Source organism: Pseudomonas akapageensis (genome assembly GCF_011355085.1).
Classification (GTDB): domain Bacteria; phylum Pseudomonadota; class Gammaproteobacteria; order Pseudomonadales; family Pseudomonadaceae; genus Aquipseudomonas; species Aquipseudomonas akapageensis.
In genome coordinates this window covers 1-57671 of the sequence record NZ_VXCP01000053.1, presented here as the reverse complement: position 1 = coordinate 57671, position 57671 = coordinate 1, and the positions used below count along the sequence as shown (strand labels likewise).

The following is a 57671-nucleotide window of genomic DNA, read 5'->3' as shown; positions in this document are numbered from 1 at the left end:
CGTCGCCCAACTGGCGTGGCGGGACAGGTGTTTGATGCGGGCCATGGCCCGTTGTGGGCCGCGGGCAATGCTGGCGGCCAGAGATATAGCTGTAGAAAGGGCATCCCCGGTGTCGACCAGGCGGTTCACGGCACCTAACGTATGCATGCGTTCGCCGCTGATGCGCTCGCCCGTCAGGCACAGTTCTGTCAGCACCTGCCGGGAGACAAACTCGGACAGGAAGGCCGTGGCACCGGCATCAGGCGTGAGGCCAACCTTGACGTAAGCGACCGAGAATGAGGCGTCACGCGCGGCGACCAGCATGTCGCAGGCCATCGCGATTGACAGGCCGGCGCCGGCTGCGGCGCCTTCGACAGCGGCAATCACCGGTTTGCTGCAATTCTGGATCGCGCGAATCATGTCGTGCAGGCTCTCGATGTTTGCCCGGCGAACCTCCGGTGCCATCGTCCGTCGCTGGGCAAGCCGGTGCAGGTCACCGCCCGCGCAGAACGAACTACCGACGCCGGTCAGAACGATCGTGCCGATCCCCGGATCGGTCTGGGCCTGGGTCAAGAGGGCAGGCAGCGCGGAAAAAAACTCAGGGGTAAGGGCGTTGCGTGCTCTTGGGTTGTTGTTCGACAGCACGAGTACCGCGCCATCGCGCTGCACAAGAATCGGTTCACTCATCATTTCAACTCCGGCTAAGTGCGCTGTAGCGCTAGAGGGGGCGGGCTTCATTGCCCAGTTGCGGGTCAACCATCTCAACGCGCTTCGCACACTCGGATCGCCTGATGGCTGGTTGGTTTGCGAGGGATTATTAGAAGGTCAAGCTTTATTGACAACCACACATACGATTGACAATCTGTTCGAAAATCTTTGACAGTGATCGATATGGACCTGAAGTTACTCACCTTGCTGGTGGAGATCATCGACGCTGGCAACCTCAGTGAAGCGGCGCGCCGGCTCAAGGTCAGCCGGGCCAATGTCAGTTATCACTTGAGTCGCCTGGAGCAGTCGGTCGGACTGCAACTGGTGCGGCGTACCACGCGACGCATAGAACCCACCGAGATCGGCTTGCGCCTTTATGAACATGGTCGAAGCATTCAAAACGAGTTGTTGGCTGCGCAGGAGTCGATTTCGACGCTGGGTCAAAGCCTGCAGGGCAGGGTGCGCCTGAGTGTGCCGAGCGGCTATGGCCATCTGGTGATGTCGGACTGGCTGATTGACTTCAAGCGCCTCTACCCAGGTATCGTGCTGGACGTCACGTTCGAAAACCGTATCGAAGACCTGATGCGCAATGAGGTGGATATTGCGATCAGAGTGATGTCGGAGCCGCCGCAGAATCTGGTCGCACGCAAGATGGGGATAGTGCGCTACGTGGCCTGTGCGACACCGGCCTATGCCCAGGCCCACGGCCTGCCTGCGGAACCCGACGATCTGCGCAGCACGCCGCTGATCACTGCTGTCGCCGGGCGACAATTGCGTTTTTCGGCCTACCTGGCCGAGGAGCGACATGAGGTGCTGCTGCTTGAACCGACGCTGATTTCCAAGAGCTTCATTTTTTTGCGCCAGGCCATTCTGGCAGGCCTGGGCGTGGGCCTGGTACCTGACTATGTGGTGCAAGAGGACCTGCGCAGCGGCAGGCTGATCACGTCCCTGGATACCTGGCGGATAAGCATCTTCGGCACGAACATGTACATGCTCTACATGCCCAACCCCCATCACACGCGAGCGATATCGACGTTTATCGATTTCGTGCTCGAGAAGACAAGATCGGATGTAACGGGCTCTTCGCCTGTGATTCACAGCGGTATTTCAACCACCTGAGTCCCTCGTCAGGTTGCGCGTTTACACGTAGATGCGTGGGCAATCCTCTCCTCCTTATCTGTTCTCAATGACGCCAACCGTTGTCATGGGCGCCCTGCGCTTTGTCGATCGGCGGAGCGCGCGCCTCCCATCTTAAAACTGGTTGCCAAAACGATCATCGTTGGTAATATTGGCTTCGTTGTTCTGCACAGCGGAATATGATTTCAATTAATTCATGTTTTTTGAGGTTAAAATGAATTCCAGTGTGACCTATGAGCGTCAAGGTGAGATTGCACTCATTACCGTGAACAACCCGCCAGTCAATGCCCTGGGGCATTCGGTGCGGGAGGGCCTGCTCCATGCGTTGCAGGAGGCACAGGGTGACGCTCAGGTCAGGGCACTGGTGCTGCTGTGCAGTGGCCGGACCTTTATCGCTGGTGCTGATATCAAAGAGTTTGGCAAGCCGCCGCAGGCACCGAGCCTGCCGGAAGTCGTCAATTTCTTTGAACAATCTGACAAGCCCTGTGTCGCGGCGATTCATGGCACCGCGCTGGGCGGAGGCCTGGAAGTCGCCCTGGGTTGCCATTACCGGATTGCCCATCATGAAGCCAAGGTTGGATTGCCCGAGGTCAAGCTCGGGCTGCTGCCGGGAGCCGGTGGTACGCAACGCTTGCCTCGCCTGGCAGGCGTGGCCAAAGCCTTGGAGATGATTGTCTCCGGTACCCCGGTCGATGCCGCTCAAGCGTTGAAACACCACATTGTCGATGAACTGTTCGAAGGCGACCCGCGTGCGGCGGGGATCACCTTCGCTCAGCGGATGCTGGCAGAGTCTCTTGGAGTAAGGCGTACCGGCGAACAGACGGCGGCGTTGAATGCCGCGGATAACGCAACGTTGATCTCGGTCAAGCGCGCCGAGATGGAGCAGCGTATGCCGGGAGCTTTCTCGCCGCCACGTTGCATCGCGGCTGTGGAAGCGGCTACGCGCCTGCCTTTGGCCGAAGGTCTGCAGCTTGAGCGCGCGCTGTTCAAGGAGTGCCTGGCGTCTGAGCAGAGGGCGGCGCTGGTGCATGCCTTTTTCGCTGAGCGGCAATGCGGGCATATCGATGGTTTGCCGGCGCAGACGCCCGTGCGTTCAATCGAGCGGGTCGGGGTGATCGGTGGCGGCACCATGGGTGTCGGCATAGCGCTGAGCTTTGTCAACGCGGGCGTTCCAGTGAAGCTGTTGGAAGTCAGTGGCCAAGCGCTAAAACGTGCGTTGCAAAGGGCTCGCGATATCTACGCGGCGAGTGTCACGCGTGGCAGCCTGAGCCGCGAGGCGATGGAGCAGCGCCTGGAGTTGTTGCATGGGGTGCAGGATTACAGCGACCTGGCCGAGGAGGACCTGATCATTGAGGCGGTGTTCGAGAGCCTGGAGGTCAAACGTCAGGTATTCGAGCGTCTGGATCGGGTCTGCAAGCCTGGGGCCATCCTCGCCAGCAACACTTCCTCGCTGGACCTGGACGCCATCGCAGCATTCACCTCGCGTCCACAGGATGTCGTCGGTCTGCACTTCTTCAGCCCGGCCAATGTCATGCGCCTGGTGGAAGTGGTGCGCGGCCGGCACACCTGCGCCGAGGTCCTGGCATCGGCGATGGGCCTGAGCAGGACACTGCAGAAGGTCGCAGTCGTGGTGGGTGTCTGCGATGGTTTCGTCGGTAACCGGATGATATTCCAGTATGGCCGCGAGGCCGAGTTCCTGCTGGAGGAAGGGGGCACGCCAGAGCAGGTAGACGCAGCCCTGCGCAAATTTGGCATGGCCATGGGGCCCAATGCCATGCGCGACCTATCGGGCCTGGACATTGGCTGGAGCATTCGCAAGCGTCAGCGCGAGACCCTGCCTGGCGGCTATCCACTGCCAACGGTACTCGACAAGCTCTGCGAGGCGGGTCTGTTCGGGCAGAAGTCCGGTAGAGGCTTCTATCAATATGCGCCTGGCTCGCGCCAACCCCAGCCGAACCCGGAAGTATTACCGCTGCTGGAAGCCGCGTCCCGCGAGAAAGGCATCGAGCGCCGTGTGCTGAGTGACGACTACATCGTCGAGCGTTGCATTTTCGCCCTGATCAACGAGGGCGCAAAAATTCTTGAAGAAGGTATCGCCCAGCGTAGCGGCGATGTTGATGTGATCTACCTGAATGGGTATGGCTTTCCAGCCTGGCGTGGCGGCCCGATGTTCTATGCCGACAGCCTGGGCCTGGACAAGGTGCTGGCGCGCGTCCAGGAATTCCATGAGCGCTTCGGTGCCTGGTGGAAGCCCGCGCCGCTCCTGGAAAAGCTGGCCGCCGAAGGTCGCCGTTTCGCTGACTGGAACCTGAACTCATAACAGCCCGACCCACGGTCTCTCAATAGCCTGGAGAAATTGCATGGACATTCATTTTACCGCTGAAGAATTGGCGTTTCGCGACGAAGTAAGGGCTTTTCTGAAAGACAAGCTGCCGCAGGATATCGCTGACAAGGTCCGCCTTGGCAAGCACCTCTCCAAGGCCGACCACCAGCGTTGGCAGAAAGCCCAGAGCGAACAGGGTTGGTATGCCACGCACTGGCCGGTGGCTTTTGGTGGTACAGGCTGGAGCGCTGTTCAAAAGCATATTTATGAAGAGGAGTGTGCGGTTGTCGGGGCACCGCGCAGCATTCCATTTGGGGTCAGCATGGTCGCGCCAGTGCTCATCAAGTTCGGCACCGCGCAGCAGCAGGACCACTACCTGCCGCGTATCCTCAACGGCGAGGACTGGTGGTGCCAGGGCTATTCCGAGCCTGGTGCCGGTTCCGACCTGGCCTCGCTGAAAACCCATGCGGTGCGCGATGGTGACCATTACATCGTCAATGGTCAGAAAACCTGGACCACCCTGGGTCAGCACGCCAACATGATTTTCTGTCTGGTGCGCACTGATTCACAGGCGCAGAAACAGCGCGGAATTTCTTTCCTGCTGATAGATATGAACAGCCCTGGCATCAGTGTGCGGCCCATCATCACCCTTGATGGCGAGCATGAAGTCAACGAGGTGTTCTTCGACAATGTGCGGGTACCGGTAGAGAACCTGGTGGGCGAGGAAAACCACGGCTGGACCTGCGCCAAGTACCTGCTCACCTACGAGCGCACCGGGTTGGCCGGAATCGGCGTATCCAAGGCTGCTCTGGACCACCTCAAACGCATTGCCCGCCTGCAACTGAGTGAGGGCAAGGCCATGCTCGATGATCCATTGTTTCGGGCACAGGTCGCTGAAGTGGAAATGCAGCTCATGGCCACCGAGATGAGCACGCTGCGAACCCTCGCGGCGGCAAAGGACGGCGGCGTGCCAGGTGCGGAGAGTTCGATCCTCAAGATCAAGGGCACCGAAATTCGCCAGGCCATCAGCCACCTGCTGCGCAAGGTGATCGGTCCTTACGCGTTGCCGTTCGTGGAAGAAGAATTGGACCTGGACAGTCCGGATGAGCCGTTGCATGCCGACTACAGCGCCACGTTGGCCAGGCAGTACTTCAACCTGCGCAAGCTGTCGATCTTCGGTGGCTCCAACGAAATTCAGAAAAACATTGTCTCGAAGATGATTCTCGAACTGTAAGGGGTGCTCTGATCATGAATTTCAATTTGACCGAAGAACAGCAGATGCTGCAAGACACCGCCACGCGTCTGGTGCGTGACGGCTACAGTCTCGAGGCGCGTGAGCAACATTCCCGCAGCGAGGAAGGTTTTAGCCGCGCCTTCTGGCAGCAGCTCGGCGAGCTGGGGCTTACGGCCGTACCTTTCCCTGAGGCCCTGGGTGGTTTCGGCGGCAGTGGCGTTGAAACGATGCTGATGATGGCCGAGTTCGGCCGCGGCTTGTGCCTGGAACCCTACGTGCAGTCGGTGATCTATGCGGGCGGGTTGATCACCCAGCTCGGTAACCCGTCTCAACAGCGGGACTGGTTGCCGCGGGTGGCCAGTGCCCAATGGCTGCTCACCGTGGCCTTTGAGGAAGCACAGAGTCACTACCATTTGAACGATGTTCAGACGCGCGCCGAACGCGATGCAGAAGGCTGGACGCTCACCGGTAGAAAGGCTGTGGTGATCGGTGGCCACCAGGCCGACTTGATCCTGGTCAGCGCCAGGGTCAGTGGTGAAAGCCGTGACGAGCATGGCATTGGTCTGTTTCTGATCGACCCGCAGGCCGTTGGCGTCGAGCGTCGCAGTTACCAGACCGTCGATGGCCATAAAGGTTGTGATCTGTACCTGAGCAAGGTGCGGGTGGCCAATGACCACGTGCTGGGTGAGCCAGGCCAGGTCCTTGCGGCGCTGCGGTACCAGCAAGGTCGGGCGATTGCAGCGCAGTGCGCCGAAGCACTCGGCAGCATGGAGGAGGCTTGTCGCCTGACGCTGGACTACCTGAAGACGCGCCAGCAGTTCGGTATGCCGATCGGTCAGTTCCAGGTGTTGCAGCATCGCATGGTCGATATGCGTACCGAGCTGGAGCAGGCCACCAGCATGGCCATCCTGGCCGCCTGCTGCGCCGATCAGGTGGACAGCACCGAGCGCAGCCGCACCCTGGCGGCGGCCAAGTTCATTGTCACACGTGCTGCGCGCAGCATTGCCGAGCAGGCAATCCAGTTGCACGGCGCTATTGGCATGACCTGGGAATACGCACTGGGGCACCACGCCAAACGTCTGGTCATGCTCAGTCATCAGTTCGGGGATGACGATCATCACTTGAAGGCGTATTCGACATTGCTCGACGTCGCCTGAGCGGATTTTTTACATCAGGCCGAGAGGCCCGTTTTTCTGGAGGTTATTAATGAAAGTCCTCGTAGCAGTCAAACGAGTGGTCGACTACAACGTCAAGATCCGTGTCAGCGCGGACAACTCCGGGGTCGATCTTGCCAACGTCAAGATGTCGATGAACCCCTTCTGCGAGATCGCGGTGGAAGAGGCCGTGCGGCTGAAAGAGAAGGGCGTCGCCACTGAAATCGTCGTCGTCTCCGTTGGCCCGAGCACCGCCCAGGAACAACTGCGCACTGCTCTGGCCCTGGGTGCCGACCGTGCCATCCTCGTCGAAGCCGCCGATGACCTGAGCTCCCTGGCCGTGGCCAAGCTGCTCAAGGCCGTTGTCGACAAGGAGCAGCCGCAGCTGGTGATCCTGGGCAAACAAGCCATCGACAGCGACAACAACCAGACCGGCCAGATGCTGGCTGCACTGAGCGGTTTCGCCCAAGGCACCTTCGCTTCGAAAGTGGAGATTGTCGGCGACAAGGTCAATGTGACCCGTGAAATCGACGGCGGCCTGCAGACTGTTGCTTTGAACTTGCCTGCCATCGTCACCACCGACCTGCGCCTGAACGAGCCTCGTTATGCATCGCTGCCCAACATCATGAAGGCCAAGAAGAAGCCACTGGAAACCGTGACTCCTGAAGCACTGGGCATTTGCACCGCCTCCACCAACAAGACCCTGAAAGTCGAAGCGCCGGCTGCTCGCAGCGCTGGTATCAAGGTCAAGTCGGTTGCAGAACTGGTCGAGAAACTGAAAAACGAAGCGAAGGTAATCTGAATGACTATCCTGGTGATCGCTGACTTTATACAAGGTCAGGAAAATGGTGCCGTTGCCCCGGCAACCCTGAACACCGTTGCTGCTGCCGCGAAAATCGGTGGCGACATTCACGTACTGGTAGCTGGTGCCGGTGTTGGCGCCGTGGCCGAAGCCGCTGCCAAGATCGCTGGCGTTGCCAAGGTACTGGTTGCCGACAACGCCGCCTATGCTCACCAACTGCCGGAAAACGTTGCTCCACTGGTAGCTGGCCTGGGCGCTGCCTACAGCCACATCCTGGCTCCAGCGACTTCCAACGGCAAAAACATTCTGCCGCGCGTTGCTGCGCAACTGGATGTCGACCAGATCTCCGAGATCATCGCCGTTGAGTCAGCTGACACCTTCAAGCGCCCGATCTACGCCGGTAACGCCATTGCCACCGTGCAATCGAGCGCTGCGGTCAAGGTCATCACCGTGCGTGCCACTGGCTTCGACGCCGTTGCCGCAGAAGGTGGTTCGGCTACCGTTGAACAGGTTGCTGCTGCCCACGACGCGGGCAAGTCGTCCTTCGTTGGCGAAGAACTGGCCAAGTCCGATCGTCCCGAATTGACCGCTGCCAAGATTGTCGTATCCGGCGGCCGCGGCATGCAGAACGGCGACAACTTCAAGTATCTGTATGCCCTGGCCGACAACCTCGGTGCCGGAGTGGGCGCCTCGCGCGCGGCGGTTGACGCAGGCTTTGTGCCCAACGACATGCAGGTCGGCCAGACCGGCAAGATTGTCGCGCCACAGCTGTACATCGCCGTCGGCATCTCCGGTGCGATCCAGCATTTGGCCGGCATGAAAGACTCCAAGGTGATCGTTGCGATCAACAAGGACGAAGAGGCACCGATCTTCCAGGTGGCCGACTACGGCCTGGTGGCTGATTTGTTCGAGGCTGTTCCTGAGCTAACCGGCGCGCTGTAATGCAAAAGGCCGTCGGTAACAAGGTTACCGACGGCCTTCTTGCCGGATGATTGAGCCGGGCGTGTCAGACGCCGAGGCTTTCGATGTCCCGGGCCAGCATCAACAACTGGTGGGCCAGCGAGTCCTTCAGCTTTTCAATGGGCAATTGGAAGCTGGGGGCGCCACAGGTCAGCGCCATGATGCTGCCATCGGCCAGGCGCAGCGGTACTCCGGCGGCATTGACGTTGCGGTCCCACTCGCCGAGGGACAAGCAAAAACCGAACTCCTCGTACTCGCGGAAAGAATCATTCAGTGAGGCTTCCAGAGCGGGCCATTCGTCACCGACTTTCCTGGCGATTTGACTGAGCAGGTGGGCGCGTTCGTTTTCCGGAGTGGCCGCCAGATAGGCACGGCCGGCAGCGGTGGTGGTCAGCGGCAGGCGTACGCCTGCTTCCATGCGCAAGCTGGCAACCTCTGGCGGGCGGCAACTTTCAACATAGATCATCGACAGTCGATCACGGCAGGTCAGACCGACTGTGGTATTGGTGCGGCGAGCGAACTCATCCATGAACGGCTTGCCGAGCTGACGCACGCGCAGGTTACTGACATAGGCATAACCCAGCGCCAGCACGCCCGAGTCGAGCTGGTATTTCTCCAGGTCCTGGTTGTAACTGAGATAGCCAAGCTGGGTCAGCGTATAGGTCAGGCGCGAAACGGTCGCTTTTGGCAGGCCAGTAATCCGAGCGATGTCCTGATTGCCACGCACGACACTACCGTGGGTGAAGGCACGGAGCACTTCGAGACCCCGACCCAGGGCCTCGACGAATTTTCGGTCCTTGGGACTGTTCTCGGGTGTTTCGATTTCGTCGTTCATGGGGGCTCGTGGTGGAGGCGGATAGGCGCTGGAGAGGAGGGTAGCCAATCGTTGCCAATCGAAGGGGATACTTGCGTGTAGTTTGAGGAGTAGCTGCGCTAATTTCAATCCGATTTCATTCAAATCGGAACCGATGACTCTACAACGGAACCGGGTTCCGCCAAGGGCCCGATTATACTTGGATTCAAGCTTGGACCCCCGCGTTGACAGTGTCTGGCGCGCTGTTAGAATCACGCCCATGTCCATTCAACACGCACTTCTTACCTCGCTTCTGGAACGGCCCTCGACGGGCTACGAATTGGCTAATCGATTCGACCACTCCATTGGTTATTTTTGGCAAGCGACGCATCAGCAGATTTATCGAGAGCTGGCTCGCATGACTAAAGCCGGATGGGTTGTCTCGACAGAAGATGAAGAGGGCGGCAAGCGTCGAAAAAAAATCTACCAGGTACAGGCCCAAGGGCGTGACGAACTGGCGCGTTGGGTCGCCGAGCCGGGGGGCATAGCAGAAAGCAGCCAGGCCCTGCTGATCAAACTGCGCGCCGAGGCCGTGATGGGACCGTTGGGGGTTCACAACGAGTTGCTACGCTTGATCGATCATCACAAGGCTCGTCTGGACGTGTATCTCAAGATTGAGCAGCGTGACTTTTCATCTGTCCCACTGTCCGTAGCACAGCGTTTGCAGCATGCAGTTCTGCGCCGTGGAATCATGCTGGAAGAGAACTGGCTGAAGTGGGCAGATGAAGTATTGCCGCTTGTAAATCCCCAGGTTCAATAGCGCCGATGCTGCGTTTTGTTCGAAGCGCAGCATCGGGTTCACCGGCTCGTGTACTCAGACGCAGCTGACAGTGGCGCTTGCTTTTGTGACGGCAACAGCCGGTGCGATGCCCAGCCGTTTGCGCGAAGCCTTGTATTCTTCCTTGAAACGTTCGATCAGATCGGCGGCACGCACCACCTCCTTGATAGCGCCAACCCCTTGGCCTGCGCCCCAGATATCTTTCCATGCCCTGGCTTTTTCCGTCCCACCGGAGCCGAAATTCATTTTGGAGGGATCGGATACTGGCAACGCTTCCGGGTCAAGGCCAATGTTGGCAATGCTTTGTCTCAGGTAATTGCCGTGCACGCCGGTAAAGAGATTTGAGTTCACAATGTCGGCGGCTGAACTTTCGACAATCATTTGTTTATAGGCGTCCTGCGCATGGGCTTCTTGCGTGGCAATAAATGCCGAGCCGATATAGGCAAGGTCGGCACCTGCCGCCTCAGCGGCAAGGATGGCGTTGCCACTGGAGATGGCGCCTGAAAGCAGGAGAGGGCCATCAAACCATTCCCGGATCTCGTGGATGAGTGCAAAGGGCGAAATGTTCCCTGCATGCCCGCCCGCACCTGCAGCCACCGCAATGAGGCCATCGGCGCCTTTTTCAATGGCTTTTTTCGCAAATGCATTGGTGATGACGTCGTGGAGCACGATACCTCCGTAGGCATGCACGGCATCGTTCACATCTTCGCGAGCGCCCAATGAAGTAATAATGATCGGCACTTTGTACTTGGCGCATAACGCCAGGTCGTGTTCGAGGCGATCGTTGGACCGGTGCACGATCTGATTGACGGCAAATGGCGCGGATGGCCGATCGGGATGCAAGGCATCATATTCAGCCAACTCTGTGGTGATTCGCTCCAGCCATTCTTCCAGAACATGGGCTGGCCGGGCATTCAAGGCCGGGAATGAACCGACTACGCCTGCCTTGCATTGAGCGATCACGAGGTCTGGATTGGAAATAATAAAGAGCGGTGAACAGACAACTGGAAGCGATAGGCGGCCTTTCAGAACAGTAGGAAGAGACATGCAGACTCCTGTAGGTCGGACGTTAAATACGAAAGAAACCCGAGCGACGCCGGGAGGACGGCAGAGCGTCAGCCTGAAGTTGCCTCGCCGCTGAGCACCGCTTTGAACGGCGCGAGGCGTTTGCCCATTTCGCTGGCCAGTGCTTGCAGGGCACTCATAGGGCGTGCCATCACCTCAAATTCGACAATTTTCCCCTCGTCATCGAAGCGAAGCATATCGATGCCTTTGAGCAGTTTGTCTTCCACGCTCGCACTGAATTCCAGGACAACGCTGGTGCCGTCTTCGCTGACGAAGCTGCGGTGGTAGCGAAAGTTCTGGAAAACACTATTGACGGTCTTGAGCGCCAAACAGATGGCTGTTCGTCCGGGATAGGCGCGGTGCGCTACGGGAGAGCGAAAGACGATGCGCTCGGACAGCAGCGGTCCCAACTCCTCCATTGCATTGCGCTCGAGGATGTCGTGCCAGGCTGCCAAAGTACGTTGAGCGGTAGCGGATAAATTTTTTGCTTCCATTTTTATCTCCGTTTTGAACCTGAGTGCCCCCTCCAGCGCAGGCAAGAGGTCGTGTGCAGTCGGGCTATGTATGCAACCAGTTGCACAAAAGTAGCAGGATGATTCCATGCATGCAACCAGTTGCATATAAGATTAAGCAAACCCTTTTATGGATGACTCAGGAGTTCAATAGGTAGGCATGCTGGCGGGTAGGGATGGAGTCACGAAAACGAGAAAAGCCCTGCAAGCGTATGCCAGCAGGGCTTTTTTTTGTTTATCAAGCCCGGCTTGGGCGGAGGCAAACAAGGGTTACGCCAGGCGACGGCCAAGAGCACGTTCCGAACCGTCGGCAGCGACTTGCATGCCTGGAGTGTGATCCGAGCCATCAGCAGCAAGGGTCAGGCCTTGTGGCGTGTGATCCGACCCATCGGAGGCAAGGGTTTGACCTTGTGGCGTACGATCCGAGCCATCGTTGGCAATCGTGTGTTGGTATTCAGTGGTCTGGGTGAAGAAGTGTTCTTCCTGATTGCTCGGTACTGCGAATGCGCTTGCGCTGAGTGCGAAGGTGACGAAGGCAAGCAGTTGACTAACATTTTCCATGGTCATTTCTCTAAAAAGTATTGAGTGATGGCCCGCAGGGCGGGCCGGTATCCGCTTAAAAAGGACGCAGTGGCAGGAACTTGCCGTCGAGGGTGATCACTGCACGGTGGCCGCCTTCTGGGTCTTCGACTTTCTTCATGTTCAGCTTGAAGTTGATCGCGCTGATGATGCCGTCGCCGAACTGCTCGTGAACCAGGGCTTTGAGGGTGGTGCCATAGATCTGGATCATTTCGTAGAAGCGGTAGATGGTCGGATCGGTTGGTACGCCCGACAGGCTGCCGCGCAGCGGGATGATTTGCAGACGGGCTACGGCCTCGGCGTCCAGCTCCAGTTTGTCGCCAATCACTTGGGCAGCACTTTCTGGCAGTGGGTGCTGACCGAGCAAAGCCGCGGTGACATAAGCCAGGCCCAGGCCGGTGCCTTCAGCCAGGTCCTCGAAGGACAGGTTTTTGCGCGCCTTGGCGTCCAGGATCTGGGTGGTCAGTTCGAGGCTGGTGTCGTTGTAAGCGTGAGACTGTTGCATGGTAATTTTCCTATCGGTTTTAACTAAGTTGGTGTGGCTGGGTAGGTGTTGCTTGGGTGTGAAGCAATGATCTACCGTTTGATCGATAGGGTCCGAGATCGATATCCAATGCTTCGCATAGGTAACGCCTATGTGTTTTGAATGCGTGCATTCACGAACATGGAAACGCCAAAGATGCTGTTCGCTCGAATGGATATCTCATTTGGAATGACGTCGCGCAGGTGGCGGCGGGAGGGCAGGCACAGCTGAGTGAATCAGGTCAGGTTTCGGAGACACACTTGAATCCACAGCTAAAAGCCGTCATTCGCATGCATTTGTGAAAGGAGGTGTGGATTCATTTCTCTCCAATGTGCATGCAGTCTATAAAGTCGTTTGTTGCGTTCCTCGCCGTCGGCGATAGCTATCCGCCGAAATACAACGTTGTCTAATCGTATGGTTTTCTCTCGATAAAAAAAGACGTCCCCGTGGCGAGCTGTCGTGGGCAGTCGCCGGGGGACGTCAAGACGGTAAATCTGATTTATTACCTGTGCAGAAGACTGCTTGAGTTCATACCAGGCCGGTGCGGACCCTCGGACTGGGGCGACGCGTTCCGACAATCTTCCGTATTGATAATGGCCGCTCGGCTGCGTTTGGTTTGCTTGCGAGAAGATCTAGGCATTGGATCTCACAAATAACAGTTAGTGATCCGCACTCTGCTCTGCTACTCCAAAGTCCAACCACCCCCGAGAGCACGGAACGTTGCCACTGCAGCACGCGCATCGTTGGCATTGAGTTCAGCCAGTTGGTCCCGCGAGCGGAGCAGTTCCCGATCCTCATCCAACACTTCGATCAGGCTCACCGCGCCGCCTTGGTACGCTTCGCTCGCTGCCTGCCGCGCGGCTTGTCGGGAGGAAATTTCAAGGGCCAGATCCTGACGTTGTGCTTCAAGTTGAGTCAGGGTTACCACGGCATTTTCGACGTCTTCGCTGGCGCGCAGCATTGATTGGCGGTATTCGGCCAAGGCCTGGGCATACACCCCTTTGGCCTGGGCGACCTGTGCATCGACACGGCCGAAATCAAACAGGCGCCAATGCAGCCCCAACAGCGCCTGCGGCTGGAATGCCTGCTCGGTAAAGAGCCCGCCATTGAGGCTGGAGAAACCCAAAATGCCGCCCAGAGAAACTTTCGGGTAAAACTCCGCAGTGGCTACGCCAATCCGCTCGTTGCTGGCCGCCAAACGCCGTTCGGCGGCGATCACATCCGGGCGCCGGCGGAGCATTTGCGCCGGGGCAATGTTCCCAGGGATCTGCGGAACGTTGTAATCGAAACCCTTGGTAGGAGCACCGGCGAGATCGCGGGCGTAGGTGCCGGGTGTGGCGCCCATCAGCACGTCGAGGCGGTTGAGTTGAACCGCAAGTTCGGTTCGCAAGGGCGGCAGGGTGGTACGCGCCTGCTGCAACAACGCTCGGGCCTGGGCGGTCTCACGTTGGTTGCCCAGCCCCTGGGCCATGCGTGACTCGACCAGGCCAAGCAAATCGCTTTGGTTTTTTATCTGCTGTTCAGCCACCTGAATTCGCTGCTGTGCACCGCGAATGCGTAAATAAGCGTCTGCGGCTTCGGCGGCAACCGAGACACGCACGCCTGCCTGGCTGGCTTCAGCGGCCTGGGCCTCGTCCAGTGCCGCCTGCTCGCCGCGCGCAAGACCACCGGCCAGGTCCAGTTCCCAGCTGGCGCCGACGCCGATATTGCTTATGGTTTGATTGCGGTCAAAGCCAGGCTGACCGCTAGCCAATTGGCCTTCGGGGCTTTTCAATGACTGGCGTTGCTCCACGACCCGCCCATCGACACTGCCCTGAGGCAGGCGTGTCGCGCCGGCTTCGAGGGCGACGGCACGGGCCTGCTCCACACGGGCCATGGCCACGGCCAGGTCGAGATTCTGCGCGAGAACCTTCTGAATCAACTGGGTCAGTTGCGGGTCTTCGAAGCCTTTCCACCAGCTGTCCAGCTCGGGTGCCGGGCGCCGGACGTCGCGCCGATTCAAGGCGTCCTGCCCCATGAACTGCGCGGCAGCCTGGTCGGCGGGGCGCTGGTAGTCAGGACCCACTGTGCAGCCGGCCAGCGTGATGACCAGCACGGCCAGCGCAAATCGCCCGGGGGGCAGCATGCGATCAAGCAAAGTGTTCATCGAATAATCCTCGAAGCGTGGTTAATGAGCGTCAGCGGACGGTTGTTTGGGCGGCTGGACTTTGCGCATCAACGGCACCATCAGTGTGGCAACCACGAAGCAGACCATGATCATCAGGAACGCGTCGGCATAGGTGAGCGTTTGTGCCTCCCGCCAGGTCAGGGCCCACAGTTGGCGCAGCGCCACCTGGCTGGCATCGAGGCTGTTCTGTCCGAGCAATTGTGCGTTCACGTTCAGTTGGTCGAGCCAGGTATTCATGGCTTCGTTACGGGCATTCAGGTGCTCGGCCAGCCTCAGGAAATGCAGGTTGGTCCGGTCGTTCAGCACGGTGGCGCAGGCAGCAATACCAATGGCGCCGCCGAGGTTGCGCATCAGGTTGAACAACCCGGACGCCAGCTTCAGACGGTCAGGGGCCAGGGCGCCGAGGGTGAGGGTGACAACGGGCGGAACGGCCATTTGCTGGGCAAAGCCCCGTATTGCTTGTGGTAGCAGCAGCTCTTTGGCGCCCCAGTCATGAGTGATGGGGGAGAAGTCCCACATCGACAGGGCAAACAAGCTCAGCCCCAGCATCAAGATCCAGCGCAAATCGATGCGGTTGGCCAACATTGCATACACCGGGATTGCCAGCAGCTGGAATATCCCGGTGGAGAACACCGCCAGGCCGATGTCCAGCGAGCCATAGCCACGTACACGGCCTAGAAACAACGGTGTCAGGTAGATGGTGGCAAAAATGCCGATACCGGTGATAAAGGAAAACAGGCAGCCCAGGGCAAAATTGCGTTCGCCCAGTGCGCGCAGGTCGACGATGGGTTCGGAAATTTCCAGGCAGCGCCAAATGAACAATCCGCCGCTGATGCCCGCAATCCAGGCGGTGGTCGTGATGGTGCTGTCGCTGAACCAGTTCCAACGCGGTCCTTCTTCCAGGGTGTACTCCAGGCAGCCAAGGAACACAGCCATCAGGACCATGCCGATGTAATCAGCACCCTTGAGCAAGGCGGGGTTGGGCCGGTCAACCTTGACCAGCATCGGCACGACGAAAGTGACGAACAGGCCGGGTACCAGGTTGATATAAAACAGCCAGTGCCAGGAGGAAATGTCAGTGATCCAGCCGCCCACGGCCGGGCCCAGGGTGGGGGCCAGCGAGGCGATGGCGCCGATGGTGGACGCCGCGATTACCCGCTGCTTGCCGGTGAAATACATGAAGGCTGTGGTGAATACCAGCGGGATCATCGAACCGCCCAGAAAGCCTTGCAAGGCGCGAAAGGCGATCATGCTCTGAATGTTCCAGGCCAACGCGCACAGCAGGCTGGTCAAGGTGAAACCTGCGGCCGACGCCGCGAACAACCAGCGCGTACTCATCACACGCGAAAGCCAGCCGGACATGGGAATCACGATGATTTCCGCGATCAGGTAGGCGGTCTGCACCCAGGCCGTGTCGTCTGCGCCGGCCGATAGGCCACCGCCGATATCCTTGAGCGACGCCGAGACGATCTGGATGTCGATCAGGGCGATGAACATCCCGACACACATGCTGGCGAAAGCGGCGACTTTTTGTGCCGTGCTGAGCGTTGGCAGTGGGTTGTTCATGGCTGGCCTGCCAACGCAACATCGTTGTGTTGCGGTGCGTCATGGGTATTGACCTCGGCAACCACGGACAACCCGGGACGTAGTGCGCTGAAGTCGGCATCGGCGCTGTCCAGGTGTACCCTTACCGGTACGCGTTGGACGATCTTGGTGAAGTTGCCAGTCGCGTTTTCCGGCGGCAGTACGCTGAACTGTGCGCCTGTGGCCGGCGCCAGGCTTTCGATGTGACCGTGAAACTCGCGACCGGGCAGAACATCGGCCCGGATACTGACACTTTGGCCAACCTGCATGTGCGCCAACTGGTCTTCCTTGAAGTTGGCATCAATCCACATTCCCTTCGCCGGCACGACCGACATCAGTTGGCTGCCGGCAGCGGCGTAGGCGCCGACCCTGGCACGACGGTTGCCCACATAACCATCCACGGGGGCGCGCAACTCGGTATAGCCAACATTCAGCAGGGCCTGTTCGCGCTCGGCTTGCGCTTGTTGCAGTGCTGCCCGGGCTTGTCCGCGTTGGCTTTCAATCACGTCCAGTTGACGGCGAGCCGCCAACAGCCCGGCGTCTGCCCGCGCGCGATCAGCCCGGGCGGTTTTCCAGGTGGCTTCGACCCGCTGGGCACTCTCTATCGACACGGCCTGGGTGCGAGCCAGGGTCTGGTAGCGAACGTTGTCATTTCCTGCGCGTTGCGCTTCGGCATCCGAGGCGTCGATCTGTGCCTTGGCCTGGTTGATCACCGCCTGTTGCAACTGTTCGGTCGCATCGAGATTGATCAGGGTGGCCTGCTGCGCTGCCACGGCGCCATCGGCCTTTGCCAAGGCAGCGCGGTAGTCGCGTACATCGATACGGGCAAGCAGGTCACCGGCTTTGACGAACTGGTTGTCCAGCACCGCCACCTCACTGATGTAACCCGGCACTTTGGCGCTGATGACCGTTACATCGGCACCCACGTAGGCGTCGTCGGTGTCTTCGATGAAGCGGCCGGCCACCCACCAATAGCTGCCATACCCGACGGCACCAATCACCGCGACCGCCAGTATCCCCAGGCGCAATGCTTTCTTGCGACGTGCGGGAGCGGATGTGGCAGGGGGGGCTGCTTGTTCGGGCTCAGGGCTGACTTTAGCGTTCATGGCGAAATGACCTCTGCGAAAAGTTGATTGGAAACGGGACTGACCAGAGCATCGGTTTGCCGGTAGGACTGGCCGGTACGGAAACGCCATTGGGCCAGCGCATTGGCATTGTGTGACACATGAAACCGATGGCCTTCTCGGGTGATGGGCATACCGGTATTGGCATCGATCAACAGCAGCGCCACGGGTTGACCGGTTGTTTCGTCTGCCAGGAAAACCTTGTCGGAAGCGTTGGAGTGGCGGGCGCCCCAGGCCATCAGCGTCAGGATCACCGGGCGCAGGTCTGCGCCCGCTACGGTGAGGTGGTACTCATGGCGTGGTGGGTTGTCCTGGTAGGGGCGGCGTTCCAGTAAGCCGGCTGCCACCAGATTGTTCAGGCGGCGGGTCAGGGTGCTTGAAGGGATCCCAAGGCTGTTGAGGAACTCGTCGAAACGGCGCAGGCCGTAGAAGGTATCGCGCAGGATCAGCAGGCTCCAGCCGTCACCGATGTGCTCCAGGGCATGGGCGACCGGACATGGCATGGGTTCGAAGCTGGCTCTTTTCATCAGGCATCTCCAGATCGGCATCGTTGTATGATGGTCATAATATTACACAGTTAATTTCATGATGAAAGTCACTATGGCGAAGAGCCGGTGCCGATCGTCGGATAGCTTTCGGGGCCAGGGGAGGGGAAGGATGTGAATGGAGAACGGGATCGACGGTACGGTCGACAGTGTGCCGCCTCGCCAGGATTGACGCCGAAGCAACAGAACGCTGGGGGAAAAGATCGGTTACTTGGCCTCAGCAAACACGCCGATGCTTGCCTGCAAGGTAGAGAGTGCCTGGGTGATGCGGGAAAGTTTGCGGTCCGTGACGCCGGCCAGACGGTTCAGTTTCGAGTCGCTGTTGGCCTTCGGCTGACCGCAAAAGCCCTGTGTTCTTCTATTTTTCCTGGGGGAAATAGCTTTTCTCAATAGCTTTGCGGGTCGAGGCGATGATGTCCTTGCGCGTTCGTTGTGTCTCGACGGCCCGGGACAGGACCAGCGCTCCCACACATTGAGCGATGACGGCCCATGCCGCATCAGAGCTTCCGAGACGATTGGCCCAGGCTTTCTGTATTTGCTTGAGTCCTTTTTCGACAGCCTCTCGTACCTCCGGTTCTGCGCGCGCGATCTCTCCACCAAGGGCAGGAAGGACACAGCCTTCTTCAGGATGAAGGACATGAGAAGTACTCAGATAGCTGCGCAAGCATTGCTCCAGCTGTTCGCCTGATGCGTTTTGTCCGCCTGCCAGCATTTCACTGCTATTTCTGATTTCATCTTCGATCACTGCCTGAAATAGCGCCTGCTTGGACGGGAAGTGACTGTAGAAAGCCCCCCCGGTCATTCCGATGGCAGACATCAACGCATCGACTCCCGTCGAGCTAAAGCCACCTTTCTTGGTGATCGCCCTGGCCGTCTCGATCAGCTTCGTGCGCGTCTCGTCTTTGTGCGTTTTGGAGTAGCGCATTAGCGTTCCTCAGAGTTCGATTGACATGGCATAGATCGTAGCATATGGACCGTTTAATAAACGATCGTTGTGCAATTGGGTGATTATGGTCAATATCGTGGACGTTCTATTTTGATGTCGGTAGCCCTGCATCTTATTTGGCGCAAGCCAACTGCCAAGGCTATGTGCGGAAAAAGGGGGCGGGCAAGCCCCCCCCTTCAATTTCCCCTGGATACCCTTGGAGACGCTTTTCGTGAGAGCAATTACCTGCAGATCGGGTTTGGCTGCGACCGCAAATCCTTGCGCAAAATCTTGCCAACCGATGACTTCGGCAGCGCCTCGACGAAGGTGACGTACTTCGGCACCTTGTACCCGGTCAGGCCTGCGCGGCAGTGCGCCTTGATGTGCTCGACCGTCACTGTCGACGTTCGCGCCACAGCAAACAGATGCGGCACTTCGCCTGAGCGCACATCCGGGACGCCGATGCACGCACATTCGAGGATGTCCGGATGGCTGGCAACCACGTCTTCGATCTCGTTCGGATAGACGTTGAAGCCCGACACCAGGATCATGTCTTTCTTGCGGTCCACCAAGTGCATGAAGCCGTCTTCGGCCAAATTCACAACGTCGCCGGTCTTGAACCAACCGTCGTCTGTGAAGGCTTTGCGTGTTTCGTCTTCATTTTTCCAGTAGCCCGCGAACAGCTGCGGGCCCTTGACCTGCAGTTCGCCGGTACCGCCCGATGGCACCTCATTGCCTTCGTCGTCAACGATACGCAGCTCGGTGGACGGCATTGCGATACCGATGCTGCCATTGCGTCCGCGCGGATTGAACATCATGCAAGGAGAGGTTTCGGTCAGGCCATAGCCCTCGGTGATCGGTGTGCCGCCGGCGGTGATCCAACGCTCCACCACCGCCTGCTGTACCGAAGCGCCGGCACCGATGACGGCATAGGTGTTGGTGAAATCCACGGTTTTAAGTTGCGGGGCTTCCACCAGGCTATTGAACAGCGTATTAACCCCCATGAACATGTCGAACGGTGCACGCTTGAGCTCATTTATCACCGACGCGGTATCCCGTGGGTTAGGGATCAGTCGCAGATTTGCGCCCTGTGCGATCGACATCAGCGCGACTGACATCGGGTACACGTGATACAGAGGCAGTGGCAAGACAATGGACATCGGCTGAGCATCATCGGCAGGCGTGAGCCATAGCAGGATCATTTTCAAACTGGCGCCGACGCTGCGATGGGTGAGCATCGCTCCTTTCGACACGCCGGTGGTACCACCGGTGTATTGCAGAAAAGCGATGTCGGCGGGGAGCATTTCTACTGGCACCCATTGCGCCCGGTCACGGTCCCGAAGGACAGTCGCAAATGGAAGTGCATGATCGCTGACGATCTGCTCCAGCAGCCCGATGACCGGCGTCGCCAATACCTGCTTGATGGCAGTGCGCTCGATGATCGACTCCAGGGTAGAAAGAAGGGGTTCAGCAATCACGATGCAGCCGGCCCCCGAGTCGTGCAGCTGATGCTCCAGTTCCCGAGGCGTGTACAGCGGGTTGACGTTTACCACCACCATCCCGGCTTGAATCACACCCGCAAGAGCGATCAAGTAAGGCAGACTGTTGGGCATCATCAGAGCCACGCGATCACCGCGTTTCAGGCCGGACTGATGAAGATGAATTGCGAAATTTCTTGAGAGCCGCGCCAGTTGTTCATAACTCAACTGCTCGTGGAGACAGGTGGCGGCAATCCGTTGGGCGTGACGTGCGAACGATTGTTCGAGGGTGGTGAGCAGCGTTTCTTGCTCGTCCATTTCTATTTTGTCGGGAAAGTTGGCGGGGTAGGCTGGATTTCTGGCGCATTGAAGCATGATTCACTCCTGTGTAATTGTTTTTAGCCAGGTGAGAAAGTACTTGCTGTCAGATGAAGCGCTTCAGGACAACGCTTCCTCCACGAAGGCCAGCCGGTCTTGACCAAAAAACATCTCGTCTCCTACAAACATCGTCGGGGCACCAAATACGCCGCGCTCCAGGGCTTCGTCGGTGGTGCTTCTAAGTTTTGCCTTGACATCCTGTTCATTGGTTAAAGCCAGGATCTCCTCAATGGAAAAGCCTGCCCTGATGATTGTGCGGCCGACTGATGGCGGTTCGTTAAGGTTCAGGGCTTCGACCCACAGGGCATTGAACAGCTGGGTCAAGAAGGGTTCGAACCGTTCCGGTTGGCGCATTTGCACACCGGTCACAGCCCGCATCAGTTGCAGGGTGTTGATGGGGAAGTGTGGGTTCATCACCAAAGGCACGCCATAACGATGAGCAAAGCGTCCCATGTCGATGGTCGTGTAACGACCTTTAGCGGGCACGGCTGCGGGAGAGGCATTGCCGGTGGCCTGAAAGACTCCACCCAATAGCATCGGCCGGAACACCAGCTCGGCACCTTTTGCGGCACATATTTTTGGCAGTTGCGTCCAAGCCAGATAGGACGCTGGACTGCCCACATCGAAGAAAAACTCCACCTTCTTCATTCGTACACGCTCCTTAAATAAACGTACGTTTACTAAACGAACGTTATTCCTACGTTTCAGATCTGTCAAACCACTGCTTCGAGATCGCACATGCGGTGTTCAAAACACGACCATTAACTGACCGAGCAACGAGTGGCTTGACCGTCTTTGAGGCCGAGCGTATGTTTTATAAAAAAACGATCGTTCACCAAAGGAGCTGCAATGACTAGTTCAATCGAAGCCAAGGTCGCGTTGATCATCGGTGCGGGTGATTCTACGGGCGGTGCCATCGCCAAAAAGTTTGCGTCCGAGGGTTACATCGCCTGCGTCACTCGTCGCGATGCCGAAAAGCTGCAACCGCTGGTCGACAGCATCCGCGAGCGGGGCGGCGTGGCCCACGGTTTTGCCTCTGATGCGCGCAAGGAAGAAGAAGTGGTTGCGCTGGTCGAACACATTGAGGCACACATTGGACAGATCGACGTCCTGGTGTTCAACATTGGCGCCAACGTGCCTTGCAGCATTCTTGACGAGACAGCCCGCAAGTATTTCAAGATTTGGGAAATGGCCTGTTTCTCTGCCTTCCTTAACGCGCGCGAGGTTGCCAAGAGAATGGTGACCCGGCAGCGCGGCACCATCCTGTTCACCGGGGCCACGGCCGCCTTGCGTGGTGCCGCCAACTTCTCGGCCTTCGCGGGTGCCAAGCATGCTCTGCGTGCCCTGGCCCAAAGCGCTTCCCGTGAACTGGCGCCGCAGAATATCCATGTCGCCCACATCGTGGTCGACGGCGCGATTGACACCGACTTTATCCGCACCCAGTTCCCGGAGCGCTACGCTCTCAAGGATCAGGACGGCATTCTCAACCCGGAACACATCGCCGACAACTACTGGTACCTGCACACGCAACCGCGTGACGCCTGGACCTTCGAGCTGGATCTGCGTCCCTGGATCGAAAAATGGTAGAGCCGGGGCTATAGTCGCCAAGGTATCGAACACCTGAGTACACCTCAGGTGTCGCTGCCCAACTGGCGAGCGGAGCGGGCAAAGTCGATGAACGCTTTGAGCGGTGCCGGCACATGGCGGCGACTCGGGTAATACAGGTGCAGACCAGGATAATAGGGGCACCAGTCCGCCAGTACCTGGATCAAACGGGCATCAGCCAGATACCTGCTGACCATGTCTTCGAACACATAGGCTAAACCCACACCTTGCAGTGCCGGGCCGATCATCAGGCTGACATCGCCGAGCGTGAGCGGGCCGCTGACTTCGATTTCCTGGGTGATCCCACCGCGTTCGAATTCCCATCGGTACATCGAACCGCTGGGGAAGCGATGGCGGATGCACGGCAGGCCATGCAAGTCCTCGGGTTTGCGTGGTGCAACCTGTCGTTTGAAGAACGCCGGGGAGCCCACGACCACTGAGCGCATGTTCGGCCCGATGGGCAGTGAAACCATATCGGCTTCCAGGCGGTTGCCAAAGCGTACTCCTGCGTCAAAACCACCGGCCACTACGTCCACCAGGGCGTCGCTCTCGACGATTTCCAGGCGGATATCCGGATACGTCTGCAAGAACTGGCTGACAATCGGCAGCAAGACCAACTCACATGCCTGTCGACCTGCGGTGATGCGCAGGCTGCCTGAGGGCTTGTCGCGAAAGCTGTTGAGGTCTTCAAGCGCATCATCAATGTCTCGAAAGGCCGGTTTCAGCCGGGTGTAAAGCCGTTCCCCGGCTTCAGTCAACGCCACGCTACGCGTTGTTCGATTGAACAGACGCACGCCCAATCGATTCTCCAGGGCACGCAATGAATGACTCAACGCCGAGGGGGTGAGGCCGAGCTCCACTGCCGCCCGGCTGAAATTCAGGTACTGCGCAATGCACAGGAAGATCGACAGATCGGCGGTGGAGGGAGGTTTCATTTGTGAGTACCTTTCACAAAGTCATTCGAAATACGTGGGATTATCACATGAGTAGTGCAGATTTAAAGTAGCGTCAACTCATCAAAAAGGCCCGGCAATAACGCTCGGGTCGCTGACAGGAGGAGTTGAAATGCGTACTTGGTTCATTACTGGCGCTTCCCGTGGTTTTGGTACCCTCATCGCAGAACACGCCCTGCGTGCCGGCGACGCTGTGATTGCCACCGCTCGTAAGCCACAAGACGTCACTGATCGCCTGGGCGATCACCCGAACCTTCTGGCGGTGCGCCTGGACGTGACCAGCGAAGCAGAAGCACAGCAGGCAGTTGCAGAAGGCATCAAGCGTTTCGGTCGCATCGATGTCGTGATCAACAATGCCGGTTTCGGTGTACTGGGTGCGGTAGAAGAAACCAGTGCCAGCGAAACAGAGCGTCTGTTCGCCACCAACGTGTTCGGCGTGCTCAACGTCACCCGCGCCGTACTGCCGCACATGCGTCGTCAGCGCAGTGGTCATATCATCAACATTTCTTCAATCGGCGGCTATCAGGCCTACATGGGCTGGGGTGTCTACGGTTCCACCAAGTTCGCCGTGGAGGGCATTACCGAAGCTTTGCATCAGGAACTGGCGCCGCTGGGCATTCACGCAACCGTTGTTGAACCAGGTTTCTTTCGCACCGACTTCCTGGACGGGCAGTCGCTGATCAAGACCGCCCTGGAGCTGCCGGACTACGACGAAACCGTTGGCAAGATGCGCCAGTTTGCCGAAGGCGCCAACCATGCGCAGCCTGGCGATCCGGTGAAGTTTGCCGAAGCGATGCTCGCGCTGGTCAACGCGCCAAAACCACCACAACGCCTGGCACTGGGCAGCGACACCGTCGCGCGCATCGGCGAGAAGAACCGCTTTGTGGAGACAGAGCTGGCGAATTGGAAAGAGCTGGCGCTCTCCACCGACTTCAAGGTCTAAGACAATCACCTGGCTAGACCGTGAAGACATGACACAAGAACCGGGCTTGCCCGGCTTTTGTGTTTCTCGGCAGCCCGATATTGCTTGATGCCATAGTCGCCGGTTATAGGGTCAGGCCAGCATCAACATCAACCCACCTTGGCGATCCAGCTTCGCCAGGTCGTCAAAGCCACCGATGTGCGAGTCGCCGATGAAGATCTGCGGCACGCTGCGGCGGCCGCTGCGTTCGAGCATTTCCTCGAGTTTGCCGGGTTCGCGCTGAATGTTGATCTCGTGTATCGCGATGCCTTTTGCAGCCAGCAACGACTTGGCGCTGTGGCAGTAAGGACAGGTGTCGGTGGTGTACAGGGTTACGTTGTTCATATTCTTTCTCCACATCGGGCCAGGTGTAGGAGCGAAGAGTCTTCGCGAGCGGGTTCGCTCCTACAGACGGCGTGATCAGGCGTCGATGGCCGGGAAGTCGATATCCGTCAGGGCGACGTTGTTCAGGTAGTTGGTCAGCGTTTGCGAGGCCACGTGGGCGACCACTTCGACGATCTTCGCGTCATTGATCCCGGCGGCGCGGGCCGCTGCGATCTGCTCGCTACTGAGGTGGCCACGGCTTTCGGTGATTTGCCGGGCGAGCAGGGCAAAGGCATCGAGCTTGCCTTCCCGGGCGCTGCGAATTTCCTGGCTGGAGAGCCCGGCCTTGCCGGCAAACAGCGTGTGCGCCGCCAGGCAGTAGTCGCAGCCGTTGACCTGTGAGGTGGCGAGGGAGATCGCTTCCTTCTCCGTAGCGCTCAGGGAAGTCTTGCCCAGCGCCGCCGAATTTTGCAGGTAGGAGGCGAGTACGGCTGGAGCCTGGGCCAGTACGCGGAAGACGTTGGGCAGGAAACCGATTTTCTTTTGCACACCTTCCAGCAGTGGGCGAGTGGCGTCGTTGGCGTGTTCGAGGCTGAGTGGGGCAATGCGGGTCATGGTGAGTCTCCATTATCAAAGCGCGACAGGCGCTGGGTACGGAGTTCATGCTAGTGATTCGGTCTGGTCAATTGGGTGCAAATCGTCGACGATATGCGACAGATCGTCCAGAATTGCTCTCGGGAGCCTGCCCATGGATCGCTTGTCCACCTTGCTCACCCATTTCGGCGTCAACGCCGGTACCTTTCACAGCGGCACGTTTTGCGGCACCACGGCCTTCGATGGCAGCCAGGCCTTTGGCCATCTGCATCTGCTGCGGGCTGGCGAAGTCACTCTGAAACTGGCCGATGAGCTCGAGCTGCATCTGACCGAGCCGACGCTGATTTTTTTCCCCCGGCCATACCGCCACCGCTTGTACGCCACTGAAGCCTCTGCGACTCAGTTGGTCTGCGCGTCACTGAGTTTCGACGGCGGCTCGGGCAATGCCCTGGCAGCGGCACTGCCGGAGTTTCTGGTACTCAAACTCGACGAAATCCCGACCCTGGCCAGCACCCTGGAATGGCTGTTCAACGAGGCCTTCGACGGCATCTGTGGCCGTGAAGCGGTGATGGATCGGCTGTTTGAACTGCTGGTGATTCAGTTGCTGCGCTACATTTTGAGTACGCGCAATCAGCAGCCGGGCATGATGGCAGGGCTGGCCGATCCACGTCTGGCGCGCCCCTTGAGCCAAATGCACGAAACGCCGGGCAAAGCCTGGAGCGTGGCCGAACTATCAGCGCTGGCCAACATGTCCCGGGCCAGTTTCGCCGAGCACTTCAAACGTGTGGTTGGCCAGGCACCGGTGGACTACCTGGTGAGCTGGCGTATCAGCCTGGCGCAGAAGCGTTTGCGCGAGGGCAAGCCGATTGCCCTGATCGCCGAAGAAGTCGGCTACGAAAGCCCTTCGGCACTGGCCCGGGCATTTCGGCGTAAAACCGGGGTCAGTCCGCGGGAGTGGAGGGGGTGAGTGATTATGATCCAGTGCAAATCAAGACAGAAGTTCGCCACTAGTTGTTCATGGCCGAATCCTGAATCGGATGGAATCCGCTGACCGTGGACTTTGGGGTTTCTAAAAATTGGAGATTGGGTCATGGTTGCTTCGATGTGCTCAAACCATCATATCCTTTGACCTCGGTTAATGTTTGCGCAGATTCCCTTCATTAAAATGCGGGCTTCGCACCCTCACGGGAATCTGGCATGACCATTATCGTAACCGGCGCCGCGGGATTTATCGGTAGTAACCTCATTCAGGCGCTCAACCAACGCAACGAAACCGAGATCATCGCCGTCGATGACCTGACCGCTGGCGACAAATTCCGCAATCTGGTCGACAGTGAAATCGCTGATTACCTGGACAAGGACGACTTTCTAGACCGTTTTCGTCGCGGTCAATTCGGCAAGGTGCAGGCCGTGCTGCACCAAGGTGCGTGTTCAAGTACCGTCGAATCCGACGGCCGTTTCATGATGGATAACAATTATCGCTTCAGTCGAGAATTGCTGGAGGTTGCCCAGAGCCAGCAGGTTCCGTTCCTGTATGCCTCATCGGCAGCAGTCTACGGCGCTGACCAGGACTTTCGTGAACAGCGCGATTGTGAGCGCCCACTGAACGTCTATGGCTATTCCAAGTTCCTGTTCGACCAACATGTACGCCGGCAGTTGCCCACTGCGCGCAGCCAGATCGTTGGGTTGCGGTATTTCAACGTCTATGGGCCCCACGAACAGCATAAAGGCGCGATGGCGTCTGTGGCCCTGCACTGCTTCAACCAGTATCAGGCCCACGGCAAAGTCAGCCTGTTCGGCAGCTACGGCGGTTACCCCAGCGGTGGCCATCTGCGCGATTTCGTTGCGGTGGATGATGTGGTCAAGGTCAATATGTTCTTCCTCGATCGCCCGCAACTGAGCGGCATCTTCAATGTCGGTAGCGGTCGCGCCCAGCCGTTCAACGATGTTGCCCTGGCGGTGATCAATCGGCTGCGTAAACACCAGGATCAACCGCCATTGTCATTAGAAATGGCCTTGCTTGAAGGTATTCTGGAATACGGCGAATTTCCCGATCATTTGCGGGGCAAGTACCAGTGTTACACCTGTGCCGACCTGGAACGCTTGCGCGCTGCGGGCTACAAGGCTGCAACATTGACTGTCGAGCAAGGTGTAGGTCTTTACTGCGACTGGTTGCAGGGTATCCAAAACCCGTCGCCAGCTACTCCTTTCAGGCAGGCGACGGCGGCTTGATATTGCGCATAGCCAGCAAGCCTGAATATCTGGCATTGCTGGCTACGGCTTTATGAGAAAGACGCGAAATCAACCTTCGGCTTTTTCCTCGCGTGCGGCAGCCTTGGTTTCAATCCCATCCACCACGGCATCCACTAGCGCCTTGGCCATTTCGATGGAGTGGAAGGTCGACCACAGCAACCCCACATTCGCGTCGGTCTCGCTGATACAGATCAGGTAGGTGGTTTCCCGCGCGCATCTTAGCGACAGGGACGCATGCACCAATGCATCTTCGGCGCTGATCCCGCCGCACACGGCAAACAAGGGGCCATGGCCGGCGTCACAGGTGCCGAAGGCGGTGGCTACGGTTTTGTAGAGGTCTTCGGAGGAGGGTGGATCGGGGACGACTTTTTTCATGGTGAAACTCCGATGCTAATAGATGGGAGCTACCACTTTTCGCTTGCACACGAATGGGTGGCAGCTGTACGCGGGTGTGCAAGACCGAGAGCACCAGAACCCGGCAGGCGCGAACGCCTCCCACGCACAGCCGCCATAAAACACTTCGCGAAGAAAGTTCTCCGGTGAGGGCTATGGAGCTGTTTGGTGCTTAACAATCTCGAGCTTGCACACTCGGCCGCTGATTTTGCAGCGACCGAACGAGACTAGAGTGCAGACCAAAGCAGCGCAACCTTCAGGAGGGCGACACGGGATGTAGGATAATTCCTTAATTTGAATTCAAGAAGAAAATTCCTCTTGAAATGTGTGGAAGAGGGGGCAGTCAGTAAGCAAATTCGCTCCGTCTTCAAAACCTCTATGGCTAGATACGCGGTTGGTGACGTGAGAAGGGTGGTATTCAGCGTCTTGGCTCTGACAGAAATATCCGCATGCTTTAAGGGAATTGACTGATTTAACCCGAATATTAAATCGGGGACAGTCAACGACATCGGGGCTATGCCACCGGCTCTATTTCGGATTATGACTTCATGACTTTTAGGAGTATTACCTCGAGGCACTACACGACAGTCGGTGCTCAGATGGTGATTCGCCATGTTGCCAGGTGATGAGCGCGCATTGCCTACATCTGGCAGTAGAAACACCGCTCCGGCACCGTAGTCTAGAATTCCGGGTCGGGATCGGCGCGACCTGGACGTAATCTTGGTGCTATGTCATTTGCGCAGATAGGCTGGGAGCAACAATGTGAGCGAGTCATTATTCTTTGAAGCTGACCGCGGAAGGTTCTTCCGGCCGCTAAACTCGTCGCGACGTGAACTCTTCGCGACCTGCCTTCGGCTGCTCTATGACCGATTGCACGGTCCAGCGGCCGATTATGCCCACAACCTCGGGCGGGATGATTTGACCGAGCTGGTGCTGCCGGTGGTCAAGGAACACTTGGCCAGCCCCCTCGCGGATACGGACCAGGATGAGTTTTCCTCCGCCGATGCCAACGACCCCCTCCAGTTGACCGGATTGGTCATTCGGGCTCTGCTTAAAGATGGCTGGCTCGAAAAGGGGATAGAGCGAGAAGGTCTGATCACCAGCTTCAAGTTCTCTAGGGCGGGCAAGCTTTTCGCCGAAGCCTTCTGGTCTTTACACCGGCCTAGCCGGAGTCGGCAGCGCAACATGCGAAGTTGTCGCAATGCACTTGATGCGGCGCTGACCCGGAACGACGCCCATGATCTGGTGGACGCATACGAATTCGCCGAAAGGGTTATTGAGGATCTGACCGAGGGTATCGACCTCTTTAGGGATCTCGCCCGGAGCTTGATGCGCGAGGCATCGTTGGTAGTCCGCTGGGACGACTTCATGGACTTCTTGCAGCGTTTTCGCCGTGACTACTCTAAGCAACTAACCGCAGACAGCGCCACGCTAAACCGTCAATCGATCCGGCAGAACCTGGAGAAGCTGCGAACCCAAGTCACTACTGCCCAATACCAGCGATTCGAGAATGACCTTCGGGAAATAGCTAGCTGGGCGGTGAGCGAGCATACAGGGGACTCAGTATTCGCCTGGATACTCGATCGTATCGAGGAGATGGTGGACGCTGCATGCAACACCAAACAGCCAATGTTCGTGAAATCCATGAAGGCGTACGTCCGCCGGGTTACAGGCCTGGTCCAGCAATCGATGATGCTTCAAAAAGGACATAACCGCCACAGCTTCATGGCGGTCATCCAGCGCCTGGCAAATTCGCCAAAGGACATCCAGGACTCAATTCTGTCTGGCATATCCGACGACATGGCCGCGGTCGAGATTCGGCTCCTGGATCCGTCTTCATTCAAGCTTCGCACCGCTACACAGCGACGCAAATCTCTCACAGTGACTATCAGGCCTCGGCCTACCAGGGAGGCCAGACTGGAGGCAGCGATGATTCGGGCGGAAGCCGAAGCGTTTTCAATCCCCAACGAGGACATAGTGGCAGTGCTCCGCCAGGAGCTCCGCTTAATCGGCAGAGGAATACGGCTCTCGTCACTGCCCCGCGAGACGGCAAAGCAGGCCATACATTTGTTTCAGGCGGTCGAAGCAGTGCGGAGCGCGAAGGGCGAAGACTTAATTGCGACTAAGCTCGCATTCCGCTTCGACGCTGACTTCTACAGTGGCTGCGATTACCTCATCGATTTCAGAGAGTGAAGGAATGAACTTGATTTCAACCGTCAACTTGCAACTCAGCTTGCAAAACCTGAGCCTCGATCGTTTTCGGCAGATAGTCACTCGTTTGCTGGCACATGGGGTGATTGTCCGGGATGAAGATCGTAACGAACAGTTTCTCTATGACGATGCCCGAAGAGTAGAACCGCTGCTCCTGGACTATTTCGACGTTGCGGGTCTTCGTCTCCACCATGACAACAATGCCTGCTTCTTTCGGCTCTATGCGCCTGGCGCGCGCGTGGATGGGCTGGCTGAGGACGACCTTGATCCTGTACCGGCATTGAGGGCGAAACTCTCTCCGGATTTTGTCGCTGCTGCACTGGCGCTGCGCTTCATTTATCAGGAGTCCCTCAATATGGGAAGCATCGAGATGAATGGTGAAGCGATGATCTCGCTTGAGGACCTCGCTGCGACGATGCAAACGCAACTACGCCGAAGCCTGCCATCGACGGCAGGGGAGAAAATGGACCTGTTGGGGCAGTTGCGGCGACACAAGATCCTGCGCTTCAACTCCAGTTTTAGCATCACTGATGAGGATGCATTCCTTGCAATTCGGCCGATGATTTTGGGGGTCGTCACGAATGACGCACTGTTATCAGCGTTGGATGCCGATGGGGTGATCGAGGTGCAGGCAACCATCGAGGAGCAGGACCGTGAAGATTGATCATCTGATTCTTGGTAACTGGGGGCAAATCGAACCGGGAGACTACCAACTCGGAGACATGACCTTGCTGACCGGAGGAAGTGGCGCTGGCAAGTCCACCTTCCTGGATGCACTGCAAATGCTGATGACAGCGGGCTATAAGGGCATCCTTCACTTTAACCCGGCCCAAGGCGAAGTTACACAGGATCAGCGGCAGAAGACCAAAAGGAACCTGGAATCGTACGTGGTCGGGGCCGAGTACAGCAAGTTTTCAAGGCCTGACGGTGCTCAAACTTACGTGGGGGCAGTATTCATGCCGGACAGAGGTGAGGTGGATGGCAAACCTTTCACCGCGCTTGTCGCAGCCTCTGCGCGGGTTGACGCGGTAGGTAACAACCGTATACCAGTGCTGGAGCGGTCAGAAGTACTGATCATTTTGGATGGCGTACGGCTCTCCGTGACTGAGTTGTTCAAGGACGGATCGCAGCAGGAGTGGGTGCCGGTAGAGGAGGTGGTCCGCATGCTCAAGGCGAAGGGCTACAACGCTATCCATTTCCCTGGCAAACGCGACTACCTTTGTGCTTTGTATGGCCGGTTCCGCGGAAAAAACAGTGTTATATGGGACGATGCCAGAGCGGCAGCCAAGGCTTGGGTAGAGTCCATCGCCTACAAGAAAATTGGCTCCGTGAATGACCTGGTCAAAGACGAAATCCTTGCCTTTGACGGTAAGGCTCTTCAGGAGGGTATAGAGCGCATCAGCGGTTTGATGAAGCAGGTTACCAACCTGCGCAAGGAGAGTGAGCGGTTACAGGCGACGCATGACCGACTCGCCTCGTTGACCGGTAAGATTACCGGCACAATCACCGGCCACGAAACAGTTCTTAAGCATGAGATAGCTCTGAGGCACCTGAACTTGTTGAGTCTCGACGCTGACCTTGAGTCTCACCGCAGCGAGGTGGAAGTTCAACAAGCCACCATCCTTGAGTATGAGGCGCAACTTGCCGGGTTGGACGATCAGAAGAGCGAAATCAATCGTCAATTGGTAGGGTTCGGTACCAAGCTTATGGGTTATGAAGTCCACCAGGAAAAGCAGAGCCTCGAGACGCTGGCTACGCAGGCTACAAAAACAGCAGTTCACTGTATTTCGACTTTACTTCAGGGCGTTGACCAGGCCCGGCGCCTGTCAGCGGCGGCGGATGATGTCCTCGGTCGGCACATCCCCCTGGAGATGGCGGGAATCTTTCAGGCCATGGAGGCAGTATCCGCTGCACACCGCGCAATAGAGCTTGATCAGTTGCAGCTCATTAATAACCAATTGAAATCCCTTGCCGCTCAGCCGGACCTCGATGTCGATGTGCTCCGGGAAGCGGCGTCCAAATGCACAAACATTCAAGCCGATTGGGATCGGTTGCACGCAACCCTGGTCGGGACGGATGAGTCCAGCCTGCTTTTGCGGTGTCACACCGCCCAGTCGCCGGTATCCGAAACTATCAGTCAACTCAATGATGAATTGAGAGACAAGCAAAGCGCCCGGGAGCGGATGGTGACTGGCGGTGGAAACTACCCCAAATGGGTGAGTGTTGCGCTAGATCGTATGCGGGAGGCCATACCAAGCGCCAATGTGCAGGTGCTTTGTGACCTGATTGAACCGGCGTCCGAACGTTGGCAATCGGCAATTGAAGGTTACTTGGCTGATGCCCGTTTCAACTTCGTGGTGCCAACTGAGTTTGAACGGGATGCGATTGACACTGCACAACGTCTGGGGTTGAAAACCAAGGTCATTCAGGGAGACTACTGCCAACAGCACGCTGATCTATCCCGAGTGCCAGCGGAGTCAATTATCCACGAACTGACCACTGAGCATCGCATAGCCAAAGCCTATCTCATCGAGCAATACGGTCGGGTTGTGAAAGTGTCCTCCAGTGAAGAGCTAAGGCATACACCGCGTGGCCTCACCATGGACGGAAAGGGCAGTGGATCCCGGACGATGTTCAGTGCAAAGGATGTGGAGCTGGTCTTTGGAAGGAAGGCCAGGGAAGCGGCCATCGAGAGACTGTCGGCCGAGATCATGGGGCTTGAGCAGAGACTTAGTACTGTTCGACGCCACCAAATTGACCTGCAGGAAATAATCAATGCGGTTCAGCGCCTTCAGAAGCCCCTGTTGGAGCTCCAACCGCTACAAGACGCGGCAACAAGGCTTGAAAGTGTCCAAAAGGCTTTAGCTAGACTTGATCTCACCGAGATAGAGAGTATCGAAGCCGAAATTGCAAAGCTGAACACTGACTTGGGCGCGGTCGAATCTACTACTAAGAAACTCGTCGGCGCGGCGGCGGTGTCCAGAAGAAACATCGACGATTGGAACGGTACGATATCCTCACTGGAGGAACGCAGACCCGAATTGCTACAGTCATTGACTAGGCAGATTGATCGGGTCAAAGGCCTTTGTGACGTGAACAGGGCCCACGTGGTGAATCTGTTCTTGGAATCTTCCTACGAGGTCGCTACTAAATGGAAAGGACGCGAAAGCGAACTGAAGTCTGAAATCCCTGGAATGCTTACTAAGACATCCCTCAAGGCTGGCGATGTCAGGCATGAACTGGCTGAGCACAATCGAGTCGCCCGGCAGGATGAACGCTTTACCAGTGGCGTACCGGATGTTCTGGAACAGGATCAATTCGATACTGTATATGGACATTTGGTCCTGCTGCGAAGCGAAGTCCTGGCCATGATTGCGGATCTGAAGAACATCGGCCTCCTGAACAATGCACAGGACCTGGCCGATGCTGAAGCCTCTTTCCGCGATGTATTTACCAAGCAGTTTTGCGTCGAAATCCGCGGCAAAGTGGAGGACGGCGTCCGCGAGTTGCGAATACTTAACCACGAATTGCGGAATCTGAAGTTTGGGTCCGATCGCTTTGAAATCGAGTGGTCGAAATGGGTGCCTGAATTCTACGAGTACTACACCTTCTTCGGTGCCGTGGCAGAGATGGCCGCCTCCAACGAGGCTCATGACCTGTTTGGTTCGGCATCGCTTACTGACAACCAAATTGCAGTGCGGGACAGGCTGATCGGTTTGTTACTGGATGACGACCATGAACGTGCAACCAAGGAACTGATGCGGATCGCGGACTATCGCAACTACCGCGTCTATGACATCGTGAACCACTCTGACAGTGGCGGAACAATCAAGTTGTCGGAGTGGGGCACCGGGTCGGGTGGACAGCTTGAAACACCGGCGTACATCGTCCGGGCCGCGGTGGTCACCAACAAGCTCAAAGTTTTCGAAAAAGGCCCTAGCCTCAAGCTGCTGGTGAACGATGAGTCCTTCGCGCGCATGGACGAAACTCGCGCTCGCGCCGTCCTGGGATTCTTACGTGACAACCTCAACCTACAGGTAATTTGTGCAGTTCCGACCATGAAGGCCGGCGCGATTCGTGATGAATTCACTCGCGAATACACTTTTACCCGTCTGTCTCCAGTGCAGAACGGGGAGCTCGACTTCATTTCAGAATGCGACTCTCGCGAGTTGAGGCCGGACAAGATGCAAACGATGTGGGAACAGCAGCGTATGTTTGCGAGGGAGCAGGCCCGCATGAGTTTCGACGTGGAGAACCCGCCGGAACCTAACGAGGAGCCGGCACAAGAGGATGTTGAATGAGTCTACCTATCTGGGCTCAGCAACCGGCGATCCAAGAGCTCCTGAACTACTTGGTAGACAGACTGGATGCTGCAGAAAAACGCGGAACAAAGCCTAATGCGGTGCCGCTCACGGAGGCCACTTGGCCTATGCTCTACACAACTCTGTACGAGTCGGAAAAGGAGCACTTGTGGTCGCAGATCCAGCAACTGCATAAGAGCGGCTGGATAGGAATCAAGCCGGAGAGGGCGGCAATGTCTTCTGCAGGCTATGCCTTGGCTCCCAAGGTTGACATTCGGGACGGTAAATGGCTTCGAACCGCTACGGGCAGAGCGGGTCGGCCGCAAACATCGAACGAGAGGTGGCGGGCGGCGGTAGATTCGGGTTTGCAGGCCTCTGAAGCAGTCAGGGCTGTTGTGCGGAATTTCTGCATTGATATTCCGGGGCGAGACATGGCGACAGTCGTAGAACAGCTCAATAAGTTGGTTGGACTTGCGAAGGAGCCTTTGTTTCTACGTGAGGTCTCTGCCCAGTTGTTCTGGGGCATGTCCAAGGTCTTGGATAACCGTCAAGCGATGGTGGCAGCAATCCTTGGCCTGACTGAATGTCCCTTTTTGGAGGCATCCATACAACTGCAGGTGTTCCTGCCGCACAGTGGGTGGGATGGCGTACTCTTTATTGAAAATCAGGTGTCGTTTGAGCGTGCGGTTCGTTCGGTAAACGCCGAGGTCTACCGGATGGCCATTGTGCACGCTTCCGGATTCAAGGGTTCGGCCATACGCTTGCGACAGGTGGCGACGTCATCTCTGTTCTTTTCGAGTCTGGGTAGCCTGGAATCCCTTCATACTGAACGCTTTAGCCGCTGGCTCTACGGTCAAGAATCTGGAGGGTCTCAATTCTGGGGAGACTTGGACTGGGCTGGCTTGGCGATTTTGGTGGCGCTCAGATCAAGTTTTCCAGGGACAGTGGCCTGGCAGCCAGGCTACCAACCAATGTTGACCAGTTTGACAAGTGGGAATGGCCATCGCCCCGACGAAGCTGACAAGCGTGGCCAGACTCCGGTCAGCCGTACGGGGTGCGAGTACACAGACAACTCGTTGATTCCTGCGCTTCAAACTCTGAATGCTTTTGTCGACCAGGAAGCGTTTAGGATTTAACCAAGTGGTATTGGGCGTGCCATGGCTCTGACCCATAAGCTTTTGATAAACCAGATCTTCCTTCACGATCCTTCGATGCACCGTAGGCGAAGTTCGCTGTGCCGGTTTGGATGCATCGGGGGCTGCAGGGTAGCTGGGGCGATTTTTTTCATAAAGCTCAAGGGTCACACGGTGGATGGTGAAGAAAAGCGTTCGGAGGAAAGTGGATGCTCACAACTGAGAACCATCAGTGGAGAAGGGCGGAAAAAAATTGCCAAGGTAATTGATGAACTTGGGTTGGCATAAAAAACTTGCTGGCGGGTTCGAGCACCGCCGCAACGATCGCTCCCTTGCGTTTGCTGAAGTAGCTGTCGCAATGATGCGGATCTTCGGGCCTAAGAGGCCCGGCTCGACGCCGGCTATACGAATCCTTTAGGGCGCGCATTGCTGCTCTGTCAGGTTGTGGAGCCGCAGAAATGCAAAACCCCGGAGGTTGGCCCTTCCGGGGTTTCGATGTTCTCCCTGCTGGGAAGAGAACATTGTGAAATGTTATCAAAGCAGTGCTTCTAGATCATGTCGATACGCGACACGTTACCGGGCTGTAGGACGGCGTCACGGCACCCAAGAGTGAGGATTGTGCTCGCTTGGCAGGACGGTGGTCTAGGGAGGGACGGTTGGGCAAAGCTCGCTACGTACAAGCGCCAATGGGGGGCGGGACGATTGCTGCCTTTGCCCCATCGGGGGGTTGCTCAATGCTACCGAGGCGAAGTGTTGTAGCGAATAAAATGAGTCAAGAGGGCGCAGCGTAGTTCTTGGGGAAACAACTCTTAGAGTCACTGCTGCGCCAAGAGATAGGGGCATGATGCCCCTCAGTTTGCTCTTACCGCAACGGCGGTTAGGACTTAAATCCGGACATCAACTGTTGTTGCTCATTTGCCAAGGTGTTCAGGTCTGCACCGATTTTGGCCGAGCGTTCCGAGTGATCTGCCAACTCTTTGGTTACATCACGGATGGCCAATACTGTTTTGCTCACTTCTTCCGAAACCGCACTCTGTTCCTCGGCAGCACTCGCGATCTGAAGATTCATCTCGCTGATTACCTCCACTGCCTCATTAATCCTCTCCAAGGCCAACGTGGTTTGCTTGACCTGCTCAACGCTGCCAGCTGCTTGTGAGTGGCTGTGTTCCATCGCCTGCACAACCGCACGCGTGTCGTTTTGCAGTAGTTCGACTACAAGTCGGATCTCGCTGACAGAATCCTGTGTGCGCCTGGCCAGATGGCGTACCTCATCAGCAACCACTGCAAATCCCCTACCTGATTCTCCTGCACGCGCAGCTTCGATGGCGGCATTAAGAGCGAGAAGGTTGGTTTGCTCGGCGATGGAGCGAATGACCTCAAGTACACCTCCGATCTTTTCACTGCTCTCTGCCAGGCCAGCAACATCAGTCATGGTCTGATCGATATGGCTAGCCAGCTGGCCAATGGCTGCTGCAGTATTCTGGACTGCACCGAGCCCGTCTCGAGCCGCAGCCTCAACATTCGCCGCAGCAGACGCTGCGTGGGCGGCATTCTGTGCAACGTCATGGGACGTGGCGGTCATTTCCTGGGATGCGGTAGCTACCTGTTCAATTTCCCTGAACTGCTGCAGCATGCCCGCGCTACCTGCGGCGGCGATATTGGCGGCTTGATCAGCAGTGACCCGAGTATCTGTAACTGAACGTGTAACCGCGGAAATGATTGGCTGAAGCTTGTTGAGAAACCGGTTGAATCCGTCGACTAGTGCACCCACTTCATCGGCCCTGGAATGCTTGAGCCGCTTGGTCAGATCTCCATCCCCGCTCGCAATGTCACCCAGCATGGTGGCCACCCGCTTAATGGGCTGGCTGATTGAGTGGCCCAGCCAAGCAATAAGCCCGAGGCCCCCGAGAACGACCAACAAGGCGATCCACAGCTGTGTCCGAGTGCTCTGGGTTCGTATGGATTCCAGGGAAAGGGTTAGCTGTTTGAGTGGAGTGATGACCGTATCCTGAGGGACGGAAATAATAGTGATCCACTGCCCACCTTCCGTGCCTGGGAATGAAGAAACGGCCACCATGTCGTCGCTGATCTCTGCAACAAGGCTCGTCTCGCCAGCAGAAACTTTCTCCATCAGTTTCCCAAGGTCTCCATCGATTTCAGCAGTTGGTTTGCCCAGGCTATTGGTCGATCGGCTGTCTGCTGCAACCAGGCCATCGGGGCTGACCAGCATCACACGGGCGACACCGCCGTAAAGTTTTTCTGCGGATTGAACTGCATGGTCTTGAAGGCTGGCGAGGCTGATATCAATACTCAGTGTTCCAACTGCCTTGGCGTCGGATAGCAATGGCACTGCAATGGTCGCCATGAGTGTTTTGGCACCTGAGGCGTCGGTATAGCTATAAGGGTTGGTTATGCAAGTTCGTCGCTGTTTGATTGGGCAGTTGTACCAGAGGGTGGCAGATGAACCATCATCTACAATCTCCTTTTCCGGAACTGTATAGCTGGCCGTTTGCTTGGATTGATAGATAGAGAATCGGCCTGTTTCATTGCCGGCGAAAGGTTTATCAACGAAAAGATTATCTAATGCTTGGTTTTGTTCAAGTGCGAGAGCCATTCCAAATACATTCGTCGAACTTGCATGCAATTTCAACGATGTATTCGCTGACTGGCGGACTTCGGATTCCGCAATTCCCCACGCTTTTTGAGCCTGTCGATTTTGATCGAGCTGCCGGGCAATCGACTCGCCGAGTGTCACTGTCGAGCGAAAAAAAGCTTCAGTTCGTTGCGCCTCAGACTTGCTTGCTTCGCTTAAATAAAGAAGAGCATCATTCTTGAGTGTAAATGAAGTGGTTGAATTGACGAGCTCGGTCGATAATCTCGTCAGGTAGAGCGAAACAGCTATCAAAGTTGCCACTATTGTTGCCATGCATAAACCAGCAAGCACGCATATACGCCCTTTGATGGATACTATTTCAAGAGTAAGCATGAATTTATACTCATGTGAGGTTTTCTTTTATTGTTGGCCTTTGTGTCAGGCAGACTTTTTAGAACTAAGGCAGATAGACGCAGTTGTACTTCACGCTTTTTAAATTTCTAGGTTCTGCGGGGCAGTGCGTGACCGTGATGTTGAAACGGTATCAGCTACCCACAGCAGCTGACAATGGATTGACAGCGTTATCGTATACGAAATACAATGAAATATCGGTCGATACGTGGAAGCGCGCCGATCTTCCATTACACGTGGTTCAAGCATGTCGAAAAATCAGATCAGCGATTACATTTCGAGTCTCCCGTTGCCTGAAGCGCAGCAGAGGCTTCTCGAAAAAAACTGCTCCAGTGTGGAAAACGCAAGGACGAAGCTTGATGAGGAGAAGGGACTCGAGCATTGGCTGTTGTTGGGTGATTCACCAGCAGACCAATGTGATCAGCTATTGGGTATGGATGAATGTGGTCGGATCAAGATCAAAGCTTCTCCCGCCGTAGAGCGTACCGCTCTGCTTCCGGAGCCCTGGACAACCAATGTGCTGGTGAGATTCTGGGCGCGCTTGAGAGGGCGTCCCGTTACCCCCAAGCGCCCGATTCCCTCTGTCGTCACATCGCGCTGGCAGGCTATTGGGAGCCGTCGGCGACTCGTTTTGCTGATCCTGCTGATCGTGCAGACAGTCGTTGCCGCCAAATTCATGAAGGAGGTGATGCCTTATCAGGGGTGGGGGTTGATCAACTTCAACGAAATCCTTGAACAGTCCTGGCTCGAGTCGGCGCGGCAAGTGCTTCCCTATGTGTTGCAGGGCAGCATCCTGGTGTTGTTCACCATTTTGTCTTTATGGGTATCAGCCGGTTTTTGGACAGCTTTGATGGGATTTTGGGAGTTGCTGACCAGGCGAGATCGATACTCGATCTCTGGAGCGCACCTGGATGAGGGGCCCATCGCGAAGCAGACGCGTACAGCTGTCATCATGCCCATCTGTAATGAAGAGGTTGCGCGTGTCTTCGCAGGGCTTCGAGCGACCTATGAGTCACTTGCCCGCACTGGCGAGCTGGAACAGTTCGACTTCTTCGTTCTCAGCGATACCAGCGACCCGGATATAGCAGTAGCCGAGCAGCAAGCCTGGCTCGGCCTGGTTCAAGAGCTCGGTGCTCACGGGCGTTTTTTCTACCGACGACGTCGTCGCAGGGTCAAGCGTAAAAGCGGGAACGTCGATGACTTTTGCCGTCGCTGGGGAAGTCAATACAAGTACATGTTGGGCCTGGATGCGGATAGCGTTATGACCGGGCCGTGCATCATCGGTATGGTAAAACTCATGGAGGCCAATCCAGATGCGGGCATCATCCAGACCTCTCCACGTGCTGTGGGAATGGATACGCTTTATGCCCGCGTACAGCAGTTTGCCACTCGCTTGTATGGGCCGCTGTTCACTGCGGGCCTCCATTTCTGGCAGCTAGGTGAGTCCCATTACTGGGGGCATAACGCAATCATCCGGATGAAGCCATTCATCGAGCACTGTGCTCTTGCACCGTTACCAGGCAATGGCTCGTTTGCCGGGCCGATTCTTTCCCATGACTTTGCAGAGGCTGCGCTGATGCGTCGAGCAGGGTTCGGTGTATGGATTGCATACGATCTTCCTGGCAGCTATGAGGAGCTTCCACCCAACCTGCTTGATGAGCTCAAGCGCGATCGCCGGTGGTGTCACGGGAACCTGATGAACTTCAGGCTGTTCCTGGTAAAAGGTATGCACCCGGTGCATCGGGCCGTTTTCCTCACAGGTGTCCTGTCGTATCTCTCTGCACCCCTGTGGTTTTGCTTCCTTGTGCTCTCGACGGTGCTACTGGCCACAAACACCTTGATGGAGCCTGTGTACTTCCTTAGTCCTGGACAGCTTTATCCGCTATGGCCTCAGTGGCATCCGCAGGAGGCTATCGCCCTTTTTTCCATGACTATGGTGTTGCTGTTCCTGCCTAAGGTTTTAAGCCTCATCTTGGTGTGGGTGAAGGGGGCGCAAGAGTTCGGTGGCCCTTGGAAGGTGGCGGGGAGTGTGGTGATGGAAGCCCTATTGTCTGTTCTGCTGGCGCCGGTGCGGATGGTTTATCACACCCGCTTTGTAGCTGCTGCATTCTTCGGTTGGGCCGCGAACTGGCAATCGCCGCAGCGCGATGATGACTCCACTCCCTGGAAAGAGTCATTCAAGCGGCACGCGCCTCAGGGATTGCTGGGGCTCGGCTGGACGGCGATTGTCTGTGTGTTGAATCCGGGGTTCTTGTGGTGGCTTTCGCCCATTGTGGTATCGCTCATGCTGGCTATCCCTGTCTCTGTAATCACCAGTCGTACCAGTTTGGGTCTGCAATCGCGGCAGGCGCGATGGTTCCTGATTCCAGAAGAACAAAACGTGCCTCGCGAACTTGAAGACACCTATCGGTACACTGTTGCGAACCGCGCCAGCGCGATGACCGGCGGCTTCCTGCGAGCTGTGGTCGAGCCTGTGCTGAACACTTTGGCGCAGGCAATGGCCACCAGTCGCCACAGGCATTCTGCAGCACTGGCAAGAAGCAGGGAGTCGGTGATTGCAGAAGTGGGGAAGAAAGGGCTCGATGCCTTGTCACCTCAGGCCCGCCTGAAGATCCTTGATGACCCCGTTATTCTGGCCCACCTCCACCGGGAAGTATGGCATTCCAGTGACAGTTCCTGGATCGAGAAATGGAGAAAGGTTCGCGAGGCTCGGCGCGGTTGAATCGCCGGCTGGGTTAAAGCTTGCCAGCCCCGGGGAGTGGGCTGGCGGCCGCTTGTTCATCGATTGAAAATTTGCCGACTCAGGTACGCAGCCCCCATAAGCAAGGCTGCTACGACCATGAAGGCAAAGCTCAGCGTTGTGCCGTAAGCGATGAATCCGATGAATGCAGGGCCTGTGAGGATGCCTGCATAGCCCAGCGTTGAAACAGCTGGAACGGCGAGGCTTTCTGGCATGGCTGTTTGCTTGCCGATCTGGCTGTACATCACGGGTGCAACGTTAGCGCATCCAATGCCCACCAGTGCAAACCCGATCAACGACCCGATCCAGTGAGGGACGAGAGTGCCAATCATGAGGCCCATGGCGGATGCCAGGCACCCGTAAATCACGATGGGTTCAGGCCCGAACTTGCGCACGAGTCTATCGCCTGTGAATCGGCCGGCCGTCATGGTGGCGGCAAACGCGGCATAACCGATGCCTGCATGTTCCGACGCCATGTTCTTCAGATCGACCAGGATTACTGCACTCCAGTCGAGCATGGCTCCCTCGGCCATGAAGCCTGCGAAGCACACAAGGCCAAGTAAAACCACGAATCCATGAGGCACGGCAAATGCTGGCCCTTTTGCCTCTCCAGTTTCGGTGAGGAGATTTGGCGAGGCCCAATACAGCGCGCCCAGCACAAGGGCGACGACCACTACCGTGCTGACGTATGGCCCAGTACCTAGAGCGAGAAGTGCACTAACGCAGCCAGCACCCAGGATTCCTCCCAGACTGAACAGTCCATGGAAACCCGACATCAACGTTTTGCCACTCTCACGCTCAACAATGACGGCTTGGGTATTCACAGTGCAGTCGACTGTGCCAACCCCCGCCCCGAAGCAGAAAAGCGCCACGGCAAGGCTTGGTAGCGTCGAGAAGACAGTCAGGAAGGGTAGTGAAGCACAGGCAAGGAGCGTGGCCGCGATGATGATTGGTTTGCAGCCTTTGCGAGTAACGATTGCGCCAGACAGTGGCATGGCAATGATGGAACCTGCCCCCAGACAAAGCAGCAGCAGTCCCAGTGCGCCGTCTGTTAACTCGGCTCTTGCTTTGGCATAGGGCACGAGCGGTGCCCATGCGGACATCGCGAAGCCGGCAATGAAGAAGGCCAGGCGGGTGGACTGCTGATGCTTTCGCATCGTGGTTGTATTGAGTGTGAAGGAAGTCATTGGGTTGTCTTGAGAGAGCATTGGAGCCAGCGCTGGGCGATGAATGGCGTACCAGGGAGCCATTGGTCTCCATATGCTCGTGGGGTAGAAAAGTACATGCTAGCGCCTCCGGCGAAAGGGATGGTACGGATCTCGAGATTCAGACAGAACTGTTGCAAGGAAGTTTTTTCTGTAGTAAATATATCGTATACCAAATTGGTACAGGGTAATCCTTCCACAGAAGGGAAAAGGATTTGCTGCGTATGCTGGGGAAACCCAGGGGATGCGTATGTTTTTAAATTGCCAGAATCGTATACAATATAAAGATTCTCGGCGCCGATGCTTTTTTAGCTGCCAACAAGAATAAAGGAAGCTGAAACTATGAGTCATACACAGGAACACGTGTTGCGCTCCGCCCAAGCCGGAAGCAACCACGGCTTGAAGCAAAATACGCTGGGCGTCACTTCGATCGCTTGCTACATCATCGCTGCAGCTTCGCCATTGACTGGGGTGATAGCCATTGTCCCAATCATGCTCAGCATAGGTAGTGGTGTGGGATCTCCAGCTGCGTTCATCCTCGCGGCGTCAATTCTGATGCTCTTCGCCGTTGGTTACGTTGCCATGTCGAGGCATGTGAGTAACGCTGGTGCACTCTATGCCTATGTGACATTGGGCATGGGGCAACTGGCAGGGCTTGGTACCGCCGCGCTGACGATTTTCTCATATACGGCGATCCAGGTCGGCTTGTACGGAGGATTCGGTTTTTACGCCGCTGAGCTGATTGCACAGACCACGGGTGCAAGTGTTCCCTGGTGGTTGTGCTCTGCTGTCGCGTCGCTGGCTTGCTTGTATCTGGGTGTCAGTGGTGTCCACTCCGGTGCCAAGGTGCTTGGTTGCTTGATGACATTTGAGTGCTTGCTGCTGCTGGTGTTGGGTGGAGGGATGATCTTCAATAGTCCTGAGGGGGCAGAGATCACGATGGCACCCTTTGCACCCTCCGCACTGCTGAATCCTGGCTTGGGTGTGGCGTTGATGTTCGCCTGCGCGACCTTCATCGGCTTTGAGGGCAGCGCCATCTACAGTGAAGAGGCTCGCGACCCACAACGTACGATTCCTCGCGCTACGTACTTCTCCGTTCTATTCATGGCTGCGATTTACAGCGGCGTCACCTGGCTGATCATCTGCACCCTGGGTACAGATAAGGCTGTTGATATCGCCACCAAGGAATCTGGGAACCTTGTGTTCCGCGTCAGCGACTTGGTATTGGGGGGGTGGGCTACCAGTTTCTTCAACGTCTTCATCGTGACAGCAATCTTCGCGGCGCTGGTGACCTTCCACAACAACATTGCACGCTATCTTTACTCTCTTGGTCGCCAGAACCTTGTCTGGGCGCCGCTGGGGTATACCGGTCGCAAAGCGCAAACTCCATATGTTGCGTCCATCGTGCAAACCATCAGTGCGATGTTGTGTGTGGCGTTCTTCGCGATCATGAAGCTCGATCCGTACAACGTCTTGTTTGCAAGCATGACGGGCATGGGGTCGATTGGGATCATCCTGGCTCAGACCATCGCCGCCGTTGGCATCTTTGTCTTCTTCCGTCGTACCAAATGTGATCGTCGTCTGTGGAATGCCTTCCTGGCACCGCTGACTGCCGTGGTCGGCCTCTGTGTCTTCCTTTACTACGCGTTGAGTAGTGTGGAACTCCTTCTGGGGCTTACCGGAATCTGGGCGCAATTGCTGACAGCCCTCGTGTTCATCGTCTTTGCAATGGGGTGGCTGTACGGCTTCTACGTCAAGAAAGTCCAGCCCGCGAAATATGCACGAATCAAATCGGTTCTGTGCGAATAGCCAGCGTAATCAATGCCACCGAGCCTTGCTCGGTGGAACAGTCAAAAGATTTAGCAATGAGGAAATAACATGACCAACAGTATTCGTCCGAACTTTGCCGAGCTGGCAAAATCGCAGAAATTCCAGACCAAGGCCTTCATCGATGGAAAGTTTGTAGACTCGATCAGCGGTAAGACCTTTACGACGGTCAACCCGGCCAATGGCCGCGTCATCACCTCCATTGCTGAGTGTGACAAGCAGGATGTTGAAGTTGCGGTTGCTGCGGCTAAAGCTGCTTTTGAAGATCGTCGCTGGGCCGGGTTGGCGCCCAAGGAGCGCAAACGCGCACTGTTACGCCTGGCTGACCTGGTAGAAAAGCATTCTCAAGAGCTTGCCCTGATCGAGAGTCTCGATAACGGCAAACCTGTCGATGACGCTTTGGCGGCCGATCTTCCTGATGCTGTCGAGACCATCCGCTGGCATGCTGAAGCCATCGACAAACTGTATGACCAGAGTTCTCCTACCCCGGGCGATCTCGTATCCCTGGTTGTGCGCGAGCCGATTGGTGTAGTTGGCGCGGTGATTCCCTGGAACTTCCCGTTGGCAATTCTCGCAATGAAGACCGCCCCTGCATTGGCAGGCGGGAACTCTATCATCGTCAAGCCTGCCGAGCAGACCACGCTGAGCGCATTGCGTTTTGCAGAGCTGGTGGCTGAAGCGGGCATTCCTGATGGTGTCTTCAATATTGTCACGGGCTTCGGTGAGACCGTGGGTCAAGCGCTGGGTCGTCACCCGGATGTCGAGTGCCTGACTTTCACCGGTTCGACCGAAGTAGGTCGGTACTTCCTGAAATACTCGGCTGAATCCAACCTCAAAAAAGTGATCCTGGAACTGGGTGGCAAAAGCCCTGCCATTGTCATGGACGATGTGGATGATCTGCAGCCAATCGTTGAGCAACTGGCCATTGGCATTCTTTTCAGCCAGGGCGAAAACTGCAGCGCCGGCTCGCGCCTGCTGGTGCACGAGAAGATCAAGGGTCGCTTGATTGAAGCTGTGATCGAGCACTTCAAATCCTGGACTGTTGGTGATCCACTGGTGGAAGGCACTCGCATCGGGGCATTGATTGACGATAAGCACATGAACAACATTCTGGGCTACATCAAGTCAGGTGTAGAGGAGGGTGGTCGTCTCATTCTCGGCGGGAACCAGGTTCGCCAGGAAACCGGTGGCTACTACATCGAGCCAACCATTTTCGACGATGTCAGCAATAAGATGACCATCGCTCAGGAAGAGATCTTTGGCCCAGTCTTGTCGGTCATTACATTCAAGACCGTCGAAGAAGCCATCGAAATTGCCAACGACTCTCCATACGGCCTGGCTGCTTCCCTCTACACCAACAATTTGCATACCGCGCACAAAGTTTCACGGGCTATCCGCGCCGGTACCGTTTCGGTCAATTGCTTCTCTGAAGGTGATCAATCGGTTCCATTCGGCGGCTTCAAGCAGTCTGGCTTTGGTGGTCGAGAAAAATCGTTCATGGCACATGACCAGTACTCCGAGGTCAAGACGATCTGGATCCAGCTGAAGTAATGAGGCATTGGAAATGAGCAATAGCGAATTCGATTACATTGTTGTCGGTGCTGGTTCGGCAGGCTGCGTTGTGGCAAACCGTCTCAGTGCAGACGGCCAAACACGGGTTCTTCTCCTGGAAGCAGGCCCAAGTCACAACAGCGTGATTCTGAAAATGCCAGCGGCCCTGGGCCTGCCACTTGAAAGTACCCGATTCAACTGGGGCTTCAAGAGCGAACCTGAGCCTGGCCTCAATGGTAATCGCAGTGACCAGCACCGCGGTCGCGTTCTGGGTGGATCATCATCCATCAATGGAATGGTTTTCGTCCGTGGTAACCCACTGGACTTCGACAGTTGGGCCGAAGCATCGCTACCGAACTGGTCGTATAGCCACTGTTTGCCCTACTTCAAGAAGATGGAGACGTTCGAGGGGGGCGCCGATAAGTTCCGGGGCGGGACAGGGCCTCTGCATGTGCACAAGTGCAAAGCCGACAACCCGCTGTACCAGGCTTTCCTGGGGGCTGGTCAGGACTACGGTCTACGCCTCAACGCTGACCAGAACGGTGAGCGGCAGGAGGGTGTGAACGTTGCCCAGGCATCCACCTACAAGGGCGAGCGTTGGAGCACTGCGCGTGGTTATCTGGATTCCGCCAGGGAGCGCAACAACCTTGTTGTGAAAAGTGGCGCGTTCGTTACCGGGCTGGTGTTTTCGGGCAAGACCGCTGTTGGCGTGAAGTACGAGATCAACGGCGTTGAGCAAGTGGCTCATGTAACTCGCGAAGTGATTTTGAGTGCCGGCGCCTTCGGTTCGCCGCAGCTGCTTCTCTTAGCAGGCATCGGTGATCAGAAGGAACTGAAAGGTCTGGGCATCGACGTTCGCCACCATCTGCCAGGTGTGGGCAAGGGCCTGCAGGATCACGTAGCAGTCGCGATCCAATATTCGACGCCGAAGCAGGGTGTTTCCCCGACCCGTGAGTTGTCGCCGCTGGGCCGGTTGTTTGTGGGCGCTCGTTGGTTAGCTACCCACGGCGGCCTCGGTGGATCGAACTACTTCGAGGTTGGGGCGTTCTTCCGCGGCAATGACAATGTCGAGTACACGAACCTGCAGCACGAGTTCTTCCCGATGGTGGGCGAGTTTTATCGTGGGAAAGCGCGGATCACCCCGGGCTTCCAGTATTTCACTAGCGTGATGCGCCCAGCGAGCCGAGGTAGTGTCACCTTGGCTTCGAAAGATCCCAAAGCGGCGCCGGTAATTCGCCTGAACTTCCTGACTGCTCCTGGTGACCTGGAACAGTTGCGCGAAGGCTTGCGCAAAACTCGTGAAATGATCGCCCAGCGTTCTTGGGACGAGTTGCGTGGTGAAGAGATCAGTCCGGGTAAGCATATTCAGTCGGATGCCGAGCTTGAGCAGTGGATTCGGAACAACGCCGGTACCGGTTATCACGCTTGTGCGACCTGCCGCATGGGGGTCGATGAAATGTCTGTGGTTGACCAGGACGGTCGAGTGTATGGGGTCGAGAATCTGCGCGTCGTCGACGCTTCGGTCTTCCCGGCTCTGACGACGGGTAACACCAATGCGCCGACGATCATGCTGGCTGAAAAGCTGTCTGACCACATCCTCGGGAAGATGGCTGCTCCAATGAACGTTTCGGCTTTCAGAGAGGCAGTGGCGCCTTCGGTGCAAAAGCTGGATATGCCTGCGGGCATGCCTCACTAACCTTGAAGAAGGCTCGGTAGCGAGGGCTTCGCTGCCGAGCACTGAATGGAGGTAACACCTGGTGGCCCGTCTTGCTTTAAGTGAAGTCGCAGTTCTTGCTCAGTCCGTGCTCAGGAAGCATGGATTCAGTGAGCAGCAGGCTGTTGCAGTCGCTCGAACAATGGTGTGCGGAGAGCGCGATGAGTGCACCTCTCATGGTGTTTACCGTCTGCTGGTTTGTATTTCCACACTCAAGTCGGGGAAGGTGAATCCGACTGCCGTGCCCGTTGTTCACGACCACGCCCCGAGCATTGTGCGCGTTGACGCCAAAGGCGGCTTTTCTCAACTGGCCTTTGAGCGTGGGTTGACGCTGCTTGAGCAGAAGGCGAGCTCTAATGGCCTGGCAGCATTGGTGATCAACCACTGCGTCCATTTCTCTGCGCTGTGGGTTGAGATCGAGGCGATCACTGACCTCGGCCTGGTCGCGCTGGCCTGTAATCCAAGCCATGCGTGGGTGGCTCCTGAAGGAGGTCGCGGCCCCGTTTTCGGCACCAACCCAATTGCGTTTGGCTGGCCGCGTCAGGGCCGGGATCCTTTCGTGTTCGATATGGCCACGAGTGCAATTGCTCGGGGTGATATCGAGCTTCACCGACGTGCGGGAAAGCCCGTGCCCTTAGGTTGGGGAGTTTCGCCAGAGGGCGAGCCTACCACCTCGGCACAGGAGATCCTTGATGGCGCAATGCTCACCTTTGGCGGCCACAAAGGCTCTGCATTGGCAGCAATGATCGAGTTGCTGGCCGGGCCGCTGATTGGCGATCTGACTAGCGCTGAATCCCTCGACCACGATGCCGGAACCAAATCCTCTCCTTACCACGGAGAGCTGATTCTCGCATTCGATCCGAAGCGTTTCCTTGGAAGTAGCTTCGAGCACTACATGCAAAGTGCGGAAAATCTTTTCAACAACATCGAAAGCCAAGGTTCGCGTTTGCCTTCAACAAGAAGGTACGAGGCGCGAAGTCGCACCTTGGAGAACGGCGTCGAGATCAACGACGAGCTGTTAGACGAATTGAGAGCGCTCCTTGACTGATAACGCGACGGCTCGCGTTTTCTGAGCAGCTCGTAAAGACACTCTTACGATCAATAGCGCCTAGAGGAAGATCTAATGACTGCTATTTTGGGTAAAAACTTCATCGCTGGTGGTCGATCCGCAAGCGGCAGTAAAACTCTCCAGAGCCTCAACGCCAGTACAGGAGAGGAATTGCCCTACACGTTCTGGCAGGCAACTCCTGAAGAGGTCGAACAAGCATGTGTGGCCGCTGTGCAAGCATCACAAATTTTCCGGACGACCTCGGCTGAGAAACGGGCTGAGTTCCTGGATGCGGTAGCGTCTGAAATCGATGCGCTTGGCCAGGATTTCGTTGAGACCGTGTGCGCCGAAACGGCACTGCCGTCTGCGCGTATCCAAGGTGAGCAGAAGCGTACTACCGGCCAACTGCGCCTGTTTGCGCAAGTACTGCGTCGTGGCGATTTCTATGGTGCGCGTATCGACACCGCTATGCCTGACCGCCAACCGCTGCCCCGGCCCGATCTGCGACAGTACAAGATTGGTGTCGGCCCTGTCGCCGTTTTCGGTGCCAGCAATTTCCCTCTGGCATTCTCGACTGCTGGCGGTGATACCGCGTCGGCATTCGCTGCTGGCTGCCCAGTCGTGTTCAAGGCTCACAGCGGTCACATGGCAACTTCGGAGTTCGTTGCTAACGCCATCAGTCGTGCGATTGAAAAGGTCGGTTTGCCGGTTGGCGTATTCAGCATGATTTACGGTGCTGGAGTTGGTGAGTTGCTGGTTAAACATCCTCAGATCAAGGCAGTCGGTTTCACAGGCTCCCTCAAGGGCGGTCGCGCACTCTGCGATATGGCCGCGGCACGTAAGGAACCAATTCCTGTCTTCGCTGAGATGTCCAGCATTAACCCAGTGATAGTACTTCCTCGTGCTGCAAAAGCACGTGGCGCAGCCATCGCGGCTCAAGTGGCGGACTCAATCGTCATGGGTTGCGGTCAGTTCTGTACCAATCCTGGTCTGGTCATCGGCCTGCAATCGCCCGAATTTGCTCAGCTGACCGCTGAGCTGGCCAAAGCCATCGAAGCAAAACCTGCCCAGACGATGCTGAATGCCGGCACTCTGCGCAGCTATCAAAACGGTTCGGCCCACCTGAAGTCGACGCCGGGCATTGAAGCTTTGGTTAATGGGGAGGAGGGCGCCCAGGCTCCTGCTCAACTGTTCGCTGCTGATCAGCGCCTGCTGATTGACGGCGAAGAAATCCTGCAGGAAGAAGTGTTTGGCCCCGCGTCCATCGTTGTAGCCGTTGATAGCAAGGCATCGCTTACTCGTGCACTGCAAGCTATTCAGGGGCAGCTGACTGTGACATTTATTGCTGAAGGGGATGACCTGGTTGAGTTTGCAGAGCTAATCCCGTTGATCGAGACTAAGGCTGGTCGTCTTTTGGTGAACGGGTACCCGACCGGAGTGGAGGTGGCAGACAGCATGGTTCACGGCGGCCCGTACCCAGCGACCTCAGATTCCCGAGGTACTTCGGTGGGCACGCTCTCCATTGATCGCTGGTTGCGTCCGGTCTGCTACCAAAACTTCCCGGACGAAGCGTTGCCTGACCCAATCAAGCGCGCCAACCCCTTGGGGATTAAGCGTTTGGTAAACGGTCAACTGACTAGCGAGCAAGCTTAATCTGTCGGATGAACTGCCTCAGTTCTGCTGGGGCTTTTTCATTTCAGCAGAAGCAAGCACGCCACTGAGTAAGTTTCATTGAGACGGCAACTAAAGCCGAAGCCTCGGCCAGTAAAAATAAGGATATACAAATGAGCAGCATTCGCCTCCGCGCTACCTCCTCCGCCTCGCTGAACCTATGCCTCGTGGCTGAACCACCATTGTTCGATCGGCAGGCTATGGCGCTTACAAGTGGATTTCGTATAAAATATTCGAAGCCAGCCAGGAGGATGAATCCGTGTCTCTTTTCTTAAAAAATGTTCCTAACTTAGGCATCGCGCCTACTAGTTCGGAGATTATTTTGAAGCATCTTCGTGATGCAATCATTAAGGGAGAGCTGCCTGAGGATGAACCTATCCGTCAGGATGAGATCGCCAAAGTGTTCAATGTGAGCAAAATTCCGGTTCGCGAGGCCTTGAAACGTCTCGAATCCGAAGGGCTTGTTGAGTTCCACCGTAACCGGGGGGCTTTGGTTACCCGGATCAGCGATTTTGAGCTCGCCCAAGTCTGTGAGGTTCGTGTCCTGCTTGAGGTTCAGATCATCAAGCAAGCCATCCCTCATCTCACTGAAAGCCATTTTGCCAAGGCTGAAGCTGTTCTTGACGAGTTTCTTGTCTTGGAAGACACCGCCAGGTGGGCGGAGCTGAATTGGGCATTTCATGCTGCCTTGTATGAAGCTGCCCAGCGGCCATTCTTGTTCAACATGATCCGCTCGATCCATGACAAGATCGAGCGATATCTGCGGCTTCAGATCGAAAAGTCCGAGGATGGCAAGAAGATCGCTGATGAAGAGCATCGCGCTATTCTTGAAGCCTGTCGCATTGGGGATGAGGAACTTGCCGCTCGCTTGATGGAACAACACATTCACCAAGTATGCGACAAGCTTTTGGCTCTGCTCCCCAAGGCGGACTATTCTGGCACCTTCAGCAAAATGACTTTGTGATCTTTCGAGGCAACCCTGATAGCTAGCTGTGCTATGTACTAGGGTTGCGCTGGAGGCAGTGCTTGCAGGTTTTCTGCGCGGCTCCCAGCCACGGATTGTGCTCCCCCCACCATAGCTCGTTCCGACTCAACGGTGTTGCCAGCCATCGAATCATAATGTAGCGTATACGAAATACTAATTTCGGCTAATGCTTCAAGTGATGCGAAAGTACCGAGCAGCCCAGTCAGGCGCTTCCGGAACATTCCTGGTAGTCAATAAACGCCTCCAATAGCAGGAGAGAATCAATGAAAATCGTGGCAGTTGATGTCTTTAACTATGAAGTGGGTTACGCGCACGGCACTTACATCATGTCCGGCGATCGCACCGCGAGCACTGAAGACGGTACCGTTGTACGAGTACGTACAGATGAAGGGATCGATGGTTGGGGTGAGATTACTACGCTGGGCAAGGTATACCTGCCTGTATTCCCAGAGGGTATTCGCACTGCCTTGAAGGATCTTGGCGAAGCGCTCATTGGTGTTGATCCTACCAATATTCTTAAGGTCAACCGGGTGATGAACGCCACTCTGATGGGGCAGGAATTCGCCAAGAGTGCGATCGACATCGCTTGCTGGGACATTCTGGGTAAATCGCTGAACAAGCCAATCTCTGCACTGCTGGGTGGCGTGATCAACGAGCGATTCCCGATTTACGAAGCTGTTCCTCTGGGTACCCCCGAGTCTATGGCCGAGTTCATCAAAGAGCGCCGCGCTTCCGGTATCAACCGATTCCAGCTAAAGGTTGGTAACAACCCGTTCGAAGACGTCGCTCGTACCCGCGCCAGCGTCGAAGCAGGGGATGATCAAACCGTAATCGTCGCGGATTCCAATGGCGGTTGGTCGCTGGCAAGCGCTAAGTTGGCTATCCAGGGCATGGCCGGTCTTCCTGTTTACGTTGAGCAGCCTTGCCGTAGCACTATCGATTGCATCCTCGCAGCTCGTGGATCGAGTCTGCCGCTGGTTCTAGACGAGTCCATCACCAGCCATGACGAGGTTTATCGTGCGAAGTACGAGGCTAACGCGGTCTCGGTAAACATCAAGTTCGGCAAGCTGGGCGGCCTTACAAACCTGGTTCGTGCACGTGACCTTCTCCAGGATCTCAATATGGCGGTCTCGGTAGAAGACATGTGGGGGGGGGACATCATCACTGCGGCTACTAGCCACGTTGCGGCCACCACGCGACCAGAGAGCTTGCTCATGACGCCGTTCTTCAACGATTGGACTGATGGCCACCTGGCCAACTATCAGCCACGCTCTCAAGCAGGTTTCGGTAGCGCCCCTACTGGCCCAGGTTTGGGTATCGAAGTTGATACTCAAAAGCTTGGTGGGCCTCTTTTCAGCATCAAGTAAAGCTGTAGTTGGAGTAAACAATTCTCTTTTGTGGTATCTGCACTACTTCTCTTCAAGTTTTGCTATTTGCCACGTTTGGGGGTCGCTAAAGCGGCCCCTTTTTTATATTTTTTCGCCCGAGTGAGGGGTGGTGAGGATGAGTTATGGAGCAGGCTATATCTATCAAGGGGTTAACAAAGTTCTATGATAATGGTTTTCACGCGTTGCGAGGAGTGGATTTAGATGTTGCAGAGGGGGATTTTTTGCCCTTTTGGGAGCTAATGGAGCGGGTAAGTCCACAACGATTGGGGTTTTGTCGACACTGGTGAATAAGACATCTGGGGAAGTTTCCGTATTTGGTAATGATCTAGATGCTGATCCTGCCGCGGTAAAGCGCTGCCTCGGTATTGTTCCGCAAGAGTTCAATTTCAATCACTTTGAAAAAGTTTTCAACATTGTTGTAACGCAGGCGGGTTATTACGGTATACCGGCAAAGATCGCCAAGGAAAGGGCTGAGCAGTATCTGACCCAGCTTGGCCTTTGGGACAAGCGTTGGTCACCGTCCAGGCAATTATCGGGGGGTATGAAGCGCCGGTTGATGATCGCCCGGGCTTTGGTTCATCAGCCTCGCGTCCTGATTCTGGATGAGCCCACTGCAGGTGTTGATATTGAGCTGCGACGTTTAATGTGGGACTTCTTATCAGAGCTGAACCGACAGGGAGTGACTATTGTCCTGACTACTCACTATCTCGAAGAGGCGGAACAGCTATGCCGTCATGTTGGGATCATCGATGCTGGGCGGGTCATTGAAAAAACCAGTGTAAAGAGCCTTCTCCAGAGGCTTGATAAAGAAACCTTTTTGCTTGATGTGAAAGATCCTTTGAAAGTTCATCCTATACTTTGAGATTTCTCCGTTACTTTGGTGGACGAGGGCAGGCTCGAGGTGCAAGTGGAGCGGGGCAAAGGGTTTACAAAGTTGCTAAAGCAACTAGCAGATTCTGGGGTTGAAGTGTTGAGCCTTCGTGGCAAGAGTAATCGTCTGGAGCAGTTATTCTTATCCAGTGTGGACAGTAGTTCGCGGAGTGCTGCAGGTTGAAAATGTTACTGTGTGATAGGGTCGCCCTTCGAACCATCGTTTACCGTGAAATACATCGTTTCATGAGAATTTGGCCTCAAACGCTTTTGCCCCCATCCATAACAATGACGCTTTATTTTGTGATTTTTGGGCACCTGATTGGCCGGCAAATTGGACAGATGTCTGGTTTCAACTATATGGAATTCATCGTGCCTGGGCTGGTGATGATGGCCGTTATTACAAACTCCTATAACAATGTGGTGGCCAGTTTCTATGGGGCAAAATTCCATCGGTCGATTGAGGAAATGCTCGTTTCTCCCGTGCTCCCGCATACGATCGTTCTGGGGTATGCCATCGGTGGAGTGATTCGTGGACTGATCGTCGGGCTGATTGTGATCGGGGTATCCCTGTTCTTCACTCAGCTTTCAATTGAGCATATAGGGTCACTTTCGTGGTAATGCTACTCACGACAGCAATATTCTCGCTATGCGGTTTCATCAATGCAGTATTCGCCCGGAATTTTGATGATGTATCAATCATACCTACCTTTGTACTGACGCCGCTGACCTATCTGGGAGGAGTGTTCTATTCCATCGACCTCTTGCCCCCGTTCTGGAAGGCTGTATCGATGGTGAATCCCATCTTGCACATGGTCAGTGCATTCCGGTACGGGATTTTGGGCGTTTCTGAGGTCAACATCGCTTTGGCGCTGGCCCTCATGGTTATCACCGCTGTGCTTCTGTACCTCTACTGCGTAAACCTCTTGGTGGACGGTCGCCGCATCCGCGGTTGAGAAACTGCTCGCGCCGCATCCGCCCAGCTTACGTCGAGGCGTAGGTTTTCATTTTCAGCGGCAAGTCGAATGCTACAGGAGCGATCTACCCCCGAGTTTAAGCGCGAAGCGGCTAGTCTGATGCTCGATCAAGGCTACAGCCTCAACGAAATCTGTCCGCTTGATTGGGCTGATTGTATCGGCTCTGCGTCGATGGGTACCAGCTTCAGGAAGAGCGAAAAGAGCTCGGGGTATCAGTGCTCTTTAGCTTTCTTAATCCTGATCAATATTAGTGCAAGGATAGCGAGGGCCAAAGGTGTCATGGCCAGCGTCGCTTCCCGCGGAGTAATGTCGGCGCCGAGCAAGTGCATACCCGAGTAGACCAGCTTAAGCAGGTTCAGCAGGTAGTAAGTGATAGCGATAATCGACAGGCCCTCGACAGCGCGCTGAATTTTGATCTGAGCATCGGCGCGGGCATTCAGGCTTTTGAGGATTTCCGAGTTCTGTTCTTCCATTTCCACCTGAACCCGGGCCTGCAACAGGTCGCCCAGATTGGCCACGCTTTTTGCCAAGTGTTCTAAGCGTTTCTCAGTAGCGGCGCAGTACCTGACGGTAGGCTTGAAGCGACGTTCGATAAACATTCCGAGGCGCTGGCAATCTCCTACATGACTTTCACGCAGCTCACCAAGACGCTCGAACACCAACTGGGCATAGGCTTGAGTGGCACTGAAGCGGTGGCGGTTTTTTGCGGTGCTGCTGACCACCTGGGCCGAGAGGCTGGAGATATCCGTCAACAGCGCTTTTGCATCGCCACTGTTGGTATTGGCGTTGCGCTCGGAGAGGGTGACCAGAGTCTTGTCGAAGACATTGAGTTGTGCGCTCAAAGTCTTGGCAGTGGTTAAGGAAAGCGACGCCATCATCCGATAGGTCTCGATTTCCAACAGGCGGCGGATCATCCGCCCCTGACGGTAGGCGTTTAGACGCCGATTAATGAATAGCAAACGGTTGCTGCCGTCTTCGCTGAGGCGAAAATCGCTCCAGACCAACGCATCGCCGTCGCCCACGCAAGAGCCACAGGGATCCTTAAAACCGTAGCGGGCGAGGTCTAGGCCGGCTTCCCCCCGTACCACGATCTGCACCGCGTTGATCAGCTGGGATCGGTGCGCCTCGACCTTTTTCGCCAGTACTTCAGGCAATGATGTCCAGAACGGATCGTCATTGGTCGAGTCGACCACGAGGGTCAGGGTGAAGAACTCGGCGTGGCGTTCCCACTTCAGTGGATGGCCGTCCAGTTGAGTAATGCCTTGGGCTGCATGAGGGTCGAGTGGAATAGAGCAGCAGCGTTCCAGCAGCGTACTGCACTCCAGGTGGCTGCCAAGAAAGGCGAGGTGAAACACATGGGCAGGCTCGTTGAAATACAATGACGGGCGCGCGTGGAGTTCATTGTGAAGGTCTTTTCTTTGCGGGTGCATGCTGTTAAAGCCACGATGGCATTGTTTTTGGTGCGTCTGATATCCATGAATACTGCCCCCTAGGTTCGCTTCAAAAAGAGAGATGAATGCGTGCGGGGGCAGGGCGCCAGCGTGCATTTTTGCACGCTGGTCATGGCCATTTTGGAGCTCTGGTTGGAGATCCATGACACCGCGGCTTACCTGCGATGCGCGTCCTTGGCCGGCTCATGGTGAGCGGTAGGACAACAAGAAGTATTAAGACGAGGCGGCGGCTTGTGACCGCCGCTTCGTTTGAACTGAACTAGCCTGAATTAAGCTTTATTCAGATTCACCGACCAGTTGCCGTACCACTCTTTGAACAGGCTGTACTGGGTTTCAGCGTAACGACGCTGGGACTCGCTCAGTACGTCGGTTTCGTTGAAGTGCAGGGTGTATTCCTTGTCGCCGTTCAGCACCATCAGATACTTGTAGTACAGAACCAGGTCGGTGCCTTCGTCGAAGGAGGACAGCACTTGCAGTGCGGACGAAAGCTCTTGGGCTTGGCGGCGAGAAACAGCGTCACCTTTCGCGGCTTTCTTGCTGAGGTCGACCAGATGCAGGACTTCTTTCGGAAGGGCGTTGCCAATACCGGTAATGGCACCGGTTGCGCCGCAGTTCACGAAACCGTGGACGACCTGAGTATCAACGCCAGCCATCAAGATGACTTCTTCGTCTTGCGAAGTAATGTGCTCAGCAGCGTAACGCATGTCTTCTGCACCACCGAATTCCTTGAAGCCGATCAGGTTCGGGAATTTGCGGCGCAGCTTGAAGAACAGATCAGCGCGGGTGGCGAAGCCGTAGTACGGGCTGTTGTAGATTACGGCCGGCAGGTTCGGTGCAGCTTCCAGGATGGCAGCGAAGTGAGCTTCTTGAGCTGCGGGCGATGCACCTCGAGACAGAACCCGGGGGATAACCATCAAGCCGTGGGCGCCGACTTTCGCAGCATGGGCTGCGTGGGAAATGGCTTCTTTACTGTTTACAGCGCCGGTACCAACGATTGTTGGTACGCCGGCGGTAACCAGGCGTGCTACGCCTTCTTGACGCTCAGCTTCGGTCAGCAGTGGCCAATCACCCATAGAGCCGCAATATACCACAGCGCTCATGCCAGCCTGAATCAGCTCCTTGCCCTTGCGAACCAGCGCGTCGAAGTCTGGTTTGCGATCTGCAGTGCAGGGGGTCATGAGGGCAGGGATGGTGCCGGTGAAGATGTTATCGCTCATTGTTTTTCCTCGAACATTCTTTCAGGTCAGTGTCGGAATAGGCGTGGGGGCCTGATTCGCAGCATCTCAAGGCTCAGAAGGCACACTTCAGGCGAAGCTAAAGCGCTCAGAGGCTCGTTGATCCGGAGCGGCGAGGGGAGCTGATGGAAGAGGTACACCAGCTTACCGAATCGTCGTCCACGTATATGTTATACGATCTACGATGCCGGAAGTAAAGCTCGACATTCCAGCATTTGCTCGAATGGCTGATTTTTTTCGGGAGCGAAGAGATTAGGCGTTGGTGACTTGGCGATACTGAAGCGGGGTAAAGCCTGTTAAGGCCTTGAACTGGCGGCTAAATGCGCTGTGATCGGTGTATCCGACGCTGGCGGCAACGTCAGTTATCGGGCTGTTGCTCGTTAGGAGCTGTGCGGCCCGTTCGGCTCTGGCCCGAAGCAACATCTGCCGGGGGGTGAGGCTGAAAATCCGTGAACGAGCCCCATGAAAG

At 56.4% G+C, this 57671-nt stretch carries 44 protein-coding genes and 4 pseudogenes (1 of these 48 running past the window's edge); 25 read left to right on the top strand and 23 right to left on the bottom strand.

Annotated elements, in window-relative coordinates; genetic code table 11:
• A protein-coding gene (locus tag F2S13_RS26470; protein WP_166366481.1) for an oxepin-CoA hydrolase, alternative type crosses the window boundary here: on the bottom strand, nt 1–666 show its 5' portion. The gene continues 150 nt to the left of window position 1, outside the view; 666 of the gene's 816 nt are visible here — the first part of the coding sequence; its start codon is at nt 664–666; its stop codon lies off the left edge, out of view.
• A 204-nt stretch (nt 667–870) separates the two neighbouring features.
• Here F2S13_RS26470 and F2S13_RS26465 point away from each other — a divergent pair, with 204 nt between their 5' ends.
• The 6 genes from F2S13_RS26465 to F2S13_RS26440 all read left to right on the top strand — a co-directional run bounded on the left by F2S13_RS26465 (nt 871) and on the right by F2S13_RS26440 (nt 8279).
• On the top strand, nt 871–1806 hold the full coding sequence (locus tag F2S13_RS26465; RefSeq protein WP_166366479.1) for a LysR family transcriptional regulator: 936 nt from the start codon (nt 871–873) through the stop codon (nt 1804–1806).
• 232 nt (nt 1807–2038) lie between these two features.
• Entirely contained in the window at nt 2039–4144 is a 2106-nt protein-coding gene (locus F2S13_RS26460) for a 3-hydroxyacyl-CoA dehydrogenase NAD-binding domain-containing protein (protein ID WP_166366477.1), read from the top strand.
• A gap of 40 nt (nt 4145–4184) precedes the next feature.
• Nucleotides 4185–5381, top strand: coding sequence for an acyl-CoA dehydrogenase family protein (locus tag F2S13_RS26455; protein WP_166366475.1), 1197 nt, complete (start codon nt 4185–4187; stop codon nt 5379–5381).
• Nucleotides 5382–5395: 14 nt separating this feature from the next.
• Nucleotides 5396–6538 carry an acyl-CoA dehydrogenase family protein gene (locus tag F2S13_RS26450; RefSeq protein ID WP_166366473.1) on the top strand — a complete coding sequence of 381 codons (1143 nt, stop codon included), beginning with the start codon at nt 5396–5398 and terminating at the stop codon, nt 6536–6538.
• Nucleotides 6539–6587: 49 nt separating this feature from the next.
• Nucleotides 6588–7337, top strand: coding sequence for an electron transfer flavoprotein subunit beta/FixA family protein (locus F2S13_RS26445; protein ID WP_166366471.1), 750 nt, complete (start codon nt 6588–6590; stop codon nt 7335–7337).
• Complete coding sequence (locus F2S13_RS26440; RefSeq protein WP_166366469.1) at nt 7338–8279, top strand: electron transfer flavoprotein subunit alpha/FixB family protein; 942 nt, start codon at nt 7338–7340, stop codon at nt 8277–8279. It begins immediately after the preceding gene.
• A 64-nt stretch (nt 8280–8343) separates the two neighbouring features.
• Here the strand turns inward: F2S13_RS26440 and F2S13_RS26435 are convergent, their stop codons facing one another.
• A complete protein-coding gene (locus F2S13_RS26435) occupies nt 8344–9132 on the bottom strand; it encodes an IclR family transcriptional regulator (RefSeq protein ID WP_166366467.1) in 789 nt (262 codons plus the stop codon).
• Nucleotides 9133–9370: 238 nt separating this feature from the next.
• Here F2S13_RS26435 and F2S13_RS26430 point away from each other — a divergent pair, with 238 nt between their 5' ends.
• Complete coding sequence (locus tag F2S13_RS26430; protein WP_166366465.1) at nt 9371–9910, top strand: PadR family transcriptional regulator; 540 nt, start codon at nt 9371–9373, stop codon at nt 9908–9910.
• A 54-nt stretch (nt 9911–9964) separates the two neighbouring features.
• Here F2S13_RS26430 and F2S13_RS26425 read toward each other — a convergent pair whose 3' ends face one another.
• The 11 genes from F2S13_RS26425 to F2S13_RS26375 form a co-directional block, all read right to left on the bottom strand.
• Nucleotides 9965–10975: an NAD(P)H-dependent flavin oxidoreductase gene (locus F2S13_RS26425; RefSeq protein WP_166366463.1), complete on the bottom strand. Its 1011-nt coding sequence runs from the start codon at nt 10973–10975 to the stop codon at nt 9965–9967.
• 68 nt (nt 10976–11043) lie between these two features.
• Nucleotides 11044–11487: a nuclear transport factor 2 family protein gene (locus F2S13_RS26420; protein ID WP_166366461.1), complete on the bottom strand. Its 444-nt coding sequence runs from the start codon at nt 11485–11487 to the stop codon at nt 11044–11046.
• Nucleotides 11488–11775: 288 nt separating this feature from the next.
• Nucleotides 11776–12066: a hypothetical protein gene (locus F2S13_RS26415; RefSeq protein ID WP_166366459.1), complete on the bottom strand. Its 291-nt coding sequence runs from the start codon at nt 12064–12066 to the stop codon at nt 11776–11778.
• Nucleotides 12067–12121: 55 nt separating this feature from the next.
• On the bottom strand, nt 12122–12589 hold the full coding sequence (cynS, locus tag F2S13_RS26410; protein ID WP_166366457.1) for a cyanase: 468 nt from the start codon (nt 12587–12589) through the stop codon (nt 12122–12124).
• 700 nt (nt 12590–13289) lie between these two features.
• Nucleotides 13290–14753: an efflux transporter outer membrane subunit gene (locus F2S13_RS26405; protein ID WP_246238011.1), complete on the bottom strand. Its 1464-nt coding sequence runs from the start codon at nt 14751–14753 to the stop codon at nt 13290–13292.
• A gap of 21 nt (nt 14754–14774) precedes the next feature.
• Nucleotides 14775–16340, bottom strand: a complete 1566-nt coding sequence (locus F2S13_RS26400; RefSeq protein ID WP_166366456.1) for a DHA2 family efflux MFS transporter permease subunit — start codon at nt 16338–16340, stop codon at nt 14775–14777.
• A complete protein-coding gene (locus tag F2S13_RS26395; RefSeq protein ID WP_166366455.1) occupies nt 16337–17464 on the bottom strand; it encodes an HlyD family secretion protein in 1128 nt (375 codons plus the stop codon). The genes F2S13_RS26400 and F2S13_RS26395 overlap by 4 nt, the downstream gene beginning before the upstream one ends.
• On the bottom strand, nt 17461–18009 hold the full coding sequence (locus tag F2S13_RS26390; protein ID WP_166366454.1) for a winged helix-turn-helix transcriptional regulator: 549 nt from the start codon (nt 18007–18009) through the stop codon (nt 17461–17463). The genes F2S13_RS26395 and F2S13_RS26390 overlap by 4 nt, the downstream gene beginning before the upstream one ends.
• A 376-nt stretch (nt 18010–18385) precedes the next feature.
• Nucleotides 18386–18952, bottom strand: a complete 567-nt coding sequence (locus F2S13_RS26385) for a TetR/AcrR family transcriptional regulator (protein WP_166366453.1) — start codon at nt 18950–18952, stop codon at nt 18386–18388.
• 242 nt (nt 18953–19194) lie between these two features.
• Nucleotides 19195–20805, bottom strand: coding sequence for an AMP-binding protein (locus tag F2S13_RS26380; RefSeq protein ID WP_166366452.1), 1611 nt, complete (start codon nt 20803–20805; stop codon nt 19195–19197).
• 63 nt (nt 20806–20868) lie between these two features.
• On the bottom strand, nt 20869–21456 hold the full coding sequence (locus F2S13_RS26375; RefSeq protein WP_166366451.1) for a 2-hydroxychromene-2-carboxylate isomerase: 588 nt from the start codon (nt 21454–21456) through the stop codon (nt 20869–20871).
• Between the two features lie 201 nt (nt 21457–21657).
• Here F2S13_RS26375 and F2S13_RS26370 point away from each other — a divergent pair, with 201 nt between their 5' ends.
• Nucleotides 21658–22395 carry an SDR family oxidoreductase gene (locus F2S13_RS26370; protein ID WP_166366450.1) on the top strand — a complete coding sequence of 246 codons (738 nt, stop codon included), beginning with the start codon at nt 21658–21660 and terminating at the stop codon, nt 22393–22395.
• Between the two features lie 44 nt (nt 22396–22439).
• Here F2S13_RS26370 and F2S13_RS26365 read toward each other — a convergent pair whose 3' ends face one another.
• Entirely contained in the window at nt 22440–23348 is a 909-nt protein-coding gene (locus F2S13_RS26365) for a LysR family transcriptional regulator (RefSeq protein ID WP_166366449.1), read from the bottom strand.
• A 130-nt stretch (nt 23349–23478) separates the two neighbouring features.
• On the opposite strand from F2S13_RS26365, the gene F2S13_RS26360 reads away from it, so the two are divergent.
• On the top strand, nt 23479–24309 hold the full coding sequence (locus tag F2S13_RS26360; protein ID WP_166366447.1) for an oxidoreductase: 831 nt from the start codon (nt 23479–23481) through the stop codon (nt 24307–24309).
• A gap of 111 nt (nt 24310–24420) precedes the next feature.
• Here the strand turns inward: F2S13_RS26360 and grxC are convergent, their stop codons facing one another.
• Complete coding sequence (grxC, locus tag F2S13_RS26355) at nt 24421–24672, bottom strand: glutaredoxin 3 (RefSeq protein ID WP_166366445.1); 252 nt, start codon at nt 24670–24672, stop codon at nt 24421–24423.
• 75 nt (nt 24673–24747) lie between these two features.
• Nucleotides 24748–25266: a carboxymuconolactone decarboxylase family protein gene (locus F2S13_RS26350; RefSeq protein ID WP_166366443.1), complete on the bottom strand. Its 519-nt coding sequence runs from the start codon at nt 25264–25266 to the stop codon at nt 24748–24750.
• A gap of 133 nt (nt 25267–25399) precedes the next feature.
• On the opposite strand from F2S13_RS26350, the gene F2S13_RS26345 reads away from it, so the two are divergent.
• The gene (locus F2S13_RS26345) at nt 25400–26212 is read left to right on the top strand and encodes an AraC family transcriptional regulator (RefSeq protein ID WP_166366441.1); all 813 of its coding nucleotides are present in this window, start codon (nt 25400–25402) and stop codon (nt 26210–26212) included.
• Between the two features lie 230 nt (nt 26213–26442).
• The gene (gene rfaD, locus F2S13_RS26340) at nt 26443–27477 is read left to right on the top strand and encodes an ADP-glyceromanno-heptose 6-epimerase (protein WP_166366439.1); all 1035 of its coding nucleotides are present in this window, start codon (nt 26443–26445) and stop codon (nt 27475–27477) included.
• A 69-nt stretch (nt 27478–27546) separates the two neighbouring features.
• Here the strand turns inward: rfaD and F2S13_RS26335 are convergent, their stop codons facing one another.
• Nucleotides 27547–27873 (bottom strand): DUF3077 domain-containing protein, encoded by a 327-nt coding sequence (locus F2S13_RS26335; protein ID WP_166366437.1) that lies wholly within the window; start codon nt 27871–27873, stop codon nt 27547–27549.
• A gap of 780 nt (nt 27874–28653) precedes the next feature.
• Between F2S13_RS26335 and F2S13_RS26330 the strand changes: the two genes are divergently transcribed.
• Genes F2S13_RS26330 through F2S13_RS29285 form a run of 4 tightly spaced genes read left to right on the top strand, consistent with a single transcriptional unit; the run spans nt 28654 to nt 35539 of the window.
• Nucleotides 28654–30084 (top strand): Wadjet anti-phage system protein JetA family protein, encoded by a 1431-nt coding sequence (locus tag F2S13_RS26330; RefSeq protein ID WP_166366435.1) that lies wholly within the window; start codon nt 28654–28656, stop codon nt 30082–30084.
• Nucleotides 30085–30088: 4 nt separating this feature from the next.
• Nucleotides 30089–30766, top strand: a complete 678-nt coding sequence (locus F2S13_RS26325) for a DUF4194 domain-containing protein (protein ID WP_166366433.1) — start codon at nt 30089–30091, stop codon at nt 30764–30766.
• Nucleotides 30756–34403, top strand: coding sequence for an SbcC/MukB-like Walker B domain-containing protein (locus F2S13_RS26320; protein WP_166366431.1), 3648 nt, complete (start codon nt 30756–30758; stop codon nt 34401–34403). The genes F2S13_RS26325 and F2S13_RS26320 overlap by 11 nt, the downstream gene beginning before the upstream one ends.
• Nucleotides 34400–35539 carry a hypothetical protein gene (locus tag F2S13_RS29285; protein ID WP_218584103.1) on the top strand — a complete coding sequence of 380 codons (1140 nt, stop codon included), beginning with the start codon at nt 34400–34402 and terminating at the stop codon, nt 35537–35539. Before F2S13_RS26320 ends, F2S13_RS29285 begins: the two co-directional genes overlap by 4 nt.
• A gap of 874 nt (nt 35540–36413) precedes the next feature.
• Here the strand turns inward: F2S13_RS29285 and F2S13_RS29930 are convergent.
• Nucleotides 36414–36929: pseudogene (locus F2S13_RS29930) on the bottom strand (methyl-accepting chemotaxis protein); the annotation flags it as partial.
• A gap of 342 nt (nt 36930–37271) precedes the next feature.
• Nucleotides 37272–38150: pseudogene (locus F2S13_RS29925) on the bottom strand (HAMP domain-containing protein); the annotation flags it as partial.
• Between the two features lie 637 nt (nt 38151–38787).
• Here F2S13_RS29925 and mdoH point away from each other — a divergent pair.
• On the top strand, nt 38788–41262 hold the full coding sequence (gene mdoH, locus F2S13_RS26305; protein WP_166366427.1) for a glucans biosynthesis glucosyltransferase MdoH: 2475 nt from the start codon (nt 38788–38790) through the stop codon (nt 41260–41262).
• 56 nt (nt 41263–41318) lie between these two features.
• Here the strand turns inward: mdoH and F2S13_RS26300 are convergent, their stop codons facing one another.
• Nucleotides 41319–42467, bottom strand: coding sequence for an MFS transporter (locus F2S13_RS26300; RefSeq protein ID WP_166366425.1), 1149 nt, complete (start codon nt 42465–42467; stop codon nt 41319–41321).
• 360 nt (nt 42468–42827) lie between these two features.
• Between F2S13_RS26300 and F2S13_RS26295 the strand changes: the two genes are divergently transcribed.
• From F2S13_RS26295 to F2S13_RS26255, 9 genes and pseudogenes are all read left to right on the top strand, one after another.
• Nucleotides 42828–44294 carry an APC family permease gene (locus F2S13_RS26295; protein WP_166366423.1) on the top strand — a complete coding sequence of 489 codons (1467 nt, stop codon included), beginning with the start codon at nt 42828–42830 and terminating at the stop codon, nt 44292–44294.
• 69 nt (nt 44295–44363) lie between these two features.
• Nucleotides 44364–45863: an aldehyde dehydrogenase gene (locus tag F2S13_RS26290; protein ID WP_166366421.1), complete on the top strand. Its 1500-nt coding sequence runs from the start codon at nt 44364–44366 to the stop codon at nt 45861–45863.
• Nucleotides 45864–45876: 13 nt separating this feature from the next.
• On the top strand, nt 45877–47559 hold the full coding sequence (locus tag F2S13_RS26285) for a choline dehydrogenase (RefSeq protein WP_166366419.1): 1683 nt from the start codon (nt 45877–45879) through the stop codon (nt 47557–47559).
• A 61-nt stretch (nt 47560–47620) separates the two neighbouring features.
• Nucleotides 47621–48625 carry an Ldh family oxidoreductase gene (locus F2S13_RS26280; RefSeq protein ID WP_166366417.1) on the top strand — a complete coding sequence of 335 codons (1005 nt, stop codon included), beginning with the start codon at nt 47621–47623 and terminating at the stop codon, nt 48623–48625.
• Nucleotides 48626–48700: 75 nt separating this feature from the next.
• A complete protein-coding gene (locus F2S13_RS26275; RefSeq protein ID WP_166366415.1) occupies nt 48701–50278 on the top strand; it encodes an aldehyde dehydrogenase (NADP(+)) in 1578 nt (525 codons plus the stop codon).
• Nucleotides 50279–50555: 277 nt separating this feature from the next.
• A complete protein-coding gene (locus tag F2S13_RS26270) occupies nt 50556–51260 on the top strand; it encodes an FCD domain-containing protein (RefSeq protein ID WP_166366413.1) in 705 nt (234 codons plus the stop codon).
• A gap of 284 nt (nt 51261–51544) precedes the next feature.
• Nucleotides 51545–52648 (top strand): mandelate racemase/muconate lactonizing enzyme family protein, encoded by a 1104-nt coding sequence (locus tag F2S13_RS26265; protein WP_166366411.1) that lies wholly within the window; start codon nt 51545–51547, stop codon nt 52646–52648.
• Nucleotides 52649–52791: 143 nt separating this feature from the next.
• A pseudogene (locus F2S13_RS26260) lies at nt 52792–53723 on the top strand (ABC transporter ATP-binding protein).
• 2 nt (nt 53724–53725) lie between these two features.
• Nucleotides 53726–54495: pseudogene (locus F2S13_RS26255) on the top strand (ABC transporter permease).
• Between the two features lie 233 nt (nt 54496–54728).
• On the opposite strand, the gene F2S13_RS26250 reads toward F2S13_RS26255, so the two are convergent.
• The 3 genes from F2S13_RS26250 to F2S13_RS26240 all read right to left on the bottom strand — a co-directional run.
• Nucleotides 54729–55946, bottom strand: a complete 1218-nt coding sequence (locus tag F2S13_RS26250; protein ID WP_166366489.1) for a DUF3422 domain-containing protein — start codon at nt 55944–55946, stop codon at nt 54729–54731.
• Nucleotides 55947–56236: 290 nt separating this feature from the next.
• Nucleotides 56237–57184: a dihydrodipicolinate synthase family protein gene (locus tag F2S13_RS26245; RefSeq protein ID WP_166366409.1), complete on the bottom strand. Its 948-nt coding sequence runs from the start codon at nt 57182–57184 to the stop codon at nt 56237–56239.
• Nucleotides 57185–57454: 270 nt separating this feature from the next.
• Nucleotides 57455–57671: helix-turn-helix domain-containing protein (locus F2S13_RS26240; RefSeq protein WP_166366407.1), on the bottom strand; the 217-nt coding region annotated here is incomplete at its 5' end.

Bases quoted from the DNA above. Each gene is read 5' to 3' on its own strand.
- F2S13_RS26345 (WP_166366441.1), top strand. From the start codon at position 25,400: ATGGATCGCTTGTCCACCTTGCTCACCCATTTCGGCGTCAACGCCGGT.
- F2S13_RS26285 (WP_166366419.1), top strand. From the start codon at position 45,877: ATGAGCAATAGCGAATTCGATTACATTGTTGTCGGTGCTGGTTCGGCA.
- F2S13_RS26370 (WP_166366450.1), top strand. From the start codon at position 21,658: ATGACTAGTTCAATCGAAGCCAAGGTCGCGTTGATCATCGGTGCGGGT.
- F2S13_RS26365 (WP_166366449.1), bottom strand. From the start codon at position 23,348: ATGAAACCTCCCTCCACCGCCGATCTGTCGATCTTCCTGTGCATTGCG.
- F2S13_RS26460 (WP_166366477.1), top strand. From the start codon at position 2,039: ATGAATTCCAGTGTGACCTATGAGCGTCAAGGTGAGATTGCACTCATT.
- F2S13_RS26425 (WP_166366463.1), bottom strand. From the start codon at position 10,975: ATGTCTCTTCCTACTGTTCTGAAAGGCCGCCTATCGCTTCCAGTTGTC.
- F2S13_RS26430 (WP_166366465.1), top strand. From the start codon at position 9,371: ATGTCCATTCAACACGCACTTCTTACCTCGCTTCTGGAACGGCCCTCG.
- F2S13_RS26375 (WP_166366451.1), bottom strand. From the start codon at position 21,456: ATGAAGAAGGTGGAGTTTTTCTTCGATGTGGGCAGTCCAGCGTCCTAT.
- F2S13_RS26350 (WP_166366443.1), bottom strand. From the start codon at position 25,266: ATGACCCGCATTGCCCCACTCAGCCTCGAACACGCCAACGACGCCACT.
- F2S13_RS26420 (WP_166366461.1), bottom strand. From the start codon at position 11,487: ATGGAAGCAAAAAATTTATCCGCTACCGCTCAACGTACTTTGGCAGCC.
- F2S13_RS26415 (WP_166366459.1), bottom strand. From the start codon at position 12,066: ATGGAAAATGTTAGTCAACTGCTTGCCTTCGTCACCTTCGCACTCAGC.
- F2S13_RS26250 (WP_166366489.1), bottom strand. From the start codon at position 55,946: ATGCACCCGCAAAGAAAAGACCTTCACAATGAACTCCACGCGCGCCCG.
- F2S13_RS26400 (WP_166366456.1), bottom strand. From the start codon at position 16,340: ATGAACAACCCACTGCCAACGCTCAGCACGGCACAAAAAGTCGCCGCT.
- F2S13_RS26300 (WP_166366425.1), bottom strand. From the start codon at position 42,467: ATGACTTCCTTCACACTCAATACAACCACGATGCGAAAGCATCAGCAG.
- F2S13_RS26405 (WP_246238011.1), bottom strand. From the start codon at position 14,753: ATGAACACTTTGCTTGATCGCATGCTGCCCCCCGGGCGATTTGCGCTG.
- F2S13_RS26450 (WP_166366473.1), top strand. From the start codon at position 5,396: ATGAATTTCAATTTGACCGAAGAACAGCAGATGCTGCAAGACACCGCC.
- F2S13_RS26380 (WP_166366452.1), bottom strand. From the start codon at position 20,805: ATGCTTCAATGCGCCAGAAATCCAGCCTACCCCGCCAACTTTCCCGAC.
- F2S13_RS26395 (WP_166366455.1), bottom strand. From the start codon at position 17,464: ATGAACGCTAAAGTCAGCCCTGAGCCCGAACAAGCAGCCCCCCCTGCC.
- F2S13_RS26455 (WP_166366475.1), top strand. From the start codon at position 4,185: ATGGACATTCATTTTACCGCTGAAGAATTGGCGTTTCGCGACGAAGTA.
- F2S13_RS26265 (WP_166366411.1), top strand. From the start codon at position 51,545: ATGAAAATCGTGGCAGTTGATGTCTTTAACTATGAAGTGGGTTACGCG.
- F2S13_RS26445 (WP_166366471.1), top strand. From the start codon at position 6,588: ATGAAAGTCCTCGTAGCAGTCAAACGAGTGGTCGACTACAACGTCAAG.
- mdoH (WP_166366427.1), top strand. From the start codon at position 38,788: ATGTCGAAAAATCAGATCAGCGATTACATTTCGAGTCTCCCGTTGCCT.
- cynS (WP_166366457.1), bottom strand. From the start codon at position 12,589: ATGCAACAGTCTCACGCTTACAACGACACCAGCCTCGAACTGACCACC.
- F2S13_RS26335 (WP_166366437.1), bottom strand. From the start codon at position 27,873: ATGAAAAAAGTCGTCCCCGATCCACCCTCCTCCGAAGACCTCTACAAA.
- F2S13_RS26385 (WP_166366453.1), bottom strand. From the start codon at position 18,952: ATGCGCTACTCCAAAACGCACAAAGACGAGACGCGCACGAAGCTGATC.
- grxC (WP_166366445.1), bottom strand. From the start codon at position 24,672: ATGAACAACGTAACCCTGTACACCACCGACACCTGTCCTTACTGCCAC.
- F2S13_RS26360 (WP_166366447.1), top strand. From the start codon at position 23,479: ATGCGTACTTGGTTCATTACTGGCGCTTCCCGTGGTTTTGGTACCCTC.
- rfaD (WP_166366439.1), top strand. From the start codon at position 26,443: ATGACCATTATCGTAACCGGCGCCGCGGGATTTATCGGTAGTAACCTC.
- F2S13_RS26290 (WP_166366421.1), top strand. From the start codon at position 44,364: ATGACCAACAGTATTCGTCCGAACTTTGCCGAGCTGGCAAAATCGCAG.
- F2S13_RS26245 (WP_166366409.1), bottom strand. From the start codon at position 57,184: ATGAGCGATAACATCTTCACCGGCACCATCCCTGCCCTCATGACCCCC.
- F2S13_RS26390 (WP_166366454.1), bottom strand. From the start codon at position 18,009: ATGAAAAGAGCCAGCTTCGAACCCATGCCATGTCCGGTCGCCCATGCC.
- F2S13_RS26435 (WP_166366467.1), bottom strand. From the start codon at position 9,132: ATGAACGACGAAATCGAAACACCCGAGAACAGTCCCAAGGACCGAAAA.
- F2S13_RS26325 (WP_166366433.1), top strand. From the start codon at position 30,089: ATGAACTTGATTTCAACCGTCAACTTGCAACTCAGCTTGCAAAACCTG.
- F2S13_RS26275 (WP_166366415.1), top strand. From the start codon at position 48,701: ATGACTGCTATTTTGGGTAAAAACTTCATCGCTGGTGGTCGATCCGCA.
- F2S13_RS26440 (WP_166366469.1), top strand. From the start codon at position 7,338: ATGACTATCCTGGTGATCGCTGACTTTATACAAGGTCAGGAAAATGGT.
- F2S13_RS29285 (WP_218584103.1), top strand. From the start codon at position 34,400: ATGAGTCTACCTATCTGGGCTCAGCAACCGGCGATCCAAGAGCTCCTG.
- F2S13_RS26465 (WP_166366479.1), top strand. From the start codon at position 871: ATGGACCTGAAGTTACTCACCTTGCTGGTGGAGATCATCGACGCTGGC.
- F2S13_RS26295 (WP_166366423.1), top strand. From the start codon at position 42,828: ATGAGTCATACACAGGAACACGTGTTGCGCTCCGCCCAAGCCGGAAGC.